Origin of the sequence: Ottowia cancrivicina, from assembly GCF_029813755.1 — a bacterium.
Classification (GTDB): domain Bacteria; phylum Pseudomonadota; class Gammaproteobacteria; order Burkholderiales; family Burkholderiaceae_C; genus Ottowia; species Ottowia massiliensis.
In genome coordinates this window covers 1-56,856 of the sequence record NZ_JARVII010000010.1, presented here as the reverse complement: position 1 = coordinate 56,856, position 56,856 = coordinate 1, and the positions used below count along the sequence as shown (strand labels likewise).

At 64.2% G+C, this 56,856-nt stretch carries 48 protein-coding genes, 1 tRNA gene and 1 pseudogene (1 of these 50 only partly in view); 28 read left to right on the top strand and 22 right to left on the bottom strand.

Annotated elements, in window-relative coordinates; translation table 11 throughout:
- The 5 genes from dapD to QB898_RS06380 form a co-directional block, all read right to left on the bottom strand.
- A protein-coding gene (gene dapD, locus QB898_RS06405; protein ID WP_279524272.1) for a 2,3,4,5-tetrahydropyridine-2,6-dicarboxylate N-succinyltransferase crosses the window boundary here: on the bottom strand, positions 1-764 show its 5' portion. It extends 70 nt beyond the left edge of the window; 764 of the gene's 834 nt are visible here — the first part of the coding sequence; the start codon lies at positions 762-764; its stop codon lies off the left edge, out of view.
- 53 nt (positions 765-817) lie between these two features.
- Positions 818-1,582 (bottom strand): DUF805 domain-containing protein, encoded by a 765-nt coding sequence (locus tag QB898_RS13330; RefSeq protein WP_158241714.1) that lies wholly within the window; start codon positions 1,580-1,582, stop codon positions 818-820.
- A gap of 40 nt (positions 1,583-1,622) precedes the next feature.
- Positions 1,623-2,831: a succinyldiaminopimelate transaminase gene (dapC, locus tag QB898_RS06390; RefSeq protein WP_279524271.1), complete on the bottom strand. Its 1,209-nt coding sequence runs from the start codon at positions 2,829-2,831 to the stop codon at positions 1,623-1,625.
- A 424-nt stretch (positions 2,832-3,255) separates the two neighbouring features.
- Positions 3,256-7,548 carry a cobaltochelatase subunit CobN gene (gene cobN / locus QB898_RS06385; protein ID WP_279524270.1) on the bottom strand — a complete coding sequence of 1,431 codons (4,293 nt, stop codon included), beginning with the start codon at positions 7,546-7,548 and terminating at the stop codon, positions 3,256-3,258.
- Positions 7,549-8,124: 576 nt separating this feature from the next.
- Positions 8,125-10,119, bottom strand: coding sequence for a TonB-dependent receptor plug domain-containing protein (locus QB898_RS06380; protein WP_279524269.1), 1,995 nt, complete (start codon positions 10,117-10,119; stop codon positions 8,125-8,127).
- 164 nt (positions 10,120-10,283) lie between these two features.
- On the opposite strand from QB898_RS06380, the gene QB898_RS06375 reads away from it, so the two are divergent.
- The 9 genes and pseudogenes from QB898_RS06375 to QB898_RS06335 all read left to right on the top strand — a co-directional run bounded on the left by QB898_RS06375 (position 10,284) and on the right by QB898_RS06335 (position 19,666).
- The gene (locus QB898_RS06375) at positions 10,284-10,745 is read left to right on the top strand and encodes a CBS domain-containing protein (protein WP_279524268.1); all 462 of its coding nucleotides are present in this window, start codon (positions 10,284-10,286) and stop codon (positions 10,743-10,745) included.
- A gap of 2 nt (positions 10,746-10,747) precedes the next feature.
- Positions 10,748-11,821, top strand: a complete 1,074-nt coding sequence (gene aroC / locus QB898_RS06370; protein WP_279524267.1) for a chorismate synthase — start codon at positions 10,748-10,750, stop codon at positions 11,819-11,821.
- 401 nt (positions 11,822-12,222) lie between these two features.
- Entirely contained in the window at positions 12,223-13,209 is a 987-nt protein-coding gene (locus tag QB898_RS06365; RefSeq protein WP_279524266.1) for a FecCD family ABC transporter permease, read from the top strand.
- A gap of 140 nt (positions 13,210-13,349) precedes the next feature.
- On the top strand, positions 13,350-14,156 hold the full coding sequence (locus tag QB898_RS06360; protein WP_428982752.1) for an ABC transporter ATP-binding protein: 807 nt from the start codon (positions 13,350-13,352) through the stop codon (positions 14,154-14,156).
- 68 nt (positions 14,157-14,224) lie between these two features.
- Positions 14,225-14,806, top strand: coding sequence for a cob(I)yrinic acid a,c-diamide adenosyltransferase (cobO, locus tag QB898_RS06355; RefSeq protein WP_279524265.1), 582 nt, complete (start codon positions 14,225-14,227; stop codon positions 14,804-14,806).
- A 522-nt stretch (positions 14,807-15,328) separates the two neighbouring features.
- On the top strand, positions 15,329-16,216 hold the full coding sequence (gene prmA / locus QB898_RS06350) for a 50S ribosomal protein L11 methyltransferase (protein ID WP_279524264.1): 888 nt from the start codon (positions 15,329-15,331) through the stop codon (positions 16,214-16,216).
- A gap of 24 nt (positions 16,217-16,240) precedes the next feature.
- Positions 16,241-16,347, top strand: a pseudogene (locus QB898_RS06345) (transposase); the annotation flags it as partial.
- Positions 16,348-16,578: 231 nt separating this feature from the next.
- Positions 16,579-19,533, top strand: coding sequence for a DUF349 domain-containing protein (locus QB898_RS06340; RefSeq protein ID WP_279524262.1), 2,955 nt, complete (start codon positions 16,579-16,581; stop codon positions 19,531-19,533).
- A 58-nt stretch (positions 19,534-19,591) separates the two neighbouring features.
- Positions 19,592-19,666 (top strand) — tRNA-Arg (locus QB898_RS06335).
- 58 nt (positions 19,667-19,724) lie between these two features.
- Here QB898_RS06335 and QB898_RS06330 read toward each other — a convergent pair.
- The 3 genes from QB898_RS06330 to QB898_RS06320 are packed head-to-tail and all read right to left on the bottom strand — an operon-like array spanning position 19,725 to position 21,313.
- Complete coding sequence (locus QB898_RS06330) at positions 19,725-20,153, bottom strand: hypothetical protein (RefSeq protein ID WP_279524261.1); 429 nt, start codon at positions 20,151-20,153, stop codon at positions 19,725-19,727.
- A 21-nt stretch (positions 20,154-20,174) separates the two neighbouring features.
- Positions 20,175-20,897, bottom strand: a complete 723-nt coding sequence (locus QB898_RS06325) for a hypothetical protein (protein WP_279524260.1) — start codon at positions 20,895-20,897, stop codon at positions 20,175-20,177.
- An 8-nt stretch (positions 20,898-20,905) separates the two neighbouring features.
- A complete protein-coding gene (locus QB898_RS06320; RefSeq protein ID WP_146007003.1) occupies positions 20,906-21,313 on the bottom strand; it encodes a hypothetical protein in 408 nt (135 codons plus the stop codon).
- A gap of 500 nt (positions 21,314-21,813) precedes the next feature.
- Here QB898_RS06320 and gspF point away from each other — a divergent pair, with 500 nt between their 5' ends.
- From gspF to QB898_RS06305, 3 genes are all read left to right on the top strand, one after another.
- Positions 21,814-23,031, top strand: a complete 1,218-nt coding sequence (gspF, locus tag QB898_RS06315) for a type II secretion system inner membrane protein GspF (protein WP_279524259.1) — start codon at positions 21,814-21,816, stop codon at positions 23,029-23,031.
- 243 nt (positions 23,032-23,274) lie between these two features.
- Entirely contained in the window at positions 23,275-23,799 is a 525-nt protein-coding gene (locus QB898_RS06310; protein ID WP_233199950.1) for a MotA/TolQ/ExbB proton channel family protein, read from the top strand.
- On the top strand, positions 23,796-24,170 hold the full coding sequence (locus tag QB898_RS06305; RefSeq protein ID WP_279524258.1) for a DUF2149 domain-containing protein: 375 nt from the start codon (positions 23,796-23,798) through the stop codon (positions 24,168-24,170). The genes QB898_RS06310 and QB898_RS06305 overlap by 4 nt, the downstream gene beginning before the upstream one ends.
- Before the next feature lie 215 nt (positions 24,171-24,385).
- Here QB898_RS06305 and QB898_RS06300 read toward each other — a convergent pair whose 3' ends face one another.
- From QB898_RS06300 to QB898_RS06285, 4 genes are all read right to left on the bottom strand, one after another.
- A complete protein-coding gene (locus QB898_RS06300; RefSeq protein ID WP_279524257.1) occupies positions 24,386-24,652 on the bottom strand; it encodes a hypothetical protein in 267 nt (88 codons plus the stop codon).
- Positions 24,649-25,461 (bottom strand): tRNA (guanosine(37)-N1)-methyltransferase TrmD, encoded by an 813-nt coding sequence (gene trmD / locus QB898_RS06295; RefSeq protein ID WP_279524296.1) that lies wholly within the window; start codon positions 25,459-25,461, stop codon positions 24,649-24,651. Before trmD ends, QB898_RS06300 begins: the two co-directional genes overlap by 4 nt.
- Positions 25,462-25,521: 60 nt before the next feature.
- The gene (gene hslO, locus QB898_RS06290) at positions 25,522-26,481 is read right to left on the bottom strand and encodes an Hsp33 family molecular chaperone HslO (protein WP_279524256.1); all 960 of its coding nucleotides are present in this window, start codon (positions 26,479-26,481) and stop codon (positions 25,522-25,524) included.
- A gap of 61 nt (positions 26,482-26,542) precedes the next feature.
- On the bottom strand, positions 26,543-27,322 hold the full coding sequence (locus QB898_RS06285) for a 3-hydroxybutyrate dehydrogenase (RefSeq protein ID WP_102284235.1): 780 nt from the start codon (positions 27,320-27,322) through the stop codon (positions 26,543-26,545).
- 151 nt (positions 27,323-27,473) lie between these two features.
- Here QB898_RS06285 and pncB point away from each other — a divergent pair, with 151 nt between their 5' ends.
- The 3 genes from pncB to QB898_RS06270 all read left to right on the top strand — a co-directional run bounded on the left by pncB (position 27,474) and on the right by QB898_RS06270 (position 31,433).
- Positions 27,474-28,661 (top strand): nicotinate phosphoribosyltransferase, encoded by a 1,188-nt coding sequence (pncB, locus tag QB898_RS06280; RefSeq protein WP_102284236.1) that lies wholly within the window; start codon positions 27,474-27,476, stop codon positions 28,659-28,661.
- 68 nt (positions 28,662-28,729) lie between these two features.
- Positions 28,730-30,163 carry a sodium:proton antiporter gene (locus QB898_RS06275; protein ID WP_279524255.1) on the top strand — a complete coding sequence of 478 codons (1,434 nt, stop codon included), beginning with the start codon at positions 28,730-28,732 and terminating at the stop codon, positions 30,161-30,163.
- Positions 30,164-30,254: 91 nt separating this feature from the next.
- Positions 30,255-31,433 carry a pyridoxal phosphate-dependent aminotransferase gene (locus QB898_RS06270; protein WP_279524254.1) on the top strand — a complete coding sequence of 393 codons (1,179 nt, stop codon included), beginning with the start codon at positions 30,255-30,257 and terminating at the stop codon, positions 31,431-31,433.
- Positions 31,434-31,764: 331 nt separating this feature from the next.
- On the opposite strand, the gene QB898_RS06265 is transcribed toward QB898_RS06270, so the two are convergent.
- The gene (locus QB898_RS06265) at positions 31,765-32,217 is read right to left on the bottom strand and encodes a universal stress protein (protein WP_050716304.1); all 453 of its coding nucleotides are present in this window, start codon (positions 32,215-32,217) and stop codon (positions 31,765-31,767) included.
- A 93-nt stretch (positions 32,218-32,310) separates the two neighbouring features.
- Here QB898_RS06265 and QB898_RS06260 point away from each other — a divergent pair, with 93 nt between their 5' ends.
- Genes QB898_RS06260 through QB898_RS06245 form a run of 4 tightly spaced genes read left to right on the top strand, consistent with a single transcriptional unit; the run spans position 32,311 to position 35,560 of the window.
- Positions 32,311-32,865, top strand: a complete 555-nt coding sequence (locus QB898_RS06260) for a hypothetical protein (RefSeq protein ID WP_279524253.1) — start codon at positions 32,311-32,313, stop codon at positions 32,863-32,865.
- Between the two features lie 52 nt (positions 32,866-32,917).
- Positions 32,918-33,889 carry an inositol monophosphatase family protein gene (locus QB898_RS06255; protein ID WP_279524252.1) on the top strand — a complete coding sequence of 324 codons (972 nt, stop codon included), beginning with the start codon at positions 32,918-32,920 and terminating at the stop codon, positions 33,887-33,889.
- Positions 33,886-34,701 (top strand): tRNA (guanosine(46)-N7)-methyltransferase TrmB, encoded by an 816-nt coding sequence (trmB, locus tag QB898_RS06250; RefSeq protein ID WP_428982748.1) that lies wholly within the window; start codon positions 33,886-33,888, stop codon positions 34,699-34,701. Before QB898_RS06255 ends, trmB begins: the two co-directional genes overlap by 4 nt.
- A gap of 10 nt (positions 34,702-34,711) precedes the next feature.
- On the top strand, positions 34,712-35,560 hold the full coding sequence (locus QB898_RS06245) for a zinc ribbon domain-containing protein (RefSeq protein WP_279524251.1): 849 nt from the start codon (positions 34,712-34,714) through the stop codon (positions 35,558-35,560).
- Positions 35,561-36,449: 889 nt separating this feature from the next.
- On the opposite strand, the gene QB898_RS06240 is transcribed toward QB898_RS06245, so the two are convergent.
- Together QB898_RS06240 and glnA are read right to left on the bottom strand one after the other, a co-directional pair.
- On the bottom strand, positions 36,450-36,977 hold the full coding sequence (locus tag QB898_RS06240) for a hypothetical protein (protein WP_233199952.1): 528 nt from the start codon (positions 36,975-36,977) through the stop codon (positions 36,450-36,452).
- A 214-nt stretch (positions 36,978-37,191) separates the two neighbouring features.
- Complete coding sequence (glnA, locus tag QB898_RS06235) at positions 37,192-38,607, bottom strand: type I glutamate--ammonia ligase (RefSeq protein ID WP_279524250.1); 1,416 nt, start codon at positions 38,605-38,607, stop codon at positions 37,192-37,194.
- 522 nt (positions 38,608-39,129) lie between these two features.
- On the opposite strand from glnA, the gene QB898_RS06230 reads away from it, so the two are divergent.
- The 8 genes from QB898_RS06230 (at position 39,130) to QB898_RS06195 (ending at position 47,338) form a co-directional block, all read left to right on the top strand.
- Entirely contained in the window at positions 39,130-39,780 is a 651-nt protein-coding gene (locus tag QB898_RS06230) for a mechanosensitive ion channel domain-containing protein (RefSeq protein WP_279524249.1), read from the top strand.
- Between the two features lie 226 nt (positions 39,781-40,006).
- Entirely contained in the window at positions 40,007-40,501 is a 495-nt protein-coding gene (locus QB898_RS06225; RefSeq protein WP_279524248.1) for a hypothetical protein, read from the top strand.
- Positions 40,502-40,630: 129 nt separating this feature from the next.
- Positions 40,631-41,614: an alpha/beta hydrolase gene (locus QB898_RS06220; protein ID WP_428982746.1), complete on the top strand. Its 984-nt coding sequence runs from the start codon at positions 40,631-40,633 to the stop codon at positions 41,612-41,614.
- Positions 41,615-42,266: 652 nt separating this feature from the next.
- On the top strand, positions 42,267-43,196 hold the full coding sequence (locus QB898_RS06215; protein ID WP_279524246.1) for an ABC transporter permease: 930 nt from the start codon (positions 42,267-42,269) through the stop codon (positions 43,194-43,196).
- Between the two features lie 4 nt (positions 43,197-43,200).
- Entirely contained in the window at positions 43,201-43,998 is a 798-nt protein-coding gene (locus QB898_RS06210; RefSeq protein WP_279524245.1) for an ABC transporter ATP-binding protein, read from the top strand.
- A gap of 336 nt (positions 43,999-44,334) precedes the next feature.
- On the top strand, positions 44,335-45,141 hold the full coding sequence (locus QB898_RS06205) for a thiazole synthase (protein WP_050714297.1): 807 nt from the start codon (positions 44,335-44,337) through the stop codon (positions 45,139-45,141).
- Positions 45,142-45,411: 270 nt separating this feature from the next.
- Positions 45,412-46,959 carry a 2-isopropylmalate synthase gene (locus QB898_RS06200; protein ID WP_279524244.1) on the top strand — a complete coding sequence of 516 codons (1,548 nt, stop codon included), beginning with the start codon at positions 45,412-45,414 and terminating at the stop codon, positions 46,957-46,959.
- A 163-nt stretch (positions 46,960-47,122) separates the two neighbouring features.
- Positions 47,123-47,338 (top strand): hypothetical protein, encoded by a 216-nt coding sequence (locus QB898_RS06195; protein ID WP_050714295.1) that lies wholly within the window; start codon positions 47,123-47,125, stop codon positions 47,336-47,338.
- A gap of 54 nt (positions 47,339-47,392) precedes the next feature.
- Here the strand turns inward: QB898_RS06195 and QB898_RS06190 are convergent, their stop codons facing one another.
- The 7 genes from QB898_RS06190 to QB898_RS06160 form a co-directional block, all read right to left on the bottom strand.
- Entirely contained in the window at positions 47,393-47,938 is a 546-nt protein-coding gene (locus tag QB898_RS06190; RefSeq protein ID WP_050714294.1) for a DJ-1 family glyoxalase III, read from the bottom strand.
- Between the two features lie 503 nt (positions 47,939-48,441).
- Complete coding sequence (locus QB898_RS06185) at positions 48,442-49,530, bottom strand: sulfate/molybdate ABC transporter ATP-binding protein (protein ID WP_050714293.1); 1,089 nt, start codon at positions 49,528-49,530, stop codon at positions 48,442-48,444.
- Between the two features lie 99 nt (positions 49,531-49,629).
- Positions 49,630-49,821, bottom strand: coding sequence for a hypothetical protein (locus tag QB898_RS06180; protein WP_279524243.1), 192 nt, complete (start codon positions 49,819-49,821; stop codon positions 49,630-49,632).
- A complete protein-coding gene (gene cysW, locus QB898_RS06175; RefSeq protein WP_279524242.1) occupies positions 49,818-50,783 on the bottom strand; it encodes a sulfate ABC transporter permease subunit CysW in 966 nt (321 codons plus the stop codon). Before cysW ends, QB898_RS06180 begins: the two co-directional genes overlap by 4 nt.
- Positions 50,780-51,616 (bottom strand): sulfate ABC transporter permease subunit CysT, encoded by an 837-nt coding sequence (gene cysT, locus QB898_RS06170; RefSeq protein WP_050714290.1) that lies wholly within the window; start codon positions 51,614-51,616, stop codon positions 50,780-50,782. Before cysT ends, cysW begins: the two co-directional genes overlap by 4 nt.
- Before the next feature lie 28 nt (positions 51,617-51,644).
- Positions 51,645-53,009 (bottom strand): S1 family peptidase, encoded by a 1,365-nt coding sequence (locus QB898_RS06165; RefSeq protein WP_279524240.1) that lies wholly within the window; start codon positions 53,007-53,009, stop codon positions 51,645-51,647.
- Positions 53,010-53,029: 20 nt separating this feature from the next.
- The gene (locus QB898_RS06160) at positions 53,030-54,028 is read right to left on the bottom strand and encodes a sulfate ABC transporter substrate-binding protein (RefSeq protein WP_050714289.1); all 999 of its coding nucleotides are present in this window, start codon (positions 54,026-54,028) and stop codon (positions 53,030-53,032) included.
- Between the two features lie 428 nt (positions 54,029-54,456).
- Here QB898_RS06160 and pbpC point away from each other — a divergent pair, with 428 nt between their 5' ends.
- Positions 54,457-56,748, top strand: coding sequence for a penicillin-binding protein 1C (gene pbpC / locus QB898_RS06155; RefSeq protein ID WP_279524239.1), 2,292 nt, complete (start codon positions 54,457-54,459; stop codon positions 56,746-56,748).
- The last annotated feature ends 108 nt before the right edge of the window (positions 56,749-56,856 follow it).

The following is a 56,856-nucleotide window of genomic DNA, read 5'->3' as shown; positions in this document are numbered from 1 at the left end:
GCGGCATACAGGCTGTAGGGCTGGCCGCTGGCGGTCTGCCGGGGCAGGCTGCCGCTGACCACCACGCTGCCTGAGGGCACGCGGCCATAGCTGATTTCGCCGGTTTCGCGGTTGAAGATGGGCGTGCTCTGGCCCAGATACACGCCCATGCCGAGCACCGAGTGTTCTTCCACGATCACGCCTTCCACCACTTCGGAGCGCGCGCCGATGAAGCAGTTGTCTTCAATGATGGTGGGGTTGGCCTGCAAAGGCTCCAGCACGCCGCCCAGCCCCACGCCGCCTGACAAATGCACGTTTTTGCCCACTTGCGCGCAGCTGCCCACGGTGGCCCAGGTGTCCACCATCGCGCCTTCGTCCACGTAGGCGCCAATGTTCACGTAAGAGGGCATGAGCACCACGCCCTTGCCGATGAAGCTGCCGCGTCGCGCCACGGCGGGCGGCGCCACGCGCACGCCGCTGGCAGCCAGCGCAGCGTCGTCCATGCCGCCGAATTTGGTGGGCACCTTGTCAAAAAAGGCCAATTCGCCCGCCCGCACGGGCGCGTTGTCAGTCAGGCGAAAGGAAAGCAGCACGGCTTTTTTGATCCACTGATGCACCGTCCACCGCCCCACGCCTTCGCGCGTGGCCACGCGCAGGCGCCCCGCGTCCAGCTCGGCCAGCACGTGCCGCACGGCCTCGCGCACGTCAGCCGGGGCTTGCGCGGGGGAAATTTGCGCGCGGTTTTCCCACGCGGCATCAATGGTTTGCTGCAATAGCTGGGTCATGGGTTTCTTTCGGGTTGAGTGAGTGAATCAGGGAGATCAAGCAAGGCGCGCCATCACCACGTTGGGTCTTGGCCGTAATCGTTGCGGCCTTCTTCGCTGGGCTGCACGAGCCAGAACAGCAAGACCAATGCGCCGATGATCGTGATGTAGAGCAGCTGCCACCAGCCGCTGCGGCCCACGTCGTGCAGGCGGCGGGCGCCCACGGCAAAGTTGGGGATCAGAAAGGCCAGGCTGAGAACGAGCGACAGGTTATCGGCAAGGCTTTGGGACACAAAAGTCAAAACCAAAAGCGCCATGTTCAGCAAAAACTGAAACAGCATGAAATACCAGTATTCCGCCCGCCGCGCGCGCCCGGAAAAGTCGAAATATTTCCGGAAGCACTGCTGAATGGCCCACAAAAAGCCGGCGCTGCCGTCATCGCTGCTGGAACGGCGGCCTGCGCGGCTTGATCTGCTGGCCGCTGCTGCGCCGCCAGCGGACCATTCATGCGCATGGCCGCCAGGCGGCACGGAAGACGGCCCTTGAGCGCGGTGCGCCACTTCCAGCTCTGGCACGGCGGCCACGGCGCGGCCGGGCGCGGCTGGCGGCGGGGGCGGCAGCTGCTCGCTGGCATGCGGAGCCGGGGGCTGGGTCGCCCGCTCCCACAGTTTGGTGAGCTTGCTGGCGCGCACCCACTCGGTCATGCCTTCGCGCCAGACGAGCGTGTCAGGCATGACAGTGCCCTTGCGCGCCAGCCGCGCCAGTTCGCCGCCCGTGCACGGGCCGAATTTCTCTTGCCCAACGGCGTACCACCAGATTTTTTCTGAACCGTCACTCATCACTCATTTCCTCAGGGTTTGAAATCGGTAAAACCAGCGTTCAATCAGGGTTGCCGCTGATGAACGCCGCGATGCGCCGCGCCGCTTGCACGCATTCATCCACCGGCGCCACCAGCGCCAGGCGCACGCGGCCCGCGCCCGGGTTGAAGCCCGCCGCCTCGCGCGCCAGAAAGCTGCCTGGCAGCACCGTCACATGGCACGCGGCATACAGCGCGCGGGCAAAGGCCGCGTCATCGCCGCCAAAGGCGGGCGGCACCCCGGCCCACAGGTAAAACGACGCATCGGGCAGGCGCACATCCATCACCGGCTGCAAGATGGGCATGACCTGCGCGAACTTGTCGCGGTACAGCCGCCGGTTTTCACGCACGTGCGCTTCGTCGCCCCAGGCAGCGGCGCTGGCCGCCTGCACTGCGCCGCCCATCGCGCTGCCGTGGTAGGTGCGGTAGAGCAAAAACGATTTGAGCAGCTGCGCATCGCCCGCCACGAAGCCCGAACGCAGCCCCGGCACGCTGCTGCGCTTGGACAGGCTGGTGAGCATGACGAGATTGCGCCAATCGCGCCCCAGCTGCATGGCCGCCTGCAAGCCGCCCAGCGGCGGGGCGTCGTCGTCAAAGTAAATCTCGCTGTAGCACTCGTCAGAGGCAATGACGAAGCCGTGCCGCTCGCTCAGCTCAAACAGCATGCGCCATTCGTCCAGCGGCATCACCGCGCCCGTGGGATTGCCGGGCGAGCACACGTAGGCCAGCTGCGTGCGCTGCCACACGGCCTCAGGCACCTGGTCCCAGCGCGGCGCGAAATTGCGCGCCGCGTCGCTGGGCACGTAATGCGGCTCGGCGCCAGCCAGCAAGGCCGCGCCTTCGTAGATTTGATAGAAGGGATTGGGGCAAACCACCGTGGGCCGCGCCCGCGTGGGGTCAATCACCGTCTGCGCCAGCGCAAACAGCGCCTCGCGCGAACCCAGCGTGGGCAGCACTTGCGTGGCCGCATCCGCCTGCACGCCGTAGCGCCGCCGCAGCCAGGCCGCGCAGGCTTCGCGCAACAGCGGCAGCCCCGCCGTGGCAGGGTAGCCCGCCAGACCATCGGCCAGCGCTTCATCCAGCGCCTGCCTGATCAGCGGCGGCGCGGCGTGGCGCGGCTCGCCAATACCCAGGTTGATGTGGCGCAGCGCCGCAGGCGGCTGCACACCGGCAAACAACTGGCGCAGCCGCTCGAAGGGATAGGGCTGCAAACGGGCAAGGCGAGGATTCATGAAACAGGCCGTAAATACGAAAGGCCGATTGTGACGGACTTAAGACGGGCGCAAAGCTCCCGCCCGCTGATTCGCGCAGGCCGGCGTGGCAAATCTGCGGCACTTCCATCTGCAGCGCTTTCATTTGTGGCGCTGGGCCTGCGGCGAGCCGCTGAGGCCCGCTTCAGCGCTTTTCCCGGCTTTCTGCCAAGATGGCATCAGAAACAGGAGCAAATTTGATGGGGTTCAAATGCCGCTCACCGCAGATTCCACTAGGACGTCATGCTATGGATTGATGAGCAACAAAAGAGGCTTTCAGAACTGTGCAACGGTTGCGGGCGCTGGAGCGGGGCAGTTTCTAGGGCCGTCATAGAGCAGGCATTGGCTTTGTGATGGATGCCGCCCGCGCCCTTTTGGGGGCGCGTTGGGGCGCGCTTTTGCTTGCCTACCTGCACTTGCGTCCGGCGCGCGCCTGGCTGGCTGCGCCGGCGGCCATGAGGGCGAGCAGGGCGCAGATGGCGATCAGGCGCTGCCAGTCGGTTTCGTCGCTGCCATCAGGCGGGGGGGGCGGCTGCTGGCGTTCGAGCTGCATGCCGCGCACGGTTTCGGCGGGCGGGGTGTCGGCGGCTTGTTCGGGCGGTGTTTCGGGCGGTTGTTCAGCTTGCGGCTGGGCGGGCGGATCGGCCGAGGCGGCCGGGGCGGCCGCAGCGGGCGCTTCCAGGCCAAAGCCGGGGGCCGGGGCTGTGCTGGCGGGGTCATTGACGAAGGCGGTGAACGGGGCGTTTTCGCTGCGCACGTCGTATTTGCGCGCGAGTTCGACGTAGCGGGCCTTCAGATCGGCCAGCGTTTGCTCGTCGGTGCGCCAGTAGCCCTGGCGGATGGCTTCGACCATGCGCTCGATGGTTTGGGCCTGGGCGTGGGGGTTGTGCTTTTCAAACCACTGGTTCAGGCCCAGCTGGTGTTTGTCGCGCACGTAGACATCCATCATTTCCTGCCACTGGTCGTCGCGCACGATTTCGCGGGAGACGGCGGTCCAGCCCCAGAAGTTGTTGGTGGCGTCGAGCACTTCGAGCGTGCCGGCATAGCCTTCGGCCATCAGGCCCTTGATGTAGCCGGGATGGAACTGGCGGGTGGACAGTTCTTTGGCCAGGAACTGGGCGGCGGTTTCGAGCCGTTCGCCGCCCGCTTTGCGCAGGTTGCTGATGTACAGCTGCGGCGCTTTGCCGTCGAGGTGGCGCACGGCCAGGCCAATGCCGCCGAGGAACTGGAAGGGGTCGTCGGTGGTGAGCATGCCGTAGACGTTGGAGGTGCGCGAGAGCACGGCGCCTTCGGTGCCGCGCAATTGTTCGGCGTAGAGGTTGGGGGCGTCTTGGGCGCTGGCTTTGCCGCTTTCTTTTCCACTGGCTTTGCCGCCGCCTTCATCTTCGCCATCGCCTGCCAGGGTGCTGCCCCATTTGGCGGCGTTGGGGCCGTAGGCGTATTGCATGCGCGAGAGGTAAAGGCGGGCGAGCTTGCGGTCGCCCTCGGCCTTGCCTTGCCACTGGTCGGTGTCCATGGCGGCGTGGTTGATGCCGGTGCCGTAGCGGCCCGAGGCGGAGGAGAAGATGCGCGTTTGCGCGGCGTCCAGCGCGTCGGCTTCGCTCATGCCGCCTGCGCGCAGCTTGCTGGCAATGCGGCGGGTGTTGGCGGCAATGGGGTTGTCGGCTTCGCTTTCGCCTTCGGCCTCGGAGGCGAGCTTGGCGGCCTGGGCGAGCTTTTCCATGATGTTGGGGAAGTGGTCGCGGTACAGGCCGGTGGCGGAGATGACCACGTCCACGCGTGGGCGGCCCAGCTCCTGGCGGGGGATGAGGCGCACGCCTTCCACGCGCCCGCCCGCGTTCCACACCGGCTCCACGCCCATGAGCCACAGCGCCTGCGCTTCGAGCAGGCCCTGGTGGCGCATGGTTTCGGCAGACCACAGGGAAAAGGCGATCTTGGCGGGGTATTTGCCGCCGTTTTGCTGGCGGTGGGCTTCAATGAGGGCGTCGCCCGCTTTTTTGCCCGCTTCCCATGCCTGTTTGGGCGGCACGCGGCTGGGGTCAAAGCCGTAGAGGTTGCGGCCCGTGCGCAAGGTGTCGGGGTTGCGCACGGGGTCGCCCCCGGTGCTGGTGGGCACGTAGCGGCCCGCCAGGGCTTGCAGCAGGCCTTCGTTTTCGCTGCTGGCGTCCAGCGCCTGCCACCACGCTTTGCCTTGCTCCAGCTGCTTTTGCAGCTCTTCGGGCAGATTGGCGGGGGTTTTGCCGTCAAGGGAGTCGGCCAGCAGGCGGTAGCCGGGGTTTTGGTCCAGCGCTTCGTAGTTGATGACCAGGGCTTCGTCCAGCTCGCTTTCAGGCACGCCGGCCTGGCGGGCGGCGGCTTCCTGGTACGGCTGGCCCAGCATCATCATGGCGGTGGCGATGCGGTGCCCGGGCGTGGCGGCTTCGCCAAAGGTGTGCAGACCGATGGGCTGGATGGTTTGCGCCAGCTCGTGCAGGTGCACGTGCAGCGCGTCCACAAAGGCGGGGAATTCGGCCCTGGCTTTTTCGGGCGCCCAGGCCATGTCGGCCATGAGGCGCTCTTTTTCGGCCATTTTCAAAATGTCGGCGGCGTATTGCGCCTTGACGGCGCCTTCGTCTTGCGCCAGCCATTTGTGCAGCAGCTCGTGGATTTCTTCCAGCTTGTCGTGCAGGCCCGCCGGGCGCAGGGCGGCGGTCTGGTGGCTGATGGTGACGGCGCGCCCCCGGCGCTTGGCCTGGGTGGCTTCGCCCACGTTGTCGATGATGTAGGGATAGACCACGGGCACGTCGCCCACGGCGAGCATGGGCGGGTCGAACAGGGACAGGCCCCGCTCCTTGCCCGGCAGCCACTCTTGCGTGCCGTGGGTGCCGAAGTGAATGAGCGCGTCGCGCGCGGGCGAGGCAGCGGGCGGCAGCGGGTGTTTTTTGGCCGCTTGCAGGGCTTTTTCATCCATCGCGCCCTGGCGCACCCAGAGGTAGGCGGCCAGATACGAGTGGGGAGGCAGCGCGTCGGCCTTGGTGGAGTGGTAGAGGGCGGCTTCGCTCAGGCTGCCTTCGCCTGCGTTTTTGTCCACGCCTTTGTCGCTGCGGCCCATGAGGGGCAGCAGGGCCAGGCGGCCCATTTGCAGGCGGGGAATGACGAAGTAGCTTTTGCCGCCTTGCTGGATGACGTAGGCCGAGCGTTCCGGCTCGCCCCAGCGCTTGCGCATGGCCGCTTGCGTGGCCGCAGGCAGGCTTTGCAGCCACTGGCGGTATTGCGCCACGGGCAGCAAGGCGGCCAGGCCGTCTTTGAGCAGGCCGGGCAGCTCGCCGTCGCGGTAGCCGGGGGCCAGCAGGCGCTGCACGTCGGCAATGAGTTTTTCTTCTTCGGGCGGCTCGGGCACGTCATAGCCTGCCGCGTGCAGGGCTTTCATCACGCTGATGAGGCTGCGCGGCACGTTCATGAATGAAGCGGCCACGTTTTTTTCGCCGCCGGGGTGGTTCCAGAAGATGAGCGCCAGCTCTTTTTGCGCGTTGGGCTTGCGGCGCAGGGCGGCCAGGTTCAGCGCCTTGCCGGCCATGGACTGCATTTGTGCAGGAATGGCGGCGATGGCCTCATCGCCGCCCTGGCGCACGGCAGAGGCAATCTGGATGTCGGCCACGCCCGCCATTTCAGGCTGCGTCATGTAAAAGGGAATGCTTGCCATGGGCAGGCCGTGTTCGTCGGCGGCCCAGGCGGCTTCGTCGCCCGTGCGGTAGGTGGTGGCCTGGATGACGGGCAGGCCCAATTCTTCAAATTCTTTCCGGCGGCCTTCGGCGTTGAGCGTGATTTGAAAGCTGACGATGGCGTCGGCCAGCGGGGCGGCATCGGGCTGCTCGCTGGCATTCACTGCGGCAAAAGGACGCAGCAGCTTGCCGATGTCGCCAGCGGGCAGCATGCGGTCATAAATGGGCATGGCAATGGCGCCTGTTTTTTCGATGCGCTGCACCAGGTCGTCAATAAAGCCCGTTTGCATGCCCGAGATGTATTCCTGATGGATGGACAAGGCGATGATGGGCGGCCGCTCGGCCTGGCCCTGAATCTGCGCTTGGCTCAATCCCTTGAATTTCAGAAATTCGGGCACGCTGGCAAAAACCAGATCGGGCGCTTTGGGGTGATATACGGCGGATTTTGGAAAGACCACGGGCGCGGGCAAATCAGCCGGGGCGGGCTTTTTGTGAACAATGGCTGAAAGCAGCGCGAGAAAGTTTTTCATGTTGCGCTCGCCGCCATTTTCATAATAGGCAATCAGGTTTTTAAGCTGCTTTTCGTCAAAACCGCCGGCCAGCGGCGTTTCCGATTCATGCAGCCAGGCGAAATAAGGCGCTTCAATGTTTTTCACGATGTCGCCCATGGCCGCCATGGTTTGCGGGCGCATGGGCAAATCCAGCAAAACGGCTTCATGGCCCTTGAGCCGCTGCGGCTCCAGCGCGCCCGCGCCCGCGCCCGCGCCCGCGCCCGCGCCCAACGGCACGATGTATGAATCCACGGCCAGGCCGTAGGGCGCGGCCATTTGGGCCAGTTCGTGAAATTTGCCCTTGGGCACGTTGGACGTGGCGATGAACAGCAGTTTGTGCGGCGCGCCGCCTGCTGGCGGCTGGGCCTGGGCAGGCCAGGCCAGCCAGCAGGCGGCCAGCCAGAAAAGAAGAAAACGGCGCAAAAGACCAAGGGCGAGACGGGACATGGCGTATCTGGCTGGGCGGTTGGAAAAGAGGCGGTTGCGGGCAGCGGACCGGGTGGCGGGTTTTGGGCATCCAATCGGCCGCAAGTCCTGATGGAATCAGCGCGGGCAGCTATCTTTTTTGAAACCCATGACGGGTGCGGGATGGCCCTTGCGCGAAAGCGGCCCGCAGGGCAGGGCGCACGGAACGGGCTGGAATGCCAGGCCGGCAAACCGGAAAAGCAGCGGGGCAGGGCGCTGATTCAGGAAAAAGCATATTCATCACTGCCATCCGGAATGAATCCGGCCATGCGCATGAACGAATATTTCCGGATGAGCGGGCCAGGTGAAAACGGACAAATGACATGGCTGAAGATTCGGCGCTTCCATTTCGCCAATGTGCGGCGGCATTTCCGGCGCCGTATTTCATTCATGGGCCTTCCGGGCCGCGCGCCCCTGCTTGAGCAGGGGGCTGCTTCTCATCAAAAACAGAAGCAAATACAGACCCCACAAAAGGGCATCCTGCGCAATCTCTTTGCGGACCTCATGCTATCAAACAAGGAGCGAAAAAAGCCTTTTCGCAAGGGCTGCGCAAGCGCATCAGAAATCGGCCCGCACGTTCACGGCCAAGGTGCGGCCGCGAATGGCGTAGCCGAAGTCTTCGGACTTGTCGGCCAGGCGCACGTTGCCAATGTTGTCCACTCCCACGCGCCAGCTCAGCATCTTGTTGACTTGCTGGCCCACGCTGAGGTTGAACAGGGTGTAGGCGGGCAGGCGGCCGCCGCTTTGGCTGATGCGCTGGCGGCCCGTGTAGTCCAGCCCCAGGCGCGCGCTCAGGCCCCAGGCGCCTTGCCATTGCAGTTGCGAGTGCAGCACCTGGCGCGGGCGGCCGGTCAGTTCCACGCCGGAGTTGCTGTCTTTGGTGCGCAGCAAGGTGAGGTCGTTGTTCCACTTGAAGCCGGGGGCGAAGGCCCAGCTCAGGCCCAGCTCCGCGCCGCGCATGGTGGCGCGGTTTACGTTGTCGTACTGGTAGGTGACGCGCACCAGCCGCCCCATGCGCTGGCGGCTGACTTCGCGGAAATAGATCAGGTCTTTGACGCGGGTGTGAAACAGCGTGCCGCGCAGCGAAAGCGGCCCGGTGGTGTAGTCGGCCCCCACTTCAAACGAGGTGGAGCTTTCGGGCTTGATGCGGGCGTTGCCCAGGAAGGTGTGCGGGCCTTCGGCGCCCACGTAGTTGGGCGATATCTGCTTGAGCGTGGGCGCCTTGAACGCGCCGCCCACGCCGCCTTTGATGACGAGGTTTTCACTCGGCTCCCAGACCAGGTAGGCGCGGGGGCTGACGTGGTTGCCAAAGATCTGGTGATGGTCCACCCGCACGCCCAGCGTGGCGATGAGGTGGCTGGCAAAGGCGAATTCATCTTGCGCAAACAAGGCCTTGTGCGTGGCGCTGTCTTTGCCGTCGGTCAGCCCGGCGTTGATGAGTTTTTCGCGCCGCCATTCGCCGCCGGCGGTGAGGCGGTGGCCGCCCATGCGCCACTGCACGAAGCCATCGCCCACCACGTCGCGCATGTCTTGCGGGCGCGTGGGCGCAACGCCATTGGTGCGGTGCGTGCTCACGCCAATGGCGCTGCGGTAGACGCGCAGCTGCGCTTTGACGTCGTTGCCGAAAACGCCGTTCCACTGGCCGTAGCCGTGGTCGCGATTGACTTTGTAGGTGTTTTGGTAGGGCGTGGCCCGGGCGCTGCGCGCCACGTCGTCGTAGAAGCGGTCTTCGCTGCCGTGCTGAATGCCTGCCTCGAAGGTGTGGCGGGCGTTGAGCGCGTAGCGCGCCGAGAAGCTGCCGGAAGTGCTCCTGCGGCCTTCGATTTCGCTATAGCGCCGGTTTTCGCGCAAGGCCACGGGATTGACATGGCTGCGCTCGGCATTGACGCGCAGCGCCAGCCCTTGCGCCACGGGGCCGCCCGCGTACACAGCGGTTTTGCCGCCCGTGCCGCCCCATTTGGCGCTGCTGGCGCGCTGGCCGGAGAGGCTGACCGAGCCTTCCCATTTGTCGGTGGGCCAGCGGGTGATGATGTTCACCACGCCGCCCAGCGCCTCGGAGCCATACAGGGCCGAGAGCGGGCCGCGAATGACTTCCACCCGCTCGATGGCAGAGGCGGGAACCCAGCCGTACTGGTAATCAGAGTGGCCCACCACGTCGTCCGAGGCGGCAATGCGGCGGCCATCCATGAGCACCAGCGTGTGCGAATCGTTCATGCCGCGCAGGGTGAAGGTTTTGCGCCCGCCCACCTGGCGCGCCGAAAGCGTCAGGCCTGGAGCGTCTTCAATCAGGGTGAGCAAGTCTTCATCAGGGCGGCTGCTTTGCTGCAGCGTCTGGCGGTCAAACACCGTGACGGAAGCGGGCGCGGTGCGGGCGTCTTCTTCGCTGCGCGTGGCCGTCACGGTCACTTGCGGCAGCACGGCCTGCTCCTGGTTCTTTTTCTGCTTCTGCGCATGGGCATGGCCCGCGTGCAAATCCTGCGACTGCGCGGCTCCGGCGCAAACCAGCAGGCTGGCAGCGGCCAAAACACTGAAACTCAAGGGATGGCGCGACATGAAACAAGTCTCCTTCTAGCTGCGAAGCTCATTATTTTGTCACAGCGAATAACAAGCGTTATCAGTCAAAGTCTATTCATTGACAACGCTTCATCCAGAAGCGCCAGCTTGGGGCTGGGCTATATTCATTTCCTTTCCCTGCACTCCACACTCAAGAGACAGCCATGAAAGTCAGCGACATCCTGCGCATCAAAGGCAACACGCTATTTACCGTGCAGGCTGGCGAAACCCTGAAGACGGCCATTGCCGTCATGGCCGAAAAAGATATCGGCTCGCTTGTCGTGGTGGAGCATGGCGATCTGGCGGGCATGCTCACTTTTCGCGAAGTCATTCTGGCGCTGGCGCAAAACCGTCCGCTGGACAGCATTTACGTGCGCAGCGTGATGAATGACAGCCCCCTGACTTGCACGCCCGAAACCGACATGGAAGAAGTCAGCCGCATGATGCTCAAACACCATGCCCGCTACATGCCCGTGATGGATCAGAAAATGCTCATGGGCATCATCAGCTTTCACGACATGGCCCATGCCGTGGTGAGCAGCCAGGATTTTGAAAACCGCCTGCTCAAGGCATTTATCCGGCAATGGCCGCAAACCGACGGCGGCGAACAGGGCAGGGCGACATAAAAATGGCAGGCAACACGCTGGGCACTTTGTTTGCCGTGACCAACTTCGGAGAATCCCACGGCCCGGCCATCGGCTGCGTGATTGACGGCTGCCCGCCCGGCATGGCGCTGGCCGAATCTGACATCCAGCCTGAGCTGGACCGCCGCCGCCCTGGCAGCAGCGCCTTTGTCACGCAGCGCCAGGAAGCCGACCGGGTGGAAATCCTCTCGGGCGTGTATCAGGGCCAAACCACCGGCACGCCCATCTGCCTGCTGATTCGCAACACCGACCAGCGCAGCAAAGACTATTCAGACATCGCGCAAGCCTTTCGCCCCGGCCACGCCGATTACGCCTACTACCGCAAATACGGCATCCGCGACCCGCGCGGCGGCGGCCGCTCATCCGCGCGCCTGACGGCCCCCACCGTGGCCGCAGGCGCCGTGGCGCGCAAATGGCTGCGCGAGCGCCACGGCACGCAATTTCAGGGCTGTATGACGCAGCTGGGCGAGCTGCCTATCGCCTTTGAAAGCTGGGACTACGTGGCGCAAAACCCGTTTTTCGCCCCTGTGGCCGACACCGCCGCGCTGGAAAACTACATGCGCGCGCTGCGCAAAAGCGGTGACTCCTGCGGCGCACGCCTGCGCGTGACGGCCCGGAACATGCCTGCCGGGCTGGGCGAGCCTTTGTATGACCGGCTGGACGCCGACATCGCCCACGCCATGATGGGCCTGAACGCTGTCAAGGGCGTGGAAATTGGCGACGGCTTTGCCTGCGTCACCCAAAAAGGCAGCGAACATGGCGACGCCATGTTCCCGGGCGAAGCGGGCCGCCCGCGTTTTGCCAGCAACCACGCTGGCGGCATCCTGGGCGGCATCAGCACGGGGCAAGACCTGGAGGTGAGCGTCGCCATCAAGCCCACCAGCTCCATCCTCATTCCCCGTCCTTCCATCAACACGGCAGGCGAAGCGGTCGAACTCATCACCAAAGGCCGCCACGACCCTTGCGTTGGCATTCGCGCCACGCCCATCCTGGAAGCATTGCTTGCTTTGGTCGTCATGGATCATGCGATGCATCAGCAAGCGCGCGCTACGGCTTAATTTTTTGGATGAGAAAAAGCTAGCCCGACGCTATCCGCCGAAAGCAGTTCGACTGAGAACAGTTCGAGCTTGCGCATTCTTTGTTCGAGAGAAGACTGTTAAACTTAACATAAGGCAAATTATGGGAAGCTTTTGGGTGAAGCGCGACGCTAAGAACGATGCTTGCTGCCCAGTTCCATCAGAGGCAAGGTGAGGTTGCTGGTAACGAAGAACATGCATGCTTTTTCCAGCAACTCGAGGAGCACCTTCAATGAGTCTTCGCCAGCACGTAGAGCGCCCACAGCTTCTAATCAGCGCCAAAAGCGGCAGGCCTGCAAGGCACAGCGGCCTGCGGCTTGTCTAAAACCCCATGTCTGACTCTCATCCATGAAAATCCGGCCGATTTGGGCCGTTCGTGATTCATGCCTGCCGTTTTCCGTCTTGTTTTCGCCTTGTCGTTGGCTGGCATCGCCTTGGCCTGCCTGGGGCTGGGCGTGGGCAGCACGGGCTGGCGCAGTTTGTGGCAGGTGTGGGGCGATGCAGCGGCCTGGCAGATTGTGTGGGATGTGCGCCTGCCGCGCACGCTGGGCGCTTGGCTGGCCGGGGCGCTGCTGGGGCTGGCCGGGGCGGTGGCGCAGGGGCTGTTTCGCAATGCGCTGGCAGATCCGTTTTTGCTGGGCAGCGCCTCGGGGGCCACGCTGGCCGTGGCGCTGGCGCTGGCCGTCATGGGCCTGCCGCTGGCTGCCGCTGGCTGGCTGGCGCGGCTGGGGCTGACGGGGGCCGCTTTTGCGGGGGCGCTGGGCGGCGTGCTGCTGGCGCTGGCACTGGCGCAAGGGGCGCAGCACACGCCGCGCCTGTTGCTGGCAGGCGTGGTGGCGGGCTATGCGCTGGGGGCATGCAAGGATCTGATCACGCTGGCCGCGCCTGACATCTTGCAGGCCATGCAGCTTTTCATGCTGGGCAGCAGCGCCTTCGTGGGCTGGGCGGGCTGCGCGCTGATGGCCGCCGCGCTGGCGGCCTGCCTGCTGGCGGCCTGGGCGCTGGCCCGCGTGCTGGACGCCCTCTCGCTGGGCGAGGCCACGGCGCGGAGCCTGGGCCTGCCCTTGCCTGCCGCCCGCGCCGCGCTGGTGGCGGTGCTGGCGCTGGCCACGGGGGCGGCGGTGGCGCAAACGGGGCTGATTGCTTTTGTCGGCCTGGCAGCGCCGCACGTGGTGCGCCAGCTCGCTCCGGTGCGCCATGCCTGGCTGCTGCCCCTGGCGGCGCTGGCGGGCGGCACGCTGCTGCAGGCAGCTGACATCGGCGCGCGCTGGCTGCTGACGCCGCAGGAGCTGCCTGTGGGCGTGCTCACAGCCACGCTGGGCGGCGGTTATCTGCTGTGGCTGATGCGCCAGCAGGCGCGCAGGGAATGAAGCCGCTTGGAAGGATTGATTTCGCTCCATTATCCATAGCAATACGTCCTAGTAGAACGTGCGCGAAAGGCGTTTTTAAACCACTTGAATTCGCTCCTCTTTCTGATGCCCCAGATGCATTGCCCAGAAACCGTTTCGCCGTGAATCCGAACCCCCATCCACCCAACCCCCCTGCCCTGCAAGCTGAAAACATCACCCTGCGCCGTGGCGGTCAGAGCGTGCTGTGCGGCGTGCGCCTGAGCGTGCCGCTTGGACGCTGGCTGGCCGTGGCGGGGCCGAACGGCGCGGGCAAATCCACCTTGCTGCAATGCCTGGCCGGGCTGCTGCTGCCACATGAAGGGCAGACGCGCGTGCTGGGGCAGCCGCTGGCGGCGCTGACCGGGCCACAGCGCGCGCGGCGCGTGGCCTGGCTGGGGCAGGCCGAAGCCGTTTCAGGCGAGCTGACGGCGTGGGATGTGGCCATGCTGGGCCGCCTGCCGCACCAAGGCTGGCTGGCCACGCCCTCGGCCGCCGATCGTGAAGCGGCCGAATCCGCCTTGCGCGACACCGGCGCGTGGGCCTGGCGCGGCAGGCCGCTGGGCCAGCTCTCTGGCGGCGAACGCCAGCGCGTGCTGCTGGCCCGCGCCCTGGCCACGCAAGCGCCCGTGCTGCTGCTGGACGAGCCGCTGGCCAATCTGGACCCGCCCCACCAGGCCGACTGGATGGCGCTCATGCGCCGCCACGTGGCAGCAGGCGGCGCCGTCATCAGCGTGCTGCACGAGCTGGGCATGGCCTTGCAGGCCGATGACCTGCTGCTGATGCGGGCGGGCGGCGTCTTTCACTGCGGCCCCGTGCAGGAAGATGCCACGCGCCGCGCCCTGCAAGCGGTGTTCGATGACCGCATCGCCATCCACCCCTTGCCGCCAGCGGCTGACGGCAGGCCCCAATGGGCGGCCATTGCCGTGTGAAAACGGATTTTGAAACGGGCTTTGAAAATAGCTTTTTTCTTTTTTTTAACCAGGTTTCAACGCTAAAAATGCAAATCGAAAATCCACCCGCCGAACGCACAACCCCCCGCCCCGAAGGCGAAAGGCGCGGCCTGATCATCATCAACACCGGCAATGGCAAGGGCAAAAGCACCGCCGCATTCGGCCTGGCCTTGCGGGCATTCGGGCGCACGCACGTTCACGGCAAAAAAATTCACATCTTCCAATTCATGAAAGTGCCCAGTGCCCGTTTTGGCGAGCATCGCGCTTTTGAAAAACTGGGCATTCCCATCGAAGGGCTGGGCGACGGCTTTTCATGGATGAGCAAGGATATTGAGAAAACCGCCGAACTGGCGCGCCAGGGCTGGCAAAAAGCGCGCGCGGCCATTCTGGATGGCGAGCATTTTCTGGTGGTGCTGGATGAAATCACTTACCCGCTCATCTACGGCTGGCTGCCTTTGCAAGACGTGCTGCAAACCCTGGCCGAACGCCCGCGCCACGTGCACGTGTGCCTGACGGGCCGCCGCTGCCCGCAGGAGCTGATTGACGTGGCCGACACCGTGACGGTGATGGAAATGCGCAAACACGCCTTCAGGGCCGGCATTCCGGCGCAGCGGGGCATCGAAGATTGAATAGGCCGGCTGACGGCCCGGACATGAAGCCGAAACATATCTGAAACACCCCGCGCCCAACCGCCGCATTTCTTCTTCCGAAAAAGAAGGCAGAAGGCGCAACGCAAAACGGCTCATGTGGGCCATCCGTTTCTGGCCTTGGCCTCGTCTGACAGCAAAACGGCCGGCTGCCCGCACAGTCATAACGGCGAGAGAAGAAGGAACTTAGGCAAAGGCCCAATTTCGCTTCTGAATTTATAGCTGCATGTCCTAGAAGAAATTGCGCAAGACGGTTTTTTGGGCCCCTTGAATTTGCTCCTGTTTCTGAAGTCATTCAGCGGATGCAGGCCGCCCCTAAGCCCGGCGCAGTAGCCATCCAGCCCGGCCAAGACTGGCAAGGCCGCAGAGCGCCCGAGTCCGCGCTTTCGCGCCTGCGGGCGGACATTGAACAGTCTCTCGAGCAATTGCCGCCTGCCGGCTCGCCGCAGGCCGGACAATCCGCCCCTCATCCGGCAGCCGCCTGCCGCAACTGAAGGAAGCCCCATGTTTGAACTGCGCCTTGTCGCCCCTGAAGACCGCGTCGAAACCCTGTGCGACGCGCTGGATGCCCTGCAAGCCCTGAGCGTTTCGGTGGAAGACGCCGATGCCGACACATCCGCCGAGCGCGCCCTGTTTGGCGAGCCGGGCCTGCCTGCGCCCGCACAAGGCTGGGCGCGCTCCAGCCTTGTGGCCCTTTTCGCGCATGAAAACGAAGCCCGCGAAGCCGCCCGTTTGCTGGCCCCGCAAGACTTTTTCGCGGGCTGCGCCGTGGCCTCTCTTGGCCCTGTGGCCGAGCAAGACTGGGTGCGCCTGACGCAATCGCAGTTCGCGCCGGTTGAAGTGGCTCCCGGTTTTTGGATCGTGCCCACCTGGCACGAAGTGCCCGATGGCGCGCGCCAAGTCATGCGCCTGGACCCGGGCCTGGCTTTTGGCACCGGCACGCATCCCACCACGCAGATGTGCCTGCGCTGGATTGCCCGCCAGCGCATGCAGGGCCAGCGCGTGCTCGATTACGGCTGCGGCAGCGGCATTCTGGCCATTGGCGCAGCCCTGCACGGCGCGGGCGAAATTGACGCGGTGGATATTGACCCCGACGCCGTGGCCGCCACGCAAGGCAACGCCGCTGCCAACGGCGCGCGCGTGCGCAGCGGCCTGCCCGAAGCGGCCAGCGGGCTGTATGACGTGGTGCTGGCCAACATCCTCGCTTCGCCGCTCAAAGTGCTGGCTCCGCTGCTGTGCGGCCACGTTGCCGCTGGCGGCCACCTGGTGCTGGCCGGCGTGCTGGAGCGCCAGACGCAAGAGCTGCAAACCGCCTACGCCCCCTGGCTGGCGCTGCAAGTGGCCGACACGCAAGACGGCTGGGTTTTGCTGACGGCGCAACGCCCGGCCTGATGGCCTGCCTGCGCCTGCATGGCCATCATTGACTCTCGATCGGTCAAGACCGTCTCAAAAGGAGACAGCGCGGATATGACGCAGGCAAAAGAGTCAAAGGGCGCAAGCGCCATATTGCCGCAGACACAAAATCAGCTCCTGGATTAATAGCATGATGTCCTTATAGATACTGCGCGAAAGCCTCTTTTCATTCCCTGAATTTGCTCCTGTTTTTAAATCTTTTCTGCGCTTTCCCGCAGGCGCGGCCCTTGTCATCAAGACCGCAAGGTAAGGCGCTGGCACGCGCGGAAAAGCGGGCAAAAGCGGGGACAATAGCCGCCGTTTTTCGTTCTCCTCTTCAGGCCGCAGCGGCCCTTTTGTTCATGTTCCCCTTCTCCCGCGACAGCAAAGACCAGCCCGAAACCCCTGCTACCAAGCCCGCAGCCGAGGCGCACCCGCTGGATGCGCTCACGGGCGGCGCATTTTCAGCACCCACATCGGGCGAGCGCGCCGCGCGCATCCGCGCCTGGCTGGCCACTAACCCGCCAGCGGAGCAAATGCAGCAAGTGCACAAGGAACTTTCCGCCAAAGACAAAGGTGCGGCCAAGGCGCTGCGCGAGCGGCTGGACGAAATCAAGCGCGCCCACAGCCAGCAAGCCGTGGCTGCCGAATGGGCCGCCAAAGCCGAAGCCCTGCTGCAAGCCGCGCGCCTGAACATTGCTGACGCCCTGGCCTGGAAGCGCGACGCCGCCCGCGCGGGCGCGCCCCTGTCACGCGAGCCGCTGCTGGGCCTGCGCAGCCAGCTGGACGAACGCATCAAGGCGCTGGAAGATTTGCAACAGCGCGCGCTGGTGCAGCGCGAAGCGGCTGCGTTGCTGCATCAACGCATCGAATTGCTCTCCACCAAGCCCTGGGCCGACGCTGATGCCGCGCGCGCCAACCTGCAAGCCGATGTGGACCAATGGCGCGAACAAACCGCCGCCTTGCAAGCCGACACCAACTGGGCTAGCGTGGATTTGCGCTACCCCCCGCAAATTGAAGCCGCGCAAGCGCAACTGGCCGCCGTGTGGGACGCCTTCAGCGCTGCACTGGAACAGACCCGCGCCGCCGCGCAAGACACCGCCGCCGCGCTGCCTCCCGTGCCTGTGTGGGCCGATGAAATCCGCGCCGCCCGTGGCCTGCCTACCGAAGCAGGCGAAAAAGCCGCTGCCGAAAAAGCCGCTGCGCGTGCCAAGATTGACCCCGCCCAGCGCCAGGCCGCCACAAAAGCCGTTGAAGCGGGCGTGATGCTGCTGGAGCAAGCCGTGCAGGCCGGCAACAGCAAAGACACCCACAGCGCCGCCGCCGCGCTGCGCCAATCGCTCAAAAAACATGGCCGTCTGATAGACGATGAAAAACTGGAAGCGCGCGTACACGCAGCCCTGGTTTCTGCAGGAGAGCTGCAAGGCTGGCAGCGCTGGAGCGCCGACCAAATCCGCGAGCAGCTCGTAGCCAAGGCTGAAGCCCTGCTCATCCGCCGCCCGGCCAAACCCGCTGAGGCCACGGCCCAAGCGCAAAAAGCGCCGGAAACCGCCCCTTCTGCGGACATTCCTTCGGACATTTCACCAGCCGCTTCGCCTGCCGAAGCCCCCCAGGCCAGCGACAGCAGCGCGCCGCCTGCCGAAGCCGCCGCCAGCGCCGCCCCCGTGGCCGCCGCTGCGGCCCCGCAAGCGCCTGCCGCCGAAGAAACCCTGACCCCCGCCTTCACGGGCCGCAAGCTGCAAGAAGCCCTGCGCAAGCTGCGTGAGGAATGGAAAGCCGCCGACCAGGGCAGCGCCCCCAACCACGCCCTCTGGAAGCGCTTTGACCACGCCTGCAACCAGGCCCACCAATTCGTTGAGCAATGGCTGGAAAAAGCCCGCGAAGAAAGCGCCGCCCACAAAGCCGCCCGCCTGAGCCTCATTGAAGAAGCCAAAACCTGGGCCGCCGCCCTGCAAGGCCAGGCCCAGTCTGACTGGAAAGCCATCAACCGCCAGCTCCACCAGTTCGCCGACCGTTGGCGCAACGCGGGCCACCTTTCCGAAAAAGCCTTTGCGGAACTGCAAACGCAGTGGAAAGCCGCCCTGGCCGCCGCCTCCGCCGGGCTGCAAGCCGCGCAAAAGCAAAGCGCCGAACGCCGCCAGGCGCTGATTGAAGAAGCGCGAGAGCTGGCCGCTGCCGCCACCTTGCGCGTGGATGCCGTCAAAGCGCTGCAACAGCGCTGGCAGGCCGAAGCGCAAGCCGTGCCGCTGGAGCGCCGCCACGAGCAAAAGCTGTGGGACGCCTTCCGCAAACCGCTGGACGAAGCCTTTGGCCGCAAGAGCGCCGAACGCGAAAAAGCCCAAGCCGCCAGCAGCGCCCATGACCAGGCCGTCATGCAAGCCGCCCAGGCCCTGGAAGCGGCCAACGCAGCTGGCGATGCCGCCCAAATCCGTGCCGCCATGACGGCGTTGCAAGCCGCCTTGCGCAACCAATCTGCCGCCCCGGCCGCTGAAGCCGCGCCGCAAACTGCCGAAGCCGCACCGCAAGCTGCCGAAGCCGCGCCCGCCGAAGCTGCCAATACCGCGCCAGCCCCCGAAGCCCCGGCCGCCGAAGCTGCGCCTGCTGATGATGCGGCGCAAGCTGAAAAACCCGCTGCGCCCAAACCCGCCCGCCCCCTCATCGCCATGCGCGGCGACGACCGCCCCGGCATGAAAAAAACCGAAGCGGCCAAACCCGGCCGCCCCGGCGAACGTGGCCGTCTTGGCGATAGCCGACGTGAAAACCGGCGCGACGGACGCGAAGCCCCCGGCAGTCGTGATGGCCGCCGCCCGCTGCGCGACACCCGCGAGCCGCGAGCCGAACGCGCCCGCCTGGGCGACGCCGCCTTCCGCGCCCAGCGCGAAGCGCTCGAACACGCCCAAAGCGCCCTCAAGAAGCTGGCCGCGCAAGCCCACGGCGAAGCCCTGACCCAGCTCATGACCGCCTGGCAAGAGCGCGACGCCGCCCGCCTGCCCCCCGCCGGCGAACTGGGCAGCGCCCTCACCGCAGCGGCCCGCAACGCCTGGGCGCAAGCCATCGGCAGCGCCGCCAGCGCCCCCGCCAGCGAAGCCGCCACCGCCTTGCTGCGCCTGGAAATGGCCTCTGAAGCCCCCACGCCCGCCGAGCACCTCACGGCCCGCCGCGCCCTGCAACTGCAACTGCTCACGCGCCGCAACGACCCCGCCCCGGCCGACACCTGGACGCAAGACGCCGCCCAGGTTTTCGCCAGCGCCTGGACCGAAGCCGACGCCCGCCGCCTGCAAACCGCACTCAAGGCGCTGCTGCGCGGCAGGAAATAAACGAAAAATCCCTTCGGCAGAAGGCCACGCCCCTACAATCGCGCGCTTTTGCCGCTCAGCCGCCATAGTTCAATGGATAGAACGAACGCCTCCTAAGCGTTAGATGCAGGTTCGATTCCTGCTGGTGGTACCAAATTCAAGTCTTCAAGCCCGTCCTGCTTTGCCTGACGGGCTTTTTTCTGGAGCGCGGATCAAGATGGGCTGTCAGCAGCGCTGTATTCGTACTCTTTGCACTCCAGCGGCTGGTTTTCTTTGGCGCCATGACGAAGCGGGCAATATCGCGTCAATCCAAAGCGGGCTGGGAAATCACAACGCCTTATGAGCGTAACCCGGGCGTGAAAACGCGAGTCAGCTACACGGCGATAACGGCGCTGGGTCAGCAGTTTGTTTGGGTCCTGGCTGTTTCTGACTTCGATGAGCGCAGACCTTTGCAACGCGTCGCAGGTTAGTGTCTTGGTGGCGCCGGGTTTACGGATTTGCTGCGGCTGCATCCAGCGGTAGTTGCCGTGGCTGATCTGGCCCTGTCCTGTCTGGTAGCTGAGGTGGTTGCCCGGCATCCCAGGTCTGATTTCTGGTTTTGGATTTACCATTTCCGCAGGATGGCATCCTGCATATTTCATGCGCTGTTTTATCTTGACTGATTAATCAAAAGAACACTCCCCTTTCTTGTAGATATCATCTTTTTTCGCGTCATCGACAGCGCCTCCAAAATGGTCCGCATGGAGCATGATTGGCGCTATCTCACAACGACATGGGTTCTCTTCTTTGGGCTTATAAAGATAATGAAATTCATATGTTTCATCGGGCCTGAAATAAACTTTAGGATAGCCGCCGCGAAAATCAATTCCGTGAAAATGATATGATCTTATGTTTTCATTGTGCGCGATATTTGGATTGTAGCCAAAGATATTCACGGGCACGAATCCAACACCAAATTCTTGTTTCACTGGAACCCCTTCAACACAGAACATCAACTCGCCTTTTCTTTTGATTGCGATCTTCAAAGTGTCAAGATCCGGACACGGGCATTCCCCAAGTTCATAACCAACTTTATATCTGCCTTCCAAAAAATTGGAAACGCTGAACCTTGCATCCTGGATATCTCGAACGCGGAAACTGCTGGCACTGCCATAAATCGTTGTACCTTCATATTTCCATATCCCCTTTCCTCCGCTGACCACTGGCTTTGCCAGCATGTGGCTGAAAGCACTGCAACCCGTCAGAAATACGGCAGTAAAACATAATAGTAAGACCTTCTGCATTTCAGGCTCCTCTCGATTTCGGCATGGGAAACGCCGGTTTTTCTGGTTGCTTTTTCCTGTTCCTAGGATAAATCTGCTGCCTGCCATCGGCGTACGGAACATTTTCTGGTTTATTGATCCCGGTTCTTCATGATACTTTGAACAGCCTCATCATAACGCCTTTCATAATTTTCATCCCCGCATGGCGATATGCGCTTTAATTCGGATATTTTATTGATCAACAGCTTGACATTTTCATGACAATCGTCCCACATGGCCCTTTGCATCACGACAAGCATTGGATCCATGATATCAAATTCATCTGCCGAACAATGATCCAGATATTCAATATAAGCCTTCACATAATATTCAAACGCATTTTTGCCCATCCACCCCAAGTCTTCGGCATAATATTCCTTTTCGGCAAACATGGCTACAGCCTCCTTGAGTGATTTGCCAAAAAAATGCTGAAAGGCTATCCGCTCATCCAGGTTCAGAAGATGGGTCGGGCTTATATCGGCAAGACTTGGTAGCTTCATGTTATTCAATCCATCCAGAATAGCTTTGGATAATATTTGTTCCCCGCATGACACGATCCATGAATAAAATCGCATTTTGCAGCAGGATCCAAATAGATTTCCAAGAAAGCAGCGGGGTTGTATGCATTAGAGTCAATTTTGGAAATTGAGTCCGAACATTCTGCCCGATGGATTGTCTCCTTGGCCTTCAGCACATTGCCTGGCTTTTGCGCGTGCCCTGGCGCCGTGCAGTTCACTCGCGCTTCCACTCCCGGGTATGGCGGCCGGTATCGCGTCATCTGGCTGTTGGCTTTGCATGGCCCACGCCCCTGCCTGGCGCACGCTGCTGGCGCGATGGCCCACGGCGTTCGGCTGGCGGGCAAAGCTGTTTCAAAATCTGGCGTTTTGTCTGGTGGTTTGCCAGACAGAAGGCCATTATTCGAGGCGCTCTGCAAGGTCTCGCCCGAAAGTGGCTGTTGCCGCCGCCATTTTTCACATTCTGTTTTTTCAAGCCTTTTGTCATGCCCGCCTATTCGTTTGAAGCCTTGCAGCCCGACGGCAAGACCCGCAAGGGCGTGCTGGATGCCGATACCGCCCGCGCCGCGCGCGCCCAGTTGCGCGCGCAGGGCCTTGCGCCGCTGGATGTGCAGGTCATTTCGGCGGGCGATGCCCAGCGCGCCCTGGGCGGCGCAAGCCGCCGCCGCGCGTTTGACAGCGCCCAGCTTGCCGTGTGGACGCGCCAGCTTGCGGGCCTGGTGGCCGCCGGTTTGCCGCTGGAGCGCGCGCTGTCCGCGCTGGCTGACGAGGCGGAAGACGAGGCGCAGCGCCACTGCATCGCCGCGCTGCGCTCGGAGGTCAATGCGGGCGCGCCGCTGGCGCGCGCCATGTCGCAGCACCCGCGCGATTTTTCGGGCATCTACACCGCCGTCATTGCCGCTGGCGAGCAGGGCGGCCATCTGGAGCAGGTGCTGGAGCGGCTGGCCGACGATCTGGAGGAGCGCCAGGCGCTGAAAGCCAAGCTCCTGGGCGCGGCGCTGTATCCGGCCATCGTCACGCTGGTGGCCATCGTCATCGTCATTTTTCTGGTCAGCTACGTGGTGCCGCAGGTGGCCGCCGTTTTCGCGGGCGCCAAACGGGCGCTGCCCTGGCTGACGGTGGCGATGCTGGGCATCAGCGATTTCGTGCGTGCCTGGGGCTGGTGGCTGCTGGCGGCGCTGGCGCTGGGCGCGGCCAGCTTGCGGCTGGCGTTGCGCAATGCCGCTTTGCGCCAAAGTTTTGATGCCGCCTGGCTGCGCCTGCCGCTGCTGGGGCGCCTTTCGCGCGGCTACAACGCCGCGCGCTTTGCCAGCACGCTGGCCATGCTGGCCGCAGCCGGCGTGCCCATCTTGCGCGCCTTGCAGGCCGCCACTGAAACCCTGGGCAACCAGGCCATGCGGGCCGATGCCGAAGACGCGCTGGTGATGGTGCGCGAAGGCGCGCCGCTGGCCAGCGCCCTGGCGCAGAAAAAGCGCTTTCCGGGCCTGCTGGCCATGTTTGCGCGCCTGGGCGAGCAGACGGGCGCGCTGCCCGCCATGCTGCAACGCGCCGCCGGGCAGCTGGGCGCTGATGTGCAGCGCCGCGCCATGCAGGCAGCGACGGTGCTGGAGCCGCTGCTCATCGTCGTCATGGGCGCGGTGGTCATGCTCATCGTGCTGGCGGTCATGCTGCCCATCATCCAGCTCAATCAGTGGGTGAAGTAGCTGAAAGGGCGGCCTTGATTAGCTCATTTCTTCATAGCATGATGTCCTAGTGGAAACTGCGCGAAAGCCGTTTCTCACCCCTTCAAATTAGCTCTTCTTTTGAAAGCAAACCACGCTGCTAACCTCCCGTCCTGCCCCGCCCTGCCCTGCGCGCAACAAACGCCCGGCCTGAACCCGGGCATCCCACCTATTCCATTCATCAGGGAGCCACTTTTTCCATCCACCCAAAGGAGTAACCCAGCCGTGAACCCCATCGAAACCGCCATGTACGGCGTCAGCCAGCTCTTTCTCACCCCCGTGCTCATCCTCGTGGGCGCGCTCTTTGCCTACGCCTTCTTTGCCCTGGGCGCATTCATCTGGCAATCCGTGCAGCGCGCCAGCGCCGCCCGCCGTGGCGACACGGCCGGGCACGAGCTGCTGCAAGCCTGGAGCCAGAACCCTGCCCTCACGCAAAGCGAGCTGCAAGCCCTGGCCCTCAAACGCATGGAAGCCGCCCGCATCGCCGCCCGCGTCGCCCCCCTGCTCGGCCTGGTGGCCACCATGATCCCCATGGGGCCTGCCCTGCAAGCCCTGGCTGAAGGCCAGCTCACCGAAATGTCGCGCGGCCTGACCATTGCCTTTTCCGCCGTCATCCTGGCCCTCATTGCCGCTGCCATCACCTACGCCACCGTCCACGTGCGCCGCCGCTGGTACGCGCAAGACCTGCTCGCCATCGAACGCCTGCGCCAGGCCCCGCAACTTGAAGAACCGGCAGGAGCGCAGCCATGAGCGCCAGCCGCCCAACCAGCCTGCTGGACGACATCGAAGACGACGACCCCCTGCTGTCCGTCGTCAATCTCATCGACGTCTTTCTCGTCATCATCGCCGCCCTTTTGCTGGCCGTGGCCAGCAGCCCCATCAACCCCTTCACCTCGCAAAGCGTCACCATCATCAAAAACGAAGGCCAGCCCAACATGGAAATCATCATCAAGCAGGGCGAAAAACTGGAGCACTACCAATCCAGCGGCGCCATCGGCGAAGGCCAGGGCACCAAAGCCGGCGTGGCCTACCGCATGAAAGACGGCAGCATGGTCTACGTGCCCGAAACCGGCACAAGCGGCGCGGCCAGCACGAAGCCAGCCAACGCAGCCCGGCCCTGAAAACCTGCCCAAAGCCCGCCCGCAGGCAGATTGCGAACAAACTCGCAAACCCGGATCCGCCCGCGCGCTGATCAGATTTACTGCGCATGGCAATGCGTTTGAACTCCTTGAGCTTGCCCAAGAAGTTTTCAATGAGACCAGAACGAACTTGAGCAGATTGCCTAGCGCATCGCACAAGGCCCGTATCTTGGCTCTCACGCCTCTGCGTGAGTGGCCTATGGCTTGGTTTTGAACCCCCTTGCGCCTTGGCCGTGACGATGCACTTTCACGATCACGGCATCGGCCATGGCGTATTCCATATCTGGCTGGCCGCTGACGGCATCAAAGCGTTTTTGCCAGACAGGCCCTAGGACATCATGTATGGATAAAGGAGCGCAAATGGTGTTTGCGTCCTGTCTGTCTTGGGCTGTGCCTTGCTCATTTTTCGCTTGTTCCAAGCCCGCAGGCTCACGCGGTGAGGCCGTGCGAGCGGAAACGCTCATGGCTTGTTCAGCGCGGCCAGGGTCTGCTCGTCTTGCGCCGTCAGGCAGCCTGCGGCGCGGGCGGCGGCCAGCAAGTCGGGGCGCTGGCGGGCGGTGAGTTGCAGGCTCTGGGCGCGGCGCCATTGCTCAATGCGGGCGTGGTGGCCGCTGAGCAGCTCGGCAGGCGCGCTTTGGCCTTGCCACACTTCGGGGCGGGTGTAGTGCGGGCAGTCGAGCAGGCCGTCCAGCGCGGGGTTGAAGCTGTCGAGCTGGTGGCTGCCCGCGTCGCCCAGCACGCCCGGTTGCAGGCGGGCCACGGCGTCCAGCAGGGCCAGCGCCGCGATTTCGCCGCCGGAGAGCACGAAGTCGCCCAGGCTGATTTGGTGGGTGACGTGGCGGTCGATAAAGCGCTGGTCAATGCCTTCGTAGCGCCCGCATATGAGGATGGCGCCACGGCTTGCGGCCCAGCTTTGCACGGCGGCGTGGTTCAGGCGCGGGCCTGTGGGGGAAAAGAGCACGACGGGGACTGGGGCGCTTTCTTGTTCAGCGCCCTGCCCTGCCTCGTGCGGCTGGCCGCTTTGCGGCCCGCTTGCCAGCCGGTCGGCCTGCGCGGCGGCCAGGCAGCGCGCCAGCGGCTCGGCCAGCATGACCATGCCGGGGCCGCCGCCAAAGGGGCGGTCGTCCACACGGCGGTAGCGGCCTTCGGCCCAGTCGCGCGGATTCCAGAGCTTCAGGCGCATCTGGCCGTCCGCCCAGGCGCGGCGCGTGATGCCCGCATGCAAAAAGGGGGCGAAAAGCTCCGGAAAGAGCGTGAGCACGTCAAAGCGCAGGGCCACGGCTTGCTTTTTTTGAGGCGGTTTTTTGGGGGCGGCCCGATGCAGGCTCCGCGCTTATTGCAGGCCCTGCGGCGCTTGCGGCTGCTGGGCGGGCGGAGTGAAAAGGCGGGCCACGTCCACGGCGTCAAAGCGGTACTGCTGGCCGCAGAAGTCGCAGCCCACTTCGATGCGGCCTTGCTCGCGCAGGATGTCTTCGGCCTCATGCCGGCCCAGTCCGGCAATCATGGCGGCCACGCGCTCGCGGCTGCAAGAGCAGGCAAAGCGCGCGGTTTGCGGCTCAAAGCGCAGCACGCGCTCTTGCCAGAACAGGCGGTGCAGGATTTCATCGGCGCTCAAAGAGAGCAATTCCTGGCGTTGCAGGCTTTGCGCCAGCAGGCTGATGCGGCGCCAGTCATCCCCGCCAGCATCGCCCGCATCCTCGCGCGCCACATGGCTTTGCGAGAGGTTGCCCTGGCCTTGCACGGGCAGGCGCTGGATAAGCAGGCCCGCCGCCACGTGTTCATCAGCAGCCAGCACCAGCGTGGTATCCAGCTGTTCGGACTGGCGCATGTAGTGCGCAAGCGCCGTGGCCACATCGGGCGCGTCTGCCAGCGACACCACGCCCTGGTAGGGCGGCTGGCCGGGCAGGCGGCCGCGCGCGTCCAGCGTGATGGCGCAGCGGCCCTTGCCGTGGACATTGACCATATCTGCCAGCGTGGCGCCCGGGGGCACTTCGCCCGCCACGGTGGCGGTGGCGCGCAGGCGCAAATCAGACTGCACCTCCGCCACGGCCAGCTTGACGGGGCCGTCGCCCATCATTTGCAGCACCAGCGCGCCGTCAAACTTGATGCCTGCCTGCATCAGCACGGCGGCGGCCGCCATCTCGCCCAGCAGCGCGGCCACAGGCTGCGGCCACGGGCCGGTTTGCGTATTGGCTGCGCGGCGGGCCAGCACTTGCTGCCAGGCGTCCGTCAGGCGCACCAGCTGGCCGCGCACGGGCAGGCCATCGAAGATGAATTTGTGCAGTTCAGACATGGGCGCTCACATGGGGCCGGGGGGCGGCTTTGTCAATGGCGTCAAGGGACAGGCGAGGGGGTTACTGCGCCGTCCAGCCGCCGTCGTTGGACCAGGCGATGCCGCGCATGTTGTCAGCGGCGGGAGAGCACAGAAAAACAGCCATCTGGCCCAGTTGCTGCGGGGTGGTGAATTGCAGGGAAGGCTCTTTTTCGCGCAGCAGGTTTTCCTGCGCCTGCTGCACGCTGATGCCTTGCTGCGAGGCGCGGTCGTCAATCTGCTTTTGCACCAGAGGGGTGAGAACCCAGCCGGGGCAGATGGCGTTGCAGGTGACGCCGGTGGTGGCGTTTTCCAGCGCCACGGCCTTGGTCAGGCCGATGAGGCCGTGCTTGGCGGCCACGTAGGCGCTTTTGCCAGCAGAGGCCGCCAGGCCGTGAGCGGAAGCGACGTTGATGATGCGGCCCCAGTTGCGGCGCAGCATGTGCGGCAGCGCCAGGCGCGTGGTGTGGAAGGCGGAGCTGAGGTTGATGGCGAGGATGGCGTCCCACTTTTCGGGCGGAAAGTCCTGCACGCTGGCCACGTGCTGAATGCCGGCGTTATTGACCAGCACGTCCACGCCGCCAAAGCGGCTGGCGGCGAATTCCATCATGGCGGCGATGTCGGCAGGGCGGCTCATGTCGGCGGGGTGGTGCTCCACGCGCGCGCCCAGCGCGGCAATCTGCGCCTTGGCTGCTTCGGCGTCGCCAAAGCCGTTCAGCACGAGGCTGGCGCCCTGGCGCGCCAGTTCAATGGCGATGCCCAGGCCGATGCCGCTGGTGGAGCCGGTGACGAGCGCGGTTTTGCCCTGGAGGGAGAAGGTCATGATGTTTCCTTTCGGGTGATGGTGTGGGAGCCTGTTCAAAGTCTGGCCGCAAAGGGCGAAAGGGCCGATCATGACAGGGCGGCGGCAGGCAGCGCCGTTAAACTCTCGCGCCGTTTTTTCCCCTTGCTTCCCCCCTGCGCGCGGATGGCCCATGATCATTGAAAGCCTGCTCGATACCGATCTGTACAAGTTCACCATGATGCAGGTGGTGCTGCATCAGTTTCCGGGCGCGCAGGTGGAGTACCGCTTCAAGTGCCGCAACCCGGGCATCCGGCTGGCGCCGTATGTGGAGGAGATTCGCGAGGAAATCCGCCATTTGTGTTCGCTGCGTTTCGCGGAGCAGGAGCTGGCCTATCTGCGTTCGCTGCGTTTCATCAAGAGCGACTTTGCCGATTTCCTGGGCATCTTCCGCCTCAACGAAAAGTACGTGACGCTCCAGCCGCTGCCCAATGAGGAAATCAGCATCGTCATCCAGGGGCCGTGGCTGCACACCATCTTGTTCGAGATTCCGCTGCTGGCCATCGTCAATGAGGTGTACTTCCGCAACACGCAGCCGCGCCCCGACCTGGCCGAGGGCGACCGCCGCCTGCACGGCAAGATGGCCCAGCTCAAGGCCGATGGGCTGCAAGAACTCAAGATTGCCGATTACGGCACGCGCCGGCGCTTTTCGCGCGTGTGGCACGAGGGGCTGCTGCGCCAGCTGATGCAGGGGCTGGGCACGGGCGCCAGCGGCCAGCTGGCGGGCACGAGCAATGTGCTGTACGCCATGCGGCTGGGGCTGACGCCGCTGGGCACCATGGCGCACGAATACCTGCAGGCCTGCCAGGCGCTGGGGCCGCGCCTGCGCGACAGCCAGATTTTCGGTTTCGAGAAATGGGCCAAGGAGTACCGGGGCGATCTGGGCATTGCCTTGTCTGACGTGTACGGCATGGCCGCTTTCTTGCGCGACTTCGATCTGTATTTCTGCAAGCTCTTTGACGGCGCGCGCCACGACAGCGGCGATCCCTTTTCCTGGGGCGAGCGCATGCTGGCGCACTACGCGCAGCACCGCATCAATCCGCGCACCAAAACGCTCATCTTTTCTGACGGCCTGACGGTGCCGCGCACCATTGAGCTGTATCAGCGCTTCAAGGGGCGCTGCCAGCTGGCCTTCGGCATCGGCACCAACCTCACCAACGATCTGGGCTACGAACCGCTGCAAATCGTGATCAAGATGACGCGCTGCAACGGCCAGCCCGTAGCCAAGGTGTCTGACACGCCCGGCAAGGGCATGTGTGATGACGAGAACTATCTGGCCTACCTGCGGCAGGTATTCCAGATTCCGCCGCCCGCCGTCTGAAGCTGACGGCCGTCTTCCGGCCGCCAGCTTTCTTACCTTTTCCCCGTCTTGCGCTCCGAATAAGAACAATGCTCCCGCTCCACGCGTTCCGCCCCTTTGCCTTGCTGACTTTGCTGCTGGCCTGTCCCGCCCTGGCGCGGGCGGCGGGGCCGGACGGCAGCCAGCTGCGCCCGCTCTGGGGCGTGCCGTTCGTGGGCGTGCTCGCTTCCATTGCGCTGCTGCCCATGGCCGCGCCGCGCTTTTGGCACCAGCATTTCGGCAAGGTCACGGCGGGCTGGTCCATGCTGTTTTTGCTGCCTTTTGCCGCTGTTTTCGGCGTGCAGGCGGCGCTGCTGGGGCTGGCGCACGCGCTGGTGGCCGAATACATCCCGTTCATCTTGCTGCTGCTGGCGCTGTTCACGGTGGCGGGCGGCATTCACGTGCGCAGCAGCTTGCGCGCCACGCCGCTGGTGAATGCAGGTTTTCTGGCCGTGGGGGCGCTGCTGGCCAGCGTGATGGGCACCACGGGCGCGTCGATGGTGCTGATTCGCCCGCTGCTCAAGGCCAATGAAGGGCGGCGGGCGGTGGCGCACGTGGTCATTTTTTTCATCTTCATCGTCTCCAACGCGGGCGGCGCGCTCACGCCGCTGGGCGATCCGCCGCTGTTTCTGGGCTTTCTGGCGGGCGTGGATTTTTTCTGGACGCTCAAACACCTGTGGCCGCACACGCTGCTGCTGATTGGCGCGCTGCTGGCCCTGTTTTTCGCCATTGACACCTGGCACGCGCGCCGCGAATCGCACCGGCCCGGGCCGCAGCCCCAGGCTGCTGTCGCCGCGCCCGGCCAGCCGCTGTTGCAGTTCGAGGGCAAGGTCAATCTGGCCCTGCTGCCTTTCATTCCCGCGCTGGTGCTGATGAGCGGGGCCTGGCACAGCGGCGTGGAGTGGCAAGTGGCGGGCGCGCACATTTCACTGCCCGATGTGCTGCGCGATGCGGGGCTGGTGGCCGTCACGGCCCTGTCGCTCTGGCTCACGCCCGCCGCTGCGCACCGGAGCAACCAGTTCACCTGGGAGCCGATGCTGGAAGTGGCCAAGCTCTTTGCGGGCATCTTCATCACCATCGCGCCCGTCATCGCCATGCTGCAAGCAGGCATGCAGGGGCCTTTCGCGGGCATCCTGCACGCCGTCACGCGGCCTGACGGCGCGCCCATTCCCGCCATGTATTTCTGGGCCTCCGGCGCGCTCAGCTCCGTGCTGGACAACGCGCCCACTTACCTGGTCTTTTTCAACACCGCCGGCGGCAGCGCGCCTGCCCTCATGGGGCCGCTGGCCAGCACCCTGGCGGCCATTTCGGCGGGCGCGGTCTTCATGGGGGCCAACACCTACATCGGCAACGCGCCCAATCTCATGGTCAAGTCCATCGCCGAAGAGCGCGGCGTGCGCATGCCCAGCTTCTTTGGCTACATACTGTGGTCGGTGGGGCTGCTCACGCCCTTGTTCGTGGCGCTGACGCTGCTGTTTTTCTGACAGATGCTACGGAAACCATAGCGGCCCGCGCTGATTCCACTAGGACTTCAGGCCGATTTCATGCCTGAGGCCCGCCAGCCTCCGTTCCACCATGCCCCATACCGCTTCCCCTTTTCCTCCCCTTGAAACGCGCCTGCCCGGCGTGGGCGACAACATCTTCAGCGCCATGTCCGCGCTGGCGGCGCAGCACCAGGCCATCAACCTCGGCCAAGGCTTTCCCGACTTTGCCTGCGACGCCGCGCTGGCTGACGCCGTGACCCAGGCCATGCGCGCGGGCCACAACCAGTACGCCCCCATGCCGGGCGTGCCCGCGCTGCGCCAGGCCATTGCCGCACAGCTTCAGGCCCTTTACGGCCACGCTTACAGCGCCGAGAGCGAAATCACCATCACCGCCGGAGCCACGCAGGCCATCTTCACCGCCATTCTTTGCTGCACGCAGCCAGGCGACGAAGTCATCGTGCTCGAACCCTGCTACGACAGCTACCTGCCCGGCATCCGCCTGGCGGGCGCGGCGGCCGTGCGCGTGCCGCTGGCGCCGGGCAGCTTCCGGCCCGACTTTGACCGCCTGGCCGCCGCCATCACCCCGCGCACGCGCGCGCTGGTCATCAACACCCCGCACAACCCTACCGGCACTGTGTGGTCCGCCGCCGACATGCAGCGCCTGCAAGAAATCCTTGCTCCCACGCGCATCGCGCTCATCAGCGACGAGGTTTACGCCCACATGGTCTATGCCCCCCTGCGGCACGAAAGCGCCGCGCGCCTGCCGGGCCTGGCCAGCCGCGCGTTCGTCATTGGCAGCTTTGGCAAAACCTTCCACGTCACGGGCTGGAAAGTGGGCTACGTGGCCGCCCCGGCGGCTCTCACGGCCGAGCTGCGCCGCTTGCACCAGTTCAACGTGTTTTGCGTGAACACGCCCATGCAGCACGGCATTGCCGCCTACATGCAAAACCCCGCGCCCTGGCAGCAGCTGCCAGCCTTCTATGCCGCCAAGCGCGACCGCTTTCGCGCGGGCCTGGCGCAAACGCGCTTTCGCCTGCTGCCCTGCGAGGGCGCCTACTTTCAGTGCGCCGATATTTCAGAGCTTCACGTGCCCGAGCGCGACTTGCCCGAGGCGACGTTTTGCGAATGGCTCACACGCGAAATCGGCGTGGCCGCCATTCCGCTTTCGGCCTTCTACGCCGATGGCCTGGACCAAAAACTCATCCGCTTTTGCTTCGCCAAGAAAGACGAAACCCTGCAAGCCGCGCTACAGCGGCTGGCGCGGCTGTAAGAGCCTGTCACCAAAGAGGGAATTTGCGGCAAACGATCGTCATGTATCCAAGTGACACGACCGGTGAACAGTGGGGTGCAAAAGCACTTTCCGGCAGGTAAGCGTGAAGGCAGGCCCCGGATACACAGCGCCCGGAACATGATCAACGAACGCCATCTTCTATGTGCAGGCAACGGGCTGCCAAACCACTGACCGTCGATAGCGCGCACTACCCAAGGACTACCCGCCCTGGTGTCTGCCATGCGAAGCAGGCACGAAAACAGGCCCGCATGCCTTGCCGGAAGCATGCGGGCCTGTGAGGCGGGTGGAAAGGGAAATGATTGGCCCTGGCTTACTGCTGCGCCTGCTTGCCGTGCACGACCAGCACGGGCAAGGTGGCGCCGGAGAGCACGCGCTGGGCCACGCTGCCGAGCACGAGTTTTTCAAGGCCGCGGCGGCCATGCGATCCCATCACGATGAGATCAGCGCCCACGGCTTGCGCGGCCTCCAGAATGCCGCGCGAGGCCGAGTTGGCCTCTACCACGCGCTTGTGCACCTTCACGCCAGCTTCTTCAAGGCGCGCGGCCACGGCATCGACGGCGGCATTGGCCTCAGCGGTGGCGGCGGTCAGGTACTGGTCTTGGCCATAGGCAAAATCCGCGCCTACGCCAGTAAAGGGGTAGGGGTCAATCACATAGACCGTCGTGACCTCGCTGCCGAATGCCTTGGCCAGGGCCTGCGCGTTGTCCACGGCGGAAAAGGCCGTGGCGGAACCATCAACGGGCACCAGAATGTGTTTGAACATGACGGACATCTCCTTTCAGGGGTTGGCAACAAAAACCTCTCTCGCATGCATTGTGCCTGCGCCGCCCATGCGCGTGATTGACGGCTGTCAAAAATGACTGGGGCGCTGTATCGCAGGCGGCAGCTGGCGCGCGCCGTGGCGGGCCTGGCCGCGCTGGGGCTGCTGGCTTTTGGCTGGCTGGGCTGGCAGGTGATGGCCGCCCGGCCTGCTGCGGATCTGGTTGCCGCGCAAGGTCTGCATGTGGCAAATCTGGCGCCTGGCCGCTATCGCTGGGCCGAGGCGCCCGCGCTGCCAAGAGGGGTGCAACTGCCGGAGGGCGCGAGCTTGCACGTTTTGCTGCTGCGTTTGCCAGATGGGACGCTGCACGCCTTTTACGCCACGGCGGTGGAGGGCCGCCCTGCCCTGCCTGCGGGCGGCGGGCATTTGGGCGCGGCGGGGCTGCCGTGCGCGGATTTCGCGCCCGATTTCGCCCGGCGGGACATTGCCTGCCGCCAGGCTGCGCCCGGGTTTGAATTCGCGCTGCGCCACCGCTGGTCGCTTACGGGGCAGCCGCTGACGCCCAATACGCCGCCTTTGCCCGTGGCCGCAGGGCACGAAACGGGCGGGCAATGGCTGCCTGATCTGGCTGCGCAGGCAGCGCTGCCATGAGAAAATCAGCCGCTTTTGCCAGCGCCAGCGTTTTTTCGCGTTTCTTTTCCTTATGTCGTTTTCCCTGCACCCCATGCTCAATGTCGCCATCAAGGCCGCCCGCGCCGCTGGCTCCATCATCAACCGCGCGGCGCTGGATGTGGAGGCGGTGCGCGTGTCGCAAAAGCAGGTGAATGATTTCGTGACGGAGGTGGATTACGCGAGCGAAAACGCCATCATTGAAACGCTGCTTTCGGCTTATCCGCAGCACGGCATTTTGGCGGAGGAGTCGGGTCAGGAGCGGGGCAACCGCCAGTCGGATCACGTCTGGATCATTGACCCGCTGGACGGCACCACCAATTTCATTCACGGCTTTCCCGTTTATTGCGTGAGCATCGCGCTGAGCGTGCGCGGGCGCGTGGAACAGGCCGTGGTGTACGACCCTTCGCGCAATGACCTGTTCATGGCCTCGCACGGGCGCGGCGCGTATCTGAACAACCGCCGCATCCGCGTGAGCCGCCGCACGCAGCTGGGCGACTGCCTGGTCGCCACGGGCTTTCCCTTCCGCAAAGGTGATGACTTTCAGGGCTACCTGCAAATCATGGCCGAGATGATGAAACGCACCGCCGGCTTGCGCCGCCCCGGCGCAGCCGCGCTGGACCTGGCCTACGTGGCCGCTGGTTTTTCCGACGGCTTTTTTGAGACTGGCCTGCAAGCCTGGGACACCGCAGCCGGTGCGCTGCTGGTCACGGAGGCGGGCGGCCTGGTGGGCAACTTCACGGGCGAGGCCGACTTCATCACGCCGCGCGAATGCCTGGCCGGTAATCCGCGCGTCTATGCCCAGCTGGTGAACGTGCTGCGCCCCTACTCGCGCGCGCAGCCGCCCGCGCCCACCCGCAAGCGGCCCAAGGCCAAGCCGCAAGATGCCGCCAGCGCTTCTTCCGCCACGCCCGCCATCACGCCTGAAACCGCACTGGCCCACGCGCTGGGCGGCACCCCGCCAGCCAGCGGCGCAGCAGCTCCCACGGAACACGACACGCCGTGACCGCTCTGCCCGAAACCCGTGCCGCCGCTGCGCTTGGCGCGCTTGATGAAGCTGGCGCGCCCGTCAGCGCGGCGCGCCCCCGCGCCATTCGCAGCTTCGTCACCCGCGCGGGCCGCGTCACCACCGGGCAGGCCCGCGCCTTGGCTGAGCTGGGGCCGCGCTATGTGCTGCCCTTCGATCCGGCTACTACGGATCTGATAGCAAGCTTTTCAGCCTGCGCCAGCGCAAACGGCCAAAAACGCTATGAAAAAGCCGTGCTTGAAATCGGCTTTGGCATGGGCCAGGCCACGGCGCACATCGCCCGTCTCATGCCAGAGGCGCTGTTCATCGGCTGCGAGGTGCATGCGCCCGGCGTGGGCGCGCTGCTCAAGCTCATGGGCGAGCAAGGGCTGGACAACATCCGCATCCTCCAGCACGACGCGGTGCAGGTGCTCGAAAGCATGATCGCCCCCGGCAGCCTGCACGGCATCCACATCTTCTTTCCCGATCCCTGGCACAAAAAGCGCCACAACAAGCGCCGTCTCATCCAGCCCGCCTTCGCGCATGAGCTGGCCCTGCGCCTGGCCCCCGGCGGCTACCTGCACTGCGCCACCGATTGGCAGCCCTACGCCGAGCAAATGCTGCAAGTGCTCAGCGCCGAAGCCCTGTTGCAAAACACGGCCAGCGGCTACGCCCCCCGGCCCGCCTACCGCCCCCTGACGAAGTTCGAGCAGCGCGGCCTGCGCCTGGGCCACGGCGTGTGGGATCTGGTCTTCACGCGCGCCGCTGAACCGTCCGCCGTCTCTTGCCCTTCGCCATGCCCCCTGCCATGACGGCCTTGCCATGAGCACCATCTTCTGCCCCAACTGCGGCGCTCCCAACCGCGAAACCGCCAAATACTGCGGCAAATGCGCCGGGCTGCTCGCCCCGCTTTCGCCCGCAACCATGGTCATGGACTACGAGCCAGAGCGCAAACGCAGGCGCAGGCGCCGCAGCGGCAGCAGGCGCGCCGCCCGGCCCGCCAAGCGTTCGCCCTGGCCCTTCGTGCTCATCGTGTGCCTGGCTTTGGGCGCGGGCTTGGCCAGCGCATGGATCACGCAGCAGTACGCCGCCCGCAACGCGGCGCCCGCCCCTGCCCTGCAAGCCGCCGCCCCGGCAGCAGCCACACCCCCTCCGCCGCCCGCGCCTGCTCCCGCCGCACAAACGCCTGCTCCCGAACCCGCGCCCAGCCCGGCGCCTGAAGACGCAGCCACGCCAGATACACCTGCACCTGACGACAGCGCCGCACCTTCGCCAGCAAACGGCGAAACCGCCAGCCAAGCCGCCGATGAAGAGCAGGCCCCTGCGCCTGCCGTCGAAACGCCTGCCGCCACGGCTCACGCCCAGCCGGCTGCCCGCCTTGAGCGCCGCAAAACCCTGCCGCCAGGCAACCGCCGGGCAGCCGCGCCCAGGCCCGCCACGGCGCCCGCGCACGCCGCCGCCCCTCTGCCTGAGCCGCCGCCTGCGGCAGCTCCCACACCCGTTGCGCCGCCTCCGCCCACCCCCGCGCAAGCCTGCGCAGGCCGCCAGTTCCTGGCCCGCTCCCTCTGCCTGCAACAGGAATGCAGCAAGCCGGGCATGGGCCGGCACGCCGTCTGCGTACAGATGCGCGAACGCGAACGCGCGCTCCAGCAAGGCAGCGGCGGCGCGTGACGCGTCTCACCACATGAAAAAGGGCTGCCTGAAAGCAGCCCTTTTCTTTTCCAGCCGTCCCGCTATCCAGCGCAGCCAGACCATCACGCGCGCAGGCATGGCGAAGCGCCAGACGCATTCAATGGCTTATTCCCGGCTCGAATTTCGCTCCTCTATTTATAGCTATACGTCCTAGTCAAATGGGCGCGAGCGCCTTTTTGGCATCCCCAAATTCGCTCCTCTTTTGTGATTGCCCATCCAGCTGCCGCAGCAGCTTTGCCAGACCCGCCGCGCAGTCCTGCCTTCTTTTCCTGATTTCTTCCTCTCCATAAAGCACAGGAGAAGCGCCATAAAAATAAAACGGGTCTGTCTATATAGCGCATTTGGGTTAATAAGCAGCTTGCTCCAGGTTCTTGCATAGCTCATGCACGCGAAAATGCGCTTTATTATCGGCGCGATAATCCTGTTCAGGCGCACCAACCATGATGCGTGACATGAAATTGCCCCCCTTAAATTGCCGCCTTCATCGCCATGGGAAAACCGTTCGCAAACACGCAATCAAAATACTGATTCAGAATAGCAGAAATGCTTTGCAATATAAAAATCGGAGCCAATGCTGTTAATTCGCCTTGCTTGTTGCCTCCTTCGCGTCGCGCCTTCTGCTCTCTAGCTGGCAAGTGCTTTTATGGCAGCCATCCGGGCAGTTTCTTCTACTCTGGAAGCGCTCTTGCTCCGTGATGACTTCGCCAGCCGCCGATTGAATGCACCCGGGCGCTTTCTTTCTCTGGCTTGCAAACTGCGATGTTCGCCCGAGGAAGACGCCGCAAAACAGGCTAAAGGGCATGAAAAAACGCCCTTCGAATCTGATGATTCTCCGGGCGTTTGCCGAGGGCGTTTCAATGAGCCGGCATCACGAGCCTTTCTGGAAGCGCGCCAATTCGCGGCGTATGCCTTCGATGTCGCTCTTGTTGCGGTCAATGGCGTCTTTCATCTTGCTGACGCGGTCGTTATAGAAGGCGGGGTTGCGCATTTCAATCGCATTCTTTTCTGGCTGGCCATTGTTGTATTCGCGCTCCAGCTGGGCCTGCACGCTCTCGGCGCGTTGCAGCTCGTTTTCAAGAATGGCGCGCGCATCGGCATCGCGCGCGCGCTGGGCAGGCGAATCATTGCGGGGAGCGGCGGATGCGCTGCCGCCGCCACTGCTGCTGCCGCCACCGCCGCTGGCGCGCGGGGCGGCATTGCCGGGGGCGCGATAGCCGCTGATGACCGTTACGTTGCCGCCTTCGATCAGCTTGCAGTCCTTGCGCTTGTCCACCTTGCCGTTGGTGTACTCATTGCCGCAGCGGTAGATGCGGTCTTGCGCGGCAGCTGGCGCTGCGGCCATGGCGGCGCAGGCCAGAGCGGCAAGAAAACAGGCAGATGCAATGGGTTGTTTCATGGGTGCGGCCTTCATCTCGAATGAGGGAATTCACAAAGTATCGTTGATACAGCCTGTTTCAACAAGCCGGAGATTTGTAAAAGGGAAAGGACGGCACGGGCCGTCCTTGGCGCTGCCCTTTCCCTGCGCGGCTGGGGCGCAGCCGGAGCGCGCCAGAACCCGCTCAGGGCCTGGCTGCGCTTTTCGTGCCCTTGAACGGACCTTGAACAGGTTTTCAGAGCGAGAAATACATGTCGTATTCCACGGGATTGACTTGCACGCGCACGCGGTTGACTTCAAGCATTTTCAGCTCGATGAAGGCATCAAGCATGCTGTTGGTGAAAACGCCGCCTTTGGTGAGGAAGGCGCGGTCAGCATCCAGCGCCAAAAGCGCCTGGTCAAGGCTGTGGCACACGGTGGGCACCAGGCGGTCTTCTTCAGGCGGCAGGTGATAGAGGTCTTTGGTGGCGGCTTCGCCGGGGTGGATTTTGTTTTCGATGCCGTCCAGCCCCGCCATCAGCAAGGCGGCAAAGCACAGGTAGGGGTTGGCCATGGGGTCGGGAAAGCGCGCTTCCACGCGGCGCGCCTTGTCGCTGCTGACATGCGGGATGCGGATGGCGGCGGAGCGGTTGCGGCCTGAGTAGGCCAGCTTCACGGGCGCTTCAAAGTGCGGCACCAGGCGCTTGTAGCTGTTGGTGGTGGGGTTGGTGATGGCGTTGAGCGCGCGCGCGTGCTGGATGATGCCGCCGATGTAGTAGAGCGCATCGTCTGACAGGCCCGCGTAGCCGTTGCCCGCAAACAGGTTGCGCCCGCCTTTCCAGATGGACTGGTGCACGTGCATGCCGCTGCCGTTGTCGCCGTGGTAGGGCTTGGGCATGAAGGTGGCGGTTTTGCCGTAGGCGCTGGCCACGTTCCAGATGACGTATTTCATGCGCTGCGTCCAGTCGGCGCGCTCGACCAGCGTGCTGAAGCGGGTGCCGATTTCCATTTGCCCCGCGCCGCCCACTTCGTGGTGGAACACTTCCACGGGGATGCCCAGCTCTTCGAGAATCAGCACCATTTGCGCGCGCATGTCTTGCGCGCCGTCCACGGGCGGCACGGGAAAGTAGCCGCCCTTGACGCAGGGGCGGTGGCCGAAGTTGCCGCCTTCCATGTCAGTGCCGCTGTTCCACGGCGCCTGGTAGGAGTCCACTTGGTAGAAGGTGTGGTTCGGCTCGGTGCCCCATCGCACGTTGTCAAACACGAAAAACTCCGGCTCGGGGCCGAAATAGGCCGTGTCGCCCACGCCGCTGGCTTTCAGGTACGCCTCGGCGCGGCGGGCGATGGAGCGCGGGTCGCGGTCATAAGCCTTGCAGTCATCAGGCTCCAGCACGTCGCAGGTGAGCACGAGCGTGGGTTCTTCAAAGAAGGGGTCGATGAAGGCGGTGGCCGGATCGGGCATGAGCAGCATGTCAGACGCTTCAATGCCCTTCCAGCCCGCGATGGAAGAGCCGTCAAAGGCATGTCCATCGCTGAATTTGTCTTCATCAAAGGCCGAAACGGGCACGCTGGTGTGGTGCTCTTTGCCCAGCGTGTCGGTGAAGCGCAAATCAACGAACTTGCATTCGTTTTCGCTCACCAGTTTCATGACATCGGCGACGGTTTTTGTCATTCAGAAATCTCCTGCGAAAGTGGGATAAGCGGCGCAGCAGGCCGCAGAAACGCACGCACGGCCCAGCGCACCATCAAGCGCCCCATTGTGCCGCGCGCCTGCACGGCTGGCAGCGGCAGGCTTTGTGAAACGCATGACGCGCTTTCAGCGTGCGCCAGAAAACCGCTCGCGATCCGCGCAGCCCCACCAAGCTGCCGCAGCGCTTGAAGATCACAAGCGTCATCGCACAAAACTTATACGCCCAGCAACATGGCAAGGCCGGGGGCCATTCAGAGGTTGTCCTTGGCCAGTGGCGAGCGCTACCTTGGGACTACCACAGGTCTGCAACACCTTTGCCCGCTGGCGTCAGCGTGGCGTGTGGGATGTGCTGCTGGCGCTGCTGCGCCAGCAAGTGCGCGCCAAGGCAGGCAGGCGGGCCAGGCTACGCTGCACACCGTTTTTTGCGCCGCAGCCTGACAATCCGCCGCCTGGCAGAAAAAACCGCCGCGCGCCGCGCTGGCGAATACCTCATCGACACAAGCAATGACCCATCTCTGGAATGAATACCTCGCCACCTTGCCCGCTTCGCTGCGGGAGTGGATGCGGGGCCTGCTGCCGCTGCTGCAAATTCTGCTGATCGCCATTGGCGCCGTGCTGTTGCAAAGGCTGTTGCGGCGCGTGACGAACCGCGTGGCCGAGCGCTACCGCCTGCCCGCCGAATTCAACTTCATCGCCCGCCGCCTGCTCACCTTCGTGGTGTATGGCAGCGCCTGGCTGCTGGCGCTGGAGCGCCTGGGCGTATCGGGCGCGGTGCTCTGGAGCGCCTTCACTGGCTTTGCCGCCGTGGCCGCCGTGGCCTTTTTTGCCGCGTGGAGCGTGCTGTCCAACATTTTTTGTTCGCTGCTGATATTCACCACCGGCATATTCAGGCTGAATGACCGCATTGAAGTGCTTGAAAACGGCGAAAAAGCCGGCCTCAAAGGCCGCGTGATAGACATCAACCTGATCTACACCACGCTCGAGGAAAGCGGCAATGGCCGCGAAGGCACTGTGCTGAAAGTGCCCAACAGCCTGCTATTTCAGCGCGCCCTGCGCCAATGGCGCGCCGGCTCGCAGCAAGTGGCTGTGCCTGCGCGGCCTTATCACGAAACACCGCCCGAAGAGCCGCCGCAAGAGCCAGCAAAAATGAATTGAACGGTTGATTGAAGTGACGCCCGTTCCCTCGATATAAAAAGACCGCATTCATTTTGAATCACATATGGACTCGTATAGGGATGCAAAAACATTGACGTTATTGAAGTCAAACTGAGCGGCCCCCACGCCAGCGGCGCCACGCCGCCGCTTCTTAGCGGGCGCTGGGGGTCCAAAATTGAAGGCTGATCAGGCTGGTGATTCAGCCCATCTTTATGTCAGGCATATGATGAAAATCATTGACAGATGTTCATGCGGCTCCATTGGCTTTGGGGCCGTTTTTTTTCTTTTCTTGTGGAGCGTAGCCATGCTGACCTCTCATGCCGCTGAAAATTTTCTGTCATCATTTCCTGCGCCAGCCTATTCCAGCCCGGCCTCTGAAGACCTGCCTCAAGCTCGCGCGCTGAAGCAGCATGTGCGCGACTTCGTTTCAAGCCAATATCATGTCAGTTCGGAATATCCGCCGCGCTTTTTCAAAGTAGCGGCGGATGCGACTCCCGACATGATCAGAAAAAATTTTTCCAATTGGGTGATCGAACATGGCAGCAAATCGTTGCCTTTTGATGGGCCGGAATTGTTCGATCATGATTTGAATATTCTTGCCTTGTTCGAGAGCGGCCTCATGTGGAACAGAAAGATATTCGGCATCGCCATGTCGGAAACGCATCCAGGGCAGATGGAAGATGCTTTGGTAATCTATTTTGTTCTGGAGCCGGCAAGCTGATGGCCGCGTTCCGCTTTCCGTTCAGCAGCTTGCATGTGAAGCGGACAAAATGCCCTTCATGACCCAATGAAGCGCAGGGTCGCGCGCGCTCCGGAAAACGATTTTTTTGATGGGCATGAAAATCATCGGATGACCGCCACGCCATCCGCGATTTCAGAAACCGTGCTGCCCCGTCAACTTACCCCTGCCATGCGCGCCCTGCTGGAACGCATGGGCCGTGCAGGCCGCCCGCCCCTCGAAAGCCTGCCGCCTGCACAGGCGCGCGCCTTTTATGAGCGCAATGCGGGCGTGCTGGACATTGCCCCCGCGCCCCTGCCGCGCGTGCAGGATGTGCGCATCCCGGCCCGGGACGGCGCCGCTTTGCACGCGCGCCTGTACGCACCCCGCCCGGCTGAAGAAGGGCCGCCGCTGCCCGCCCTGCTGTATCTGCATGGCGGCGGCTTCACGCTGGGCAGCGTGGCCACGCATGAGAGCCTGTGCCGCGCGCTGGCTGCGCAAAGCGGCGTGGCCGTGCTTGCGCTGGACTATCGCCTGGCGCCCGAGCACCGCTTTCCCACTGCCGTGCATGACGCGTGGGACGCACTGCGCTGGCTGGCCGCTGAAAGCGCCGCCCTGGGGCTGGATGCCTCACGGCTGGCTGTGGGGGGCGATTCGGCGGGCGGCACGCTGGCGGCGGTGGCGGCCATCCATGCACGCGATGAGGGCCTGCCGCTGGCGCTGCAACTGCTGATCTACCCCGGCACAACGGCGCATCAAGACACCGAATCACACCAGCGCCTGCGCCACGCGCCGCCGCTGACCGAAGCGGCCATTTCCTGGCTGTTTGGCAACTACATCGCCCCGCAAGAACGCACCGACTGGCGCTTTGCCCCCCTGCTGCATGACGACGTGGCAGGCGTGGCGCCCGCCTGGCTGGCCCTGGCCGAATGCGACCCGCTGGTCGATGAAGGCCTGGCCTACGCCGACAAACTGCGCATGGCGGGCGTGCCCGTGCAGCTGGAGCTGTACCGGGGCATGGTGCACGGCTTCATCCAGTTTGGCCGCGTCATTACCGAGGCGCTGACGGCCCAGAAAGACGCCGCTGCCGCGCTGGCGCAGGCGCTGCTGGTTTGAGGGGGCTGTTTACCGTCTGCCCGTGGGCGCAAAAAGCGTGGATTCGGGCAGTCTGCGGCGTGTTGCCAATCCTCGCTGTGCTGCGCCATTGGGCCGTAAAGCCCGTTTAACCCTCACGGCCAGATTGCAAGCAGGTTCTGAAAAGAAGGGCCAGGCGCAAGCTGGAGACAGGCAGGTATTTTGCTCCTATATCACTAGCATAGTGTCCTAGTGGAAACTGCGCGAAGCTTCATTTTCACACCCTTCGATTTGCTCCTTTTTCTGATGTTATCTGCCGGGCAACAGGCGGCTTCTGCGTCGAGCCGGCGGCCTGTAGCCTGCGATGGCCGTGTCTGAAACGGGCAGGGCGAAGCTGGGGGCGGATGAAGCGTGCGGGCCCCGTGACGCAGCCTTCCACCCGGCCTGCGCTTCTGGCTTGTGCTTGCGCGCCCACGGATGGATTGCAAACAGGCCCTGATTTCTGCGGCCCGTCTCGCACGCCGCGCGGGCATGCCGCGCCCTAAAATCCGCGCCGTTTTTGTTTGCCGCGCGCGCCGCCAGCCTTTGCCGCTGGCGTTTTTCATGGCGCGGCGCTTTTTCATGCTTTTGCCCACGAGTTTTGCCATGCCCCATTCACTGACCGGCGCCGCGCCGCTGCCGAGGTAAGGCCGCCATGTCGCTGTTTTCTTTCATGGGGGCGCTGGAGATGGGCTTCATCTTCGCGCTGGTGGCGCTGGGGGTGCTGTTCTCGTTTCGCATTCTGGACTTTCCCGATCTCACGGCCGATGGCAGTTTTCCGCTGGGCGGGGCAACGGCGGCGGTGCTCATCGTGGCGGGCTGGAACCCCTGGCTGGCCTGCCTGGCTGCGGCGGCGGCGGGTGCGGCGGCGGGGCTGCTGACGGCCTGGCTTTACGTGCGGCTGGGCATCATGCAGCTGCTCGCTTCCATCCTGACGATGATTGCGCTGTATTCGGTGAACCTGCGCATCATGGGCGCGCCCAATCTGTCGCTGCTGGGCGAGCCTTCGGTTTTCTCGCCCTTTCTCACCGATGACAACGCCATGTGGGCCAGGCCGCTGGCGCTGGGGCTGGTGGTGCTGGCGGTCAAGCTGGGGCTGGACGGGTTTTTTGCCTCGCAAACGGGGCTGGCGCTGCGGGCCACGGGGGCCAATCCGCGCATGGCGCGCGCGCAGGGCGTGCCCACGGGGCGGCTCACGCTGGGGGGCATGGCGCTGTCCAACGCGCTGATTGCGCTGGGCGGCGCGCTGTATGTGCAAGTGCAGGGCGGGGCCGACGTTTCCATGGGCGTGGGCACCATCGTCATTGGCCTGGCGGCGGTGATCATTGGCGAGACGCTGCTGCCCGCGCGCCTGATCTGGGTGGTGACGCTGGCCACGGCGCTGGGTGCGCTGGCGTACCGCCTGTTCATCGCGCTGGCGCTGGAGGCCGATTTCATCGGCCTGCAAGCGCAAGACCTGAACCTGGTGACGGCCACGCTGGTGGCCGTGGCGCTGGTGCTGCCCAAGATCAAGGCGCGGCTGTGGCCGCGCCGCGCCGCGCCCGCATCGTCACCAGCCACCCGCGCAACGCAAGCAAAGGGCTGACGCCATGCTCCAAGCCAAGGCATTGCACAAAACCTTCAACCCCGGCACGGTGATCGAAAACCACGCGCTGCGGGGCCTGAGCCTGACCATTGACGAGGGCGAATTCATCACCGTCATCGGCAGCAACGGCGCGGGCAAATCCACTTTTCTGAACGCCATCAGCGGCGACTTGAAGGTGGACGAAGGCCAAATCATCATCGACGGCCAGGACGTCACCCGCAAAACCGCCTGGCAGCGCGCCGCGCAAGTGGCCCGCGTGTTCCAGGACCCCATGGCCGGCACTTGCGAGAGCCTGAGCATCGAAGAAAACCTGGCGCTGGCCTGGCAGCGCGGCCAGCGCCGCCATCTGCTGCGCCGCGCCGTGCGCGCCAGCCAGCGCGCGCTGTTTCGCGAAAAACTCGCCACGCTCGGCCTGGGGCTGGAAGCGCGCCTGACCGACCGCATGGGCCTGCTGTCTGGCGGGCAGCGGCAGGCGGTGAGCCTGCTGATGGCCTCGCTCCAGCCCTCGCGCCTGCTGCTGCTGGACGAGCACACCGCCGCGCTCGATCCCAAAACCGCCGCCTTCGTGCTGCGGCTGACCGACCAGATCGTGCAAAGCCAGGGCCTGACGGCGCTCATGGTCACCCACTCCATGCGCCAGGCGCTGGACCACGGCACCCGCACCGTCATGCTGCATCAGGGGCAGGTGGTGCTGGACGTTCGCGGCGCCGAGCGCGCCGCGCTGGACGTGCCCGATTTGCTCGCCATGTTCAGCCGCGTGCGCGGCGAAGCGGTGGACGACGACAAACTGCTGCTGGGCTGAAAGGCTTGCGGAAAAAGGCCGCCTTCAGAGCCATTTTTGTTCTCTTTTTTCGCTCCTTGATTGATAGCGTGAGGTCCTAGTGGAAAGGGCGCAAACGCCGTTTCAAAGCCCCTGAATTTGCTCCTGTTTTAGTTAAATACAGCCTTCGCGCTGGCGAACAAGGCGCGCGCTTTTGTGAATGAAGGCGCAACGCGTGGAGATGAACGCCCCCGCTTGCGACGGCGGCAATTGCGGCTGCGGAAAATCAGGCGCCGCAAATTGCCCGGAGCCGCGCTTTTCGCGCCTGCGGGCCGATTGCAAACAGGTTTTCTCCATCAGCAACGCAAAAAACACACCATGCAGACACCGCAAGACCTCTGGCGCGTGGGCGACATCGCCTTCAGCAGCCGCTTTCTTCTGGGCACCGCCCGCTACCCGTCCCCTGCCGTGCTGCGCGAAGCCATGCGCGCCGCAGGCAGCCAGATCGTCACCGTGGGCCTGAAGCGCCAGACGGCGGCCAGCGGCAGCGACAACGGCTTCATCGACATGGTGCGCCAGGCCCTGCGCGAAACCGGCGCGCGTCTGCTGCCCAACACCGCCGGCTGCGCCAGCGCGCGCGAAGCCGTGCAGCTGGCCCACATGGCGCGCGAGCTGTACGGCACGCCGTGGATCAAGCTGGAAGTCATCGGCGACGACTACACCCTCCAGCCCGACCCGCAGGAGCTGGTGCGCGCCGCCGCCGAACTCGTGCGCGAAGGCTTCACCGTCTTTCCCTACTGCACGGACGATCTGGTGACCTGCCGCCGCCTGCTGGATGCGGGCTGCCCGCTGCTCATGCCCTGGGGCGCGCCCATCGGCTCCGGCCAGGGCCTCACAAACCCCTTTGCCCTGCGCCTGCTGCGCGAGCGCCTGCCTGAGGCCACGCTCATCATCGACGCGGGCATTGGCGCGCCCAGCCACGCCGCGCAAGCCATGGAAATGGGCTTTGACGCCGTGCTGCTCAACAGCGCCATCAGCTACTCGCCCGACCCGGTGCGCATGGCAGGCGCCTTCCGCCAGGCCATCGAGGCGGGCCGCGCCGCGTACCGGGCGGGCATCATGGCCAAGCAAGACTTCGCCGTGCCCAGCACGCCCGTCACGGGCAGCCCGTTTCTGATTGGCTGAAGCCGCCGGACATGTGCAAGCCAGGCCAGGCAAGCCGGGACAAGCGCTGTGCTACATTCCGCCGCCATGTTCCACAGCGCCCTTTGCCTGCTACTAGCGCCCCGCGCGGGCGGCGGCATGGGCGCGCGCCTGGGAAGCTGACGGCAGCTTTTCCACGGCGCATCCTTTTTTCCCATTTCCGCAAAACGGCCCGCATGCATTCGCAGCGGGCCGTTTTTTTGTCTGGCGGATGCGTTTTTCCAACTTTCGGCATCTACAAGGAGAAAACCCATGACCGAGCAACTCATCATTTTTGACACCACCTTGCGTGATGGCGAGCAATCGCCCGGCGCGAGCATGACGCGCGATGAAAAACTGCGCATCGCCCGCCAGCTGGAGCGCCTGCGCGTGGACGTGATCGAGGCCGGCTTTGCCGCCGCCAGCGAGGGCGACTTTGAATGCGTCAAGGCCATTGCCGAGGCGGTGAAAGACTCCACCGTCTGCTCGCTCTCGCGCGCCAACGAGCGCGACATCACCCGCGCCGCCGAGGCCTTGAAAGGCGCGCAGCGTGCGCGCATTCACACCTTCATCGCCACCAGCGCGCTGCATATGGAGAAAAAACTGCGCATGACGCCCGGGCAGGTGCTCGAGCAGGCCCGCCAGTCGGTGCGGCTGGCGCGCAGCCTGTGCGCCGACGTGGAATTCAGCCCCGAAGACGGCTACCGCAGCGACCCGGACTTTCTTTGCCGCGTGATTGAAGCGGCCATTGCCGAAGGCGCCCGCACCATCAACGTGCCCGACACCGTGGGCTACGCCATACCGGAACTGTTTGGCCAGTTCATCCGCAACCTGCGCGAGCGCGTGCCCAACAGCGACCAGGCCATCTGGAGCGTGCACTGCCACAACGACCTGGGCATGGCCGTGGCCAACAGCCTGGCGGGCGTGAAGATAGGCGGCGCGCGGCAAGTGGAATGCACCATCAACGGCCTGGGCGAGCGCGCGGGCAACTGCGCGCTGGAAGAAGTGGTGATGGCCGTGAAAACGCGGCGCGACTACTTCGGGCTGGACGTGGCCATTGACACCCGCCAGATCGTGCCTGCCAGCCGCATGGTCAGCCAGACCACGGGCTTTGCGGTGCAGCCCAACAAGGCCGTGGTGGGCGCCAACGCCTTCGCGCACGCCAGCGGCATTCACCAAGACGGCGTGCTCAAGGCGCGCGACACCTACGAAATCATGCGCGCCGAAGACGTGGGCTGGACGGCCAACAAAATCGTGCTCGGCAAGCTCAGCGGCCGCAACGCCTTCAAGCAGCGCCTGGACGAGCTGGGCGTGCACTTTGGCAGCGAAAGCGACATCAACGTGGCTTTCTCCAAATTCAAGGAACTGGCCGACCGCAAGAGCGAAATCTTCGACGAGGACATCCTCGCGCTGGTCAGCGACGAAAGCGTCACGCCCGGCAAGGAAGCCTACGGCCTGGTCTCCCTGGCCCAGCGCAGCGAAACCGGCGAGCGCCCCAGCGCCAGCATCGTCTTCACCGAAAACGGCCAGGAGCGCCGCGCCAGCGCCGAAGGCAACGGCCCCGTGGACGCCACCTTCAAAGCCATCGAATCGCAAGTGAACAGCGGCGCGGAACTGCTGCTTTTTTCCATCAACGCCATCACCAGCGGCTCCACCGAAAGCCAGGGCGAAGTCACCGTGCGCCTGCAACACGCAGGCCGCGTGGTCAATGGCGTGGGCGCCGATCCGGACATCGTCATCGCCGCCGCCAAGGCCTACCTGAGCGCCTTGAGCCGCCTGCGCGGCAAATCCGAAAAGGTGAAGGCGCAAGACTGGATCTGAACGGCCGCCCCGGTTCGCCAGGCTCCCGCCGCCAGAGCCGGAAACGGGGCCGCGAGCCAGAAAAAGGAACGCGCAGCCCGGATAATCCGCCGCGCGCTTTCCTGTTCTGCTATCTGTTTTTTCCCCCCCTTTTTTCCAATCCGCAAGCGAAAGGCACTGGTCCATGCGAACTGAAATCTGGCTGGCCCTGGGCATCATCATCGGCGCGCTCGTCGGCTGGGCGCATGGCCGCGCTGAAGGCGAGCTGGTCATCGGCATTTTCTTTGGCGTCCTCGCAGGCGCCATGGCGGGCCTGTTCCTGCGCATGGCGCTGCCGCCCAAATACAAGAAAAAGCCGCAGGCGGACGAGCCGCCTGCCGAAGAGCGCAAACCGCGCTGATTTCTTCAAAGGCCGGGCTTTGCCGGCCTTTTTCATGGGCCAAACCGCGCGCGGTCAGTGCGCCAGCAGCAGCTGCCCGGCCACCTCGTCGCGCTTGGCTTTGCCAGCCAGCTGCTCCACCAGCGCCAGAGCGAAGTCCAGCGTCAGGCCGGGGCCCCGGCCCGTGGTGACAAGGCCATCGACAACCACGGCGCTGCCCGCCTGCAGGCGCGCGCCAGTCAGGCGGTCTTCAAAACCGGGGTAGCAAGTGGCGCTCTTGCCTTGCAGCAGGCCGATGCCGCCCAACAGTGCAGGAGAGGCGCAAATGGCCGCCACCTTGCCGCCTTGCTGCGCAAAAGCCAGCAGCCGCTGCTTCAGGCCATCATGCTCGGCGTACTTCACGGTGCCGCCAGGCACCACGAGCATTTGCGCGGCGCTGAAATCGGCCATTTCAAACAGAACGTCGGCCTGCACCGTGACCTGATGGCCGCCTGTCACCTGCCGCTCGCCCGTGAGCGAGACGGTCTGCACGTCCAGTTGCGCGCGGCGCAGCACATCAACCGTGGCCAGGGCCTCGATTTCTTCAAAGCCAGTGGTGAGAAAAACGAAAACGTGTGCCATTGAAGCTCTCCTTTGGGTGGTGGAAAAAAGGAACGGGTCCACAGAGTCTGCGGATTGTCAGCCGCAGCTTTGCGGAAAGGTTTTTCTGCGGCGGGGCCTGCGACGCTTCCAAAGACCATTTGCGCGCGCAACAGCCAGTGGACGGGAATATGCCAGGCAGCGCCCTCTGGAGAAGGCACTGGCGTGACCGACTCAGAAACTGCCAGCGAGCGCGGTTTGGCACGAACGGGCCGCGAGTAGAAGATGCAACCCTGCACTCGACTACCGCAGCGCCAGCACACCCGCGCTGGCTGGGCTGCTACAAGGAGAGCGTCAGAAACAGGAGCAAATTTGCGGGGCAGAAATGCCGTTCAGCGCTGATTCCACTAAGACATAATGCTATTAATAGATGAGCAAAAAAAGCCATTGCTGCTTCTCCCCGAGCTCCTTATTTCGGCCCGCTTTCTCACAGCCGCGCTGCCGCGTCTGCGGCCAGATCGGGAGCTGGCGCCCGGAACAGACGCTCAAATCATGGCCGCCGGATCGTCGGCCATGTTGACGAACACGCGCGCGCGGCGGGGGCTGATGCGCACGGCGTCGCCCTCTTTCAGGCCCAGCGCCTGCCATTCGGCGACGGGCAGGTGCGCTTCCAGAATCTGGCCGCGCGGCTCCAGGGCGCTGAGTTCGAGCCGGGCCAGGGGGCCGATGACGAGGGCGCGGTCCAGGCGCGCGGGCAGGCCGCTGGCGCCGGGCGCATCGGCGCTGACGGCCAGGTCGGCGGGGCGCACGAAGGCCAGGGCTTCGGCGTCGGCGGCGTGGGGCGCGTCGGGCGCGGCCAGTTGCCAGTCGCCCACTTGCATCTGGCCGCCGCTGGCGCGGCCATGAAAGAGGTTCACGTCGCCCAGAAAGCCATAGACGAAGGGGCTGGCGGGGTGCTCCCACACTTCTTGCGGCGTGCCTTGCTGTTCGATGCGGCCTTTGTTCATGACGACGACGCGGTCGGCCACTTCAAGCGCTTCTTCCTGGTCGTGCGTGACGAAGATGCTGGTGACGTTCAGCTCTTCGTGCAGGCGGCGCAGCCAGCGGCGCAGTTCCTTGCGCACCTTGGCATCGAGCGCGCCAAAGGGTTCGTCCAGCAGCAGCACTTTGGGGGCGACGGCCAGCGCGCGCGCCAGGGCGATGCGCTGGCGCTGCCCGCCCGAGAGCTGCGAGGGGTAGCGGCCCGCCAGCCAGTCCAGCTGCACCATTTGCAGCAGCTCGTGCACGCGCGCCTGGATGTGCGCTTCATCCGGGCGCTCTTTGCGGGGCTTGACGCGCAGGCCGAAGGCCACGTTGTCAAACACGGTCATGTGCCGGAACAGCGCGTAGTGCTGGAAGACAAAGCCCACGCCGCGCTGGCGCACGTGGACATCGGTCGTGTCCTGGCCGCCAAAGAGGATTTGCCCCGTGTCGGCGCTTTCCAGCCCGGCGATGATGCGCAGCAGCGTGGTTTTGCCGCAGCCCGAAGGCCCCAGCAGCGCCACCAGTTCGCCGCTGCCGATGTTCAGGCTGACGTCGCTCAGGGCCTGGAAGTTGCCGAATTGCTTGCTGATGTGCTGAATGTCGATGCTCATGGGTGTTTCGGGTGTGTGTCTGCCAGCGGCCACGAAGCCGGTTTTTTTGCTCCCGGTTTCATAGCGTGATCTCAAGATAGGGCTGCGGCAAAGGCCGTTTCAGGCCTCTTCAATTTGCTCCTGTTTCTGAAGCCCTGCGCGCGCCTGCCATGCGCCAATCAGCCCATACGCCGCGCCCGCCAGCAGCAGCGCGCCGGCCCAGCCGGGGGGCAGGTATTTGCCGGCGGCGATGGCGGCCAGGCACAGGGCGCTGGCGGCCGAGGCGTGAACGAGGGCGCGGCGGCAGGTCATGGCGCAGTCCTTTCAGCGGGCGGGGCGGCAAGAGGGGCGGGTTCGGGCAGGGCGGCGGCGTCTTGCAGCTCCTTGGCGTGGCGCCACTCCACCAGGGTTTTGAGCGCGAGCGTGACCAGCGCCAGCAGCGCCAGCAGGCTGGCCACGGCAAAGGCGGCCTGGCCCTGGTATTCGTTGTAGAGCACTTCCACGTGCAGAGGCATGGTGTTGGTCTGCCCCCGGATGTGGCCGCTGACGACCGAGACGGCGCCGAATTCGCCCATTGCCCGCGCGTTGCACAGGATCACGCCATACAGCAGGCCCCAGCGGATGTTGGGCAGCGTCACGTGCCAGAAGGTCTGCCAGCCGCTGGCGCCCAGCACCTGCGCGGCCTGCTCCTCGTCGCTGCCTTGCGCCTGCATGAGCGGAATCAGCTCGCGCGCAATGAAGGGAAAGGTGACGAACACCGTTGCCAGCAAGATGCCCGGCACGGCGAAGATGACCTTGATGTCATGCGCGGCCAGCCACGGCCCCAGCCAGCCTTGCGCACCAAACACCAGCACGTAGCACAGCCCCGCCACCACGGGCGAGACGGAAAAAGGCAAGTCGATCAGCGTGATGAGAAACGGCTTGCCCCGGAACTCGAAGCGCGCCACGCACCAGGCCGCCGCCACGCCAAACACCAGGTTCAGCGGCACGGCAATGGCTGCCGTCAGCAGCGTCAGCCGCACGGCGGCCAGCGCGTCAGGCTGGCGCAGCGCCTCCACATAAGCCTGCCAGCCCGCGCCCAGCGCCTCGGCAAACACGGCCGCCAGCGGCAGCGCCAGAAACAGCGCCATGAAGCCAAGCGCCAGCGCCGTGAGCAGCCAGCGCACGGGCGCGCTTTCGGTGGTGCGCACGCGCTTGGGAACGGCGGGCGCGGCGGATGCAGGCGCAGCAGATGCAGGCGCGGTAGATGCAGATGGTTTCACGGACGCGCTCATGCGGCCTCTCCCTTGCGCCGGCGGCCCCAGGCTTGCAGCGCGTTGATGGCCAGCAGCATGGCAAAGGAAATCAGCAGCATCACCGTGGCCACGGCGGCGGCGCCCGCCGTGTCGTACTGCTCCAGCTTGCCGATGATGATGAGCGGCGCGATTTCGGAAACCATCGGCATGTTGCCCGCGATGAAGATGACCGAGCCGTATTCGCCCACCGCGCGCGCAAACGCCAGCGCAAAGCCCGTCACCAGCGCAGGCGCGATGGCCGGAAAGATGACGTGGCGAAACGTCTGCCAGCGCGTCGCGCCCAGGCAGGCGGCGGCCTCTTCCAGCTCTTTTTCCGCCTCTTGCAGCACCGGCTGCACCGTGCGCACCACAAAGGGCAGCCCGATGAAGATGAGCGCCACCACGATGCCCGCCGGCTTGAACGCCAGCTCCAGCCCCAGCGGCTCCAGCCAGCGCCCCACCCAGCCATTGCCCGCCAGCACCGCCGCCAGCGCAATGCCCGCCACCGCCGTGGGCAGCGCAAAGGGCAAATCCACCAGCGCATCGGCCAGCTTGCGCCCCGGAAATTCATAGCGCACCAGCACCCAGGCCAGCAGCAGGCCCGCCGCCACGTTCACCAGCGCCGCCGCCAGCGAAGCGCCAAACGTCAGCCTGAATGCCGCCAGCACGCGCGGCGCGGACACCGTGGCCCAGAAATCGCCCCAGCTCATTGAAAGCGAATAAGCCAGCAGCGCGCCCAGCGGCATCAGCACCACCAGGCCCAGATAAAGCAGCGTGTAGCCCAGCGTCAGGCCAAAGCCAGGCAGCACGCGAACCGTTTTACGGGGCCGCATAAATATACCTATATATTAAGTAATTATATTAGTAAATGCTTGCTAATTCTACTTTATACTCTTCAAGTATAAAATTAATTGGAACAAATGCAGTAATAGGAGCAGGTACGCTACCGAAAGATCCAGTGAATGCACATATATCTGTACTGGCTACAACAATACCTACTGCTAAATTTCCACCTCTTTCCGTGTTTCCTGTTACTACTGGGCCGCCAGAATCTCCAGGCTTACTACACACAGATAAAGACGAAATATTTCTTATTTGCCTTCCATTGTAAAAATATGTCGCATTGATAGTAGTAGTTTTTCCACATTTCCACCCACTGACTGCACCGGCAGCACAGTATTGCTCATGAACTGAAGGATTTTTGCTTCCAACTATTAATCCCTCTCTTCTGATTTCACTTCTCCAGTATACAGGTGATCCAGAATAAGTTGGACTAATAATGTATACATATTTACCAGGAGTACTATGCTTAAAATTATCGTTCCCAATAATTCCATAATCTGTCCTATCGCCAGACATAAAAACTGTATTTGAAATGGCTCCATAAAAATCTCCACCGAACCAACCAAACTTCTGTGTATCCATTTTGTCCCCTGCCTGGCCGCAATGCCCAGCTATGATAGTGAATGGAAAAATTCCGCCAACCACATTAAACCCAGCCGTACAAGTGATACCTCTATAGGATAAGCCAGCTTGAGTTGTATTTCTTAAAGGCATTCCTGCCCAGAGATCTGGCGATGCAGTCGCACTCATTGGGCTAGAAACTTTAAAATAAAATAGGATTTTACTAAGCTCGCCATCACCTTGAATGATATTTCTAATAGATTCTATTGCTTGCGGCTCCGTAAATATAATAAATTTTTGTTGTATGGTGTCATATCCTACCCCCACTAAACCTCTGATGCCAGAATCCCAAATTTTATTGGCGATCCTTGAGTTCATAGCACTTATTTCCTTCTTATTATAGAGAGAGGATTCAAAAATAACACCAGAAAATCTCTCTTCAATATTTTTCTTTTCTTTCTCATTTAGTCCCTTGATCCATATATGCAAGACTGGTTCGCCAATCTGTGCATCATCAACATCTCCGCCAGAAAATCTTAATGGAAACTCATTTTCTATTTCTGTTGCCAGTTCACTCAAGCGGCGAGCCCTCCTCATGTGTTTCAATGCATCTGCATCTGGTATATCATCACCTTGCAATTTTTTTCCATTCATTTTATATCTTTTGGCCTCAATTTCAGGCACACTCTCAGCCAGTGATTTTTTATACTCTTTTAAATAAGGTGGAATAAAGTTCTCATCATTAGTTTCAAGATTGTCTTGAGCATTCACATGGCCAATCAAAGAAATTAATAAAACCAATACGAATGACTTAACTCTCATATTCATCTCCCAAGTAAGAATTACCTGCCGGCAGGCTGGTAGAGCTTGTCGAACTGGCCGCCGTCGTTGAAATGCACTTTCTGCGCTTCACCCAGCGAGCCGAAATACTCTTTCACCGTGAAGAGCTTCAGGTTTTTGAAGGTGTCGGCGTGCTTTTTCAGAATGTCCGCGTTGCGCGGGCGCAAGCCGTGTTTGGCGGCAATTTCCTGGCCTTCGTCGGAATACAGGTAATCCAGATACGCCTTGGCTTGTGCGGCGGTGCCTTTTTTCTTCACCGTGCGCTCGACCACGGCCACGGGGTTTTCCGTGACGATGCTGGCCCAGGGATAGACCACTTCCACGCGGCCCTTGCCGAATTCGCGCTCCACCGACACCACTTCGGACTCGAAGGTGATGAGCACATCGCCCACGTTGCGTTGCAAAAACATGCCCGTGGCGTCGCGTCCGCCGCGCGCCAGCGCGGGCACGTTTTTGTAGAGCCGCGCCACAAAATCGGCGGCCTTGGCGTCGTCGCCGCCCTTGGCGCGCGCCTGGCCCCAGGCGGCCAGATAGGCCATGCGGCCATTGCCGCCCGTTTTGGGATTGACGACAACCACTTTCACGTCGGGGCGCGTCAGATCGTCCCAGTCCTTGATGTTTTTCGGGTTGCCCTTGCGCACCAGAAACAGCATGGTCGAGGTGTTGGGCGCGGCTTCGTGCGGGAACTGCTTTTGCCAGTCGGCGGCTACGGCGCCTTTGGCGGCGAGAAAGTCCACATCGGTGGTTGTGTTCATCGTCACCACATCGGCCTCCAGCCCGTCGGCCACGGCGCGCGCCTGCGTGCTGGAGCCGGCGTGCGACTGATCGACGCGGATGTCCTGCCCCGTGCTTTGCTTGTAGTGCCTGATGAAGGCGGCGTTGTAGTCGCGGTAGAACTCGCGCGTGACGTCGTAAGAGGCGTTGAGCAGCGTGGTTTCGGCATGGGCCGCGCCAGCGGCGGCCAAAACGAGGGCGGAGGCAATGAGCTTGAGCTTTTTCATGGGGGGCCTTTGAAAACGTGAAACAGGCGCTGGGCGCCCGAGGCCCGCAAGTGTCACAACGAAGCCTTCAAACTCAAACGAATTTTTTATTGTTTTTTTATAGGGCGGCGCATCTATGGCCGCCGCCGGCCAAGCCGCTTCCGGTTGGTTTTTGCCTTGCTCCTGTGCCTTGCCCCTGAAGCCTCGCCCCTGAAGCCTCGCCAGAACGAAGCGCCGGTTCGCTGCCTGAAACCCGGCCCATGGCCCGCCCCGATTGGCCGCGCCTGCCCAGCCACATCAGAAACAGGAGCAAATTCAAGGGCCTTGAATGCCGCCTTGCGCAATATCCACTAGGACCTCATGCTATGGATAAAGTAGCTAAAAATGCCGCGCTTTCAACCCTGCGGCCAGCGCCCTGTGAATGTGCCGCGCCGCCACAATCGCGCTCCATGTTCCGCCCTTCGCTCCGATGCCTTCTGCCTTCTTTTCTGCCCGCCTTCTGGTCCGCTGCCTGGCTGGCGGCCCTGCTGGCTGCCGCCCCGGCCCATTCCAGCAGCGCGCCAACATTCGCGCAGGTCAAGGCGGATTTCCGTTCTTCCGAAACCTGGCTGCTGGATCGCAGCGGCCAGCCGCTGCACCGCCTGCGCACCGATGACAGCGCGCGCCGGGGCGCGTGGGTGGCGCTGGCCGACGTGTCGCCCGCGCTGCGCCAGGCGCTGGTGCTCTCGGAAGACAAGCGCTTTTACGAACACAGCGGGGTGGATTGGCGGGCCGTGGGCGCGGCCGCCTGGGGCAATTTGTGGAACGAGAAAACGCGCGGCGCCAGCACACTGACCATGCAGCTGGCCGGTCTGCTCGATGATGACTTGCGCCAAGGCGGCAGCGGCCGCAGCCTGCGCCAAAAGCTGGGGCAGGCCATGATGGCGCGGCGGCTGGAGGGCGGCTGGCGCAAGGACGAAATCCTGGAGGCATATCTGAACCTCGTGCCCTTCCGGGGCGAGCTGGTGGGGCTGGACGCGCTGGCGCGCACGCTGTTTGGTAAAGCCCCCCACGGCCTGAACGACGCCGAAGCCGCGCTGGCCGCCGCGCTGGTGCGCGCCCCCAACGCCAGCGCCGCCCGCGTGGCGCAGCGCGCCTGCGGCGTGCTCTCGCTCATGCGGGCCGGGCAGTCCGCCGAAGAAAAACGGCAGGGCTGCATCACGCTGGAGCTGCTGGCCGCTGGCGCCCTGCCCCGCCGCGCCTGGCCCGCCAGCGAAGGACCAGCCCCCCACCTGGCCCGCCGCCTGATTGCCGAGGCCGCCCGCGCCGCGCCCGATGGCCTGCCCCCGCCTGCCGTGCCCAGCACGCTGGACGGCCCCACCCAGCGCCTGGCCCTGCAAACCCTGCGCCAGCACCTGCGCGAGCTGCGAGGCCGCAACGTGCAAGACGGCGCCGTGCTGGTGCTGGACAACGCCACGGGCGAAGCGCTGGCCTGGGTCGGCTCCAGCGGCAGCGATTTGAGCCAGGCGGCAGAGGTGGACGGCGTGACCGCCCTGCGCCAGCCCGGCAGCGCGCTCAAGCCTTTTCTCTACGCGCAGGCCATTGCCCAGCGGCGCATCACGGCAGCCACGCTGCTTGACGACTCCCCCGCGCGGCTGCAAACCGGCGGCGGGCTTTACATCCCGCACAACCATGACCGGCGCTACCACGGCTGGGTCTCGGCGCGCGTGGCGCTGGCCTCATCGCTCAACATCCCGGCCGTGCGCGTGCTCGGCATGGTCTCGCCTGAAGCCTTTCACCGCCAGCTGCACGATCTGGGCATGCGCCTGCCCGAAACCAGCGGCTACTACGGCCTGAGCCTGGCGCTGGGCAGCGCCGAAGTCACACTGCTGCAACTGGCCAACGCCTACCGCGCGCTGGCCAATGGCGGGCGGCTGTGCCCCGTACGCCTGCACCGCGCCAGCGCAGCGGAAAAAGCCGCGCCCTGCCCTGCCGCGCTGGACGCAGGCGCCGCCTTCATCGTGGGCGACATCCTCTCCGACCGCAACGCGCGCGCCCTCACCTTCGGCATGGACTCCGTGCTGGGCACGCGCTTTTGGAGCGCCGCCAAAACCGGCACCAGCAAAGACATGCGCGACAACTGGGCCGTGGGCTACACCCCGCGCCACACCGTCGCCGTGTGGGTCGGCAACGCCAGCGGCCAGCCCATGCACGACGTCAGCGGCGCCAGCGGCGCGGCCCCCGTCTGGGCCGCCCTCATGCGCCACCTGCACCAGCTGGCCCCATCGCCCGCGCCCGCCGCGCCCGAAGGGCTGGAGCGCGTGAGCGTGCGCTTTGACAACCCGCCGCACGGCGAGCCGCCCCGCGCCGAATGGTTTCTGCCCGGCACTGTGCAAGCCCTTTTCGCAAGAGATTCGGCGCAAAGCGCACAAGACGCACCGCAGGCCGACGCCGCCAGCGCCCCCAAGCCCCGCATCACCAGCCCCGTCAGCGGCTCCATCATGGCGCTGGACCCCGACATCCCCCCCGCCAACCAGCGCCTGCGCCTGACCGCCGCCGTGCCCGCCGGCGCCGCTGCCCGCGCCCTGCGCTGGCAAGCCGCAGGCCGCACCATCGGCCACGGCCCCAGCGCCGCCTGGCTGCCCCTGCCAGGCCGCCACACCATCCGCCTGCTCGACCGCCACGGCCAAGTGCTTGACGAAACGCACATCGAAGTGCGCGGCGCGGCCTTGCGCGTGAACGCGCCCGCCCCGCCCCGCTAAAAAGCCGCACGCGGCAGCGCCAGCAAGCCCGAATCAGGCGGCGGCGCGCAGGCATCCGCCGAAGAAGCCGAAGAAGCCGGAGGGGCTGAAGGGGCCTGAGGGGCCGTG

Bases quoted from the DNA above. Each gene is read 5' to 3' on its own strand.
- QB898_RS13330 (WP_158241714.1), bottom strand. From the start codon at position 1,582: ATGAGTGACGGTTCAGAAAAAATCTGGTGGTACGCCGTTGGGCAAGAG.
- dapC (WP_279524271.1), bottom strand. From the start codon at position 2,831: ATGAATCCTCGCCTTGCCCGTTTGCAGCCCTATCCCTTCGAGCGGCTG.
- cobN (WP_279524270.1), bottom strand. From the start codon at position 7,548: ATGTCCCGTCTCGCCCTTGGTCTTTTGCGCCGTTTTCTTCTTTTCTGG.
- QB898_RS06380 (WP_279524269.1), bottom strand. From the start codon at position 10,119: ATGTCGCGCCATCCCTTGAGTTTCAGTGTTTTGGCCGCTGCCAGCCTG.
- QB898_RS06375 (WP_279524268.1), top strand. From the start codon at position 10,284: ATGAAAGTCAGCGACATCCTGCGCATCAAAGGCAACACGCTATTTACC.
- aroC (WP_279524267.1), top strand. From the start codon at position 10,748: ATGGCAGGCAACACGCTGGGCACTTTGTTTGCCGTGACCAACTTCGGA.
- QB898_RS06365 (WP_279524266.1), top strand. From the start codon at position 12,223: ATGCCTGCCGTTTTCCGTCTTGTTTTCGCCTTGTCGTTGGCTGGCATC.
- cobO (WP_279524265.1), top strand. From the start codon at position 14,225: ATGCAAATCGAAAATCCACCCGCCGAACGCACAACCCCCCGCCCCGAA.
- prmA (WP_279524264.1), top strand. From the start codon at position 15,329: ATGTTTGAACTGCGCCTTGTCGCCCCTGAAGACCGCGTCGAAACCCTG.
- QB898_RS06340 (WP_279524262.1), top strand. From the start codon at position 16,579: ATGTTCCCCTTCTCCCGCGACAGCAAAGACCAGCCCGAAACCCCTGCT.
- QB898_RS06330 (WP_279524261.1), bottom strand. From the start codon at position 20,153: ATGAAATATGCAGGATGCCATCCTGCGGAAATGGTAAATCCAAAACCA.
- QB898_RS06325 (WP_279524260.1), bottom strand. From the start codon at position 20,897: ATGTTCCGTACGCCGATGGCAGGCAGCAGATTTATCCTAGGAACAGGA.
- QB898_RS06320 (WP_146007003.1), bottom strand. From the start codon at position 21,313: ATGAAGCTACCAAGTCTTGCCGATATAAGCCCGACCCATCTTCTGAAC.
- gspF (WP_279524259.1), top strand. From the start codon at position 21,814: ATGCCCGCCTATTCGTTTGAAGCCTTGCAGCCCGACGGCAAGACCCGC.
- QB898_RS06305 (WP_279524258.1), top strand. From the start codon at position 23,796: ATGAGCGCCAGCCGCCCAACCAGCCTGCTGGACGACATCGAAGACGAC.
- QB898_RS06300 (WP_279524257.1), bottom strand. From the start codon at position 24,652: ATGAGCGTTTCCGCTCGCACGGCCTCACCGCGTGAGCCTGCGGGCTTG.
- hslO (WP_279524256.1), bottom strand. From the start codon at position 26,481: ATGTCTGAACTGCACAAATTCATCTTCGATGGCCTGCCCGTGCGCGGC.
- QB898_RS06285 (WP_102284235.1), bottom strand. From the start codon at position 27,322: ATGACCTTCTCCCTCCAGGGCAAAACCGCGCTCGTCACCGGCTCCACC.
- pncB (WP_102284236.1), top strand. From the start codon at position 27,474: ATGATCATTGAAAGCCTGCTCGATACCGATCTGTACAAGTTCACCATG.
- QB898_RS06275 (WP_279524255.1), top strand. From the start codon at position 28,730: ATGCTCCCGCTCCACGCGTTCCGCCCCTTTGCCTTGCTGACTTTGCTG.
- QB898_RS06270 (WP_279524254.1), top strand. From the start codon at position 30,255: ATGCCCCATACCGCTTCCCCTTTTCCTCCCCTTGAAACGCGCCTGCCC.
- QB898_RS06265 (WP_050716304.1), bottom strand. From the start codon at position 32,217: ATGTTCAAACACATTCTGGTGCCCGTTGATGGTTCCGCCACGGCCTTT.
- QB898_RS06260 (WP_279524253.1), top strand. From the start codon at position 32,311: ATGACTGGGGCGCTGTATCGCAGGCGGCAGCTGGCGCGCGCCGTGGCG.
- QB898_RS06255 (WP_279524252.1), top strand. From the start codon at position 32,918: ATGTCGTTTTCCCTGCACCCCATGCTCAATGTCGCCATCAAGGCCGCC.
- QB898_RS06245 (WP_279524251.1), top strand. From the start codon at position 34,712: ATGAGCACCATCTTCTGCCCCAACTGCGGCGCTCCCAACCGCGAAACC.
- QB898_RS06240 (WP_233199952.1), bottom strand. From the start codon at position 36,977: ATGAAACAACCCATTGCATCTGCCTGTTTTCTTGCCGCTCTGGCCTGC.
- glnA (WP_279524250.1), bottom strand. From the start codon at position 38,607: ATGACAAAAACCGTCGCCGATGTCATGAAACTGGTGAGCGAAAACGAA.
- QB898_RS06230 (WP_279524249.1), top strand. From the start codon at position 39,130: ATGACCCATCTCTGGAATGAATACCTCGCCACCTTGCCCGCTTCGCTG.
- QB898_RS06225 (WP_279524248.1), top strand. From the start codon at position 40,007: ATGAAAATCATTGACAGATGTTCATGCGGCTCCATTGGCTTTGGGGCC.
- QB898_RS06220 (WP_428982746.1), top strand. From the start codon at position 40,631: ATGACCGCCACGCCATCCGCGATTTCAGAAACCGTGCTGCCCCGTCAA.
- QB898_RS06215 (WP_279524246.1), top strand. From the start codon at position 42,267: ATGTCGCTGTTTTCTTTCATGGGGGCGCTGGAGATGGGCTTCATCTTC.
- QB898_RS06210 (WP_279524245.1), top strand. From the start codon at position 43,201: ATGCTCCAAGCCAAGGCATTGCACAAAACCTTCAACCCCGGCACGGTG.
- QB898_RS06205 (WP_050714297.1), top strand. From the start codon at position 44,335: ATGCAGACACCGCAAGACCTCTGGCGCGTGGGCGACATCGCCTTCAGC.
- QB898_RS06200 (WP_279524244.1), top strand. From the start codon at position 45,412: ATGACCGAGCAACTCATCATTTTTGACACCACCTTGCGTGATGGCGAG.
- QB898_RS06195 (WP_050714295.1), top strand. From the start codon at position 47,123: ATGCGAACTGAAATCTGGCTGGCCCTGGGCATCATCATCGGCGCGCTC.
- QB898_RS06190 (WP_050714294.1), bottom strand. From the start codon at position 47,938: ATGGCACACGTTTTCGTTTTTCTCACCACTGGCTTTGAAGAAATCGAG.
- QB898_RS06185 (WP_050714293.1), bottom strand. From the start codon at position 49,530: ATGAGCATCGACATTCAGCACATCAGCAAGCAATTCGGCAACTTCCAG.
- QB898_RS06180 (WP_279524243.1), bottom strand. From the start codon at position 49,821: ATGACCTGCCGCCGCGCCCTCGTTCACGCCTCGGCCGCCAGCGCCCTG.
- cysW (WP_279524242.1), bottom strand. From the start codon at position 50,783: ATGAGCGCGTCCGTGAAACCATCTGCATCTACCGCGCCTGCATCTGCT.
- cysT (WP_050714290.1), bottom strand. From the start codon at position 51,616: ATGCGGCCCCGTAAAACGGTTCGCGTGCTGCCTGGCTTTGGCCTGACG.
- QB898_RS06165 (WP_279524240.1), bottom strand. From the start codon at position 53,009: ATGAGAGTTAAGTCATTCGTATTGGTTTTATTAATTTCTTTGATTGGC.
- QB898_RS06160 (WP_050714289.1), bottom strand. From the start codon at position 54,028: ATGAAAAAGCTCAAGCTCATTGCCTCCGCCCTCGTTTTGGCCGCCGCT.
- pbpC (WP_279524239.1), top strand. From the start codon at position 54,457: ATGTTCCGCCCTTCGCTCCGATGCCTTCTGCCTTCTTTTCTGCCCGCC.